The sequence below is a fragment of the Moraxella nasicaprae genome (assembly GCF_025643275.1).
GTDB classification, from domain to species: Bacteria; Pseudomonadota; Gammaproteobacteria; order Pseudomonadales; family Moraxellaceae; genus Moraxella; species Moraxella nasicaprae.
Window position 1 is genome coordinate 2,029,215 of the sequence record NZ_CP089977.1, and the last position, 57,194, is coordinate 2,086,408.

67 protein-coding genes and 2 pseudogenes (2 of these 69 cut by a window edge) are annotated in these 57,194 nt (G+C 43.7%); 49 read left to right on the forward strand and 20 right to left on the reverse strand.

Translation table 11 applies throughout. From position 1 onward, the window contains the following. Positions 1-791, reverse strand: the beginning of a protein-coding gene (locus LU297_RS09615; protein ID WP_263076297.1) for a ShlB/FhaC/HecB family hemolysin secretion/activation protein. 1,153 nt of this gene lie to the left of the window's left edge; the window shows 791 of its 1,944 coding nt (coding positions 1-791); the start codon lies at positions 789-791; its stop codon lies off the left edge, out of view. 143 nt (positions 792-934) lie between these two features. Here LU297_RS09615 and LU297_RS09620 point away from each other — a divergent pair, with 143 nt between their 5' ends. The 10 genes and pseudogenes from LU297_RS09620 to LU297_RS09670 all read left to right on the forward strand — a co-directional run bounded on the left by LU297_RS09620 (position 935) and on the right by LU297_RS09670 (position 17,237). Then, positions 935-8,821, forward strand: coding sequence for a two-partner secretion domain-containing protein (locus LU297_RS09620; protein WP_263076298.1), 7,887 nt, complete (start codon positions 935-937; stop codon positions 8,819-8,821). Positions 8,822-10,205: 1,384 nt separating this feature from the next. Next, complete coding sequence (locus tag LU297_RS10115) at positions 10,206-12,269, forward strand: hemagglutinin repeat-containing protein (protein WP_432806259.1); 2,064 nt, start codon at positions 10,206-10,208, stop codon at positions 12,267-12,269. Beyond that, the gene (locus LU297_RS09635; RefSeq protein ID WP_263076299.1) at positions 12,259-12,504 is read left to right on the forward strand and encodes a hypothetical protein; all 246 of its coding nucleotides are present in this window, start codon (positions 12,259-12,261) and stop codon (positions 12,502-12,504) included. The genes LU297_RS10115 and LU297_RS09635 overlap by 11 nt, the downstream gene beginning before the upstream one ends. 104 nt (positions 12,505-12,608) lie before the next feature. Then, a pseudogene (locus LU297_RS09640) lies at positions 12,609-13,265 on the forward strand (DUF6862 domain-containing protein); the annotation flags it as partial. Next, positions 13,265-13,657: a hypothetical protein gene (locus tag LU297_RS09645; protein ID WP_263076301.1), complete on the forward strand. Its 393-nt coding sequence runs from the start codon at positions 13,265-13,267 to the stop codon at positions 13,655-13,657. The pseudogene LU297_RS09640 and the gene LU297_RS09645, both read left to right, overlap by 1 nt. 107 nt (positions 13,658-13,764) lie before the next feature. Continuing rightward, positions 13,765-14,391 carry a VENN motif pre-toxin domain-containing protein gene (locus LU297_RS09650; protein WP_263076302.1) on the forward strand — a complete coding sequence of 209 codons (627 nt, stop codon included), beginning with the start codon at positions 13,765-13,767 and terminating at the stop codon, positions 14,389-14,391. 16 nt (positions 14,392-14,407) lie between these two features. Beyond that, positions 14,408-14,842: a hypothetical protein gene (locus LU297_RS09655; protein ID WP_263076303.1), complete on the forward strand. Its 435-nt coding sequence runs from the start codon at positions 14,408-14,410 to the stop codon at positions 14,840-14,842. Next, entirely contained in the window at positions 14,821-15,165 is a 345-nt protein-coding gene (locus LU297_RS09660) for a hypothetical protein (RefSeq protein ID WP_263076304.1), read from the forward strand. Before LU297_RS09655 ends, LU297_RS09660 begins: the two co-directional genes overlap by 22 nt. A 573-nt stretch (positions 15,166-15,738) precedes the next feature. Beyond that, complete coding sequence (locus LU297_RS09665) at positions 15,739-16,737, forward strand: polymorphic toxin type 47 domain-containing protein (protein ID WP_263076306.1); 999 nt, start codon at positions 15,739-15,741, stop codon at positions 16,735-16,737. A gap of 116 nt (positions 16,738-16,853) precedes the next feature. Beyond that, a complete protein-coding gene (locus LU297_RS09670) occupies positions 16,854-17,237 on the forward strand; it encodes a hypothetical protein (protein WP_263076307.1) in 384 nt (127 codons plus the stop codon). Between the two features lie 445 nt (positions 17,238-17,682). Here LU297_RS09670 and LU297_RS09675 read toward each other — a convergent pair whose 3' ends face one another. The 18 genes from LU297_RS09675 to LU297_RS09760 all read right to left on the reverse strand — a co-directional run bounded on the left by LU297_RS09675 (position 17,683) and on the right by LU297_RS09760 (position 30,386). Next, positions 17,683-19,482, reverse strand: a complete 1,800-nt coding sequence (locus LU297_RS09675; RefSeq protein WP_263076308.1) for a ShlB/FhaC/HecB family hemolysin secretion/activation protein — start codon at positions 19,480-19,482, stop codon at positions 17,683-17,685. An 89-nt stretch (positions 19,483-19,571) separates the two neighbouring features. Next, positions 19,572-20,177, reverse strand: coding sequence for an HINT domain-containing protein (locus LU297_RS09680; RefSeq protein WP_263076309.1), 606 nt, complete (start codon positions 20,175-20,177; stop codon positions 19,572-19,574). 170 nt (positions 20,178-20,347) lie between these two features. After that, positions 20,348-20,734, reverse strand: a complete 387-nt coding sequence (locus tag LU297_RS09685; RefSeq protein ID WP_263076310.1) for a hypothetical protein — start codon at positions 20,732-20,734, stop codon at positions 20,348-20,350. A gap of 97 nt (positions 20,735-20,831) precedes the next feature. Continuing rightward, the gene (locus tag LU297_RS09690; protein WP_263076311.1) at positions 20,832-21,239 is read right to left on the reverse strand and encodes a hypothetical protein; all 408 of its coding nucleotides are present in this window, start codon (positions 21,237-21,239) and stop codon (positions 20,832-20,834) included. A gap of 216 nt (positions 21,240-21,455) precedes the next feature. Beyond that, entirely contained in the window at positions 21,456-21,938 is a 483-nt protein-coding gene (locus LU297_RS09695; RefSeq protein ID WP_263076312.1) for a phage virion morphogenesis protein, read from the reverse strand. Between the two features lie 127 nt (positions 21,939-22,065). Next, positions 22,066-23,295, reverse strand: coding sequence for a phage head morphogenesis protein (locus LU297_RS09700; protein ID WP_263076313.1), 1,230 nt, complete (start codon positions 23,293-23,295; stop codon positions 22,066-22,068). A 1-nt stretch (position 23,296) separates the two neighbouring features. Next, complete coding sequence (locus LU297_RS09705) at positions 23,297-24,772, reverse strand: DUF935 domain-containing protein (RefSeq protein WP_263076314.1); 1,476 nt, start codon at positions 24,770-24,772, stop codon at positions 23,297-23,299. Continuing rightward, positions 24,773-26,077, reverse strand: a complete 1,305-nt coding sequence (locus LU297_RS09710; RefSeq protein WP_263076315.1) for a terminase large subunit domain-containing protein — start codon at positions 26,075-26,077, stop codon at positions 24,773-24,775. It lies immediately after the preceding gene. Between the two features lie 6 nt (positions 26,078-26,083). Continuing rightward, on the reverse strand, positions 26,084-26,629 hold the full coding sequence (locus tag LU297_RS09715; RefSeq protein ID WP_263076316.1) for a DUF3486 family protein: 546 nt from the start codon (positions 26,627-26,629) through the stop codon (positions 26,084-26,086). Between the two features lie 8 nt (positions 26,630-26,637). Then, on the reverse strand, positions 26,638-26,943 hold the full coding sequence (locus LU297_RS09720; RefSeq protein ID WP_263076317.1) for a hypothetical protein: 306 nt from the start codon (positions 26,941-26,943) through the stop codon (positions 26,638-26,640). A 62-nt stretch (positions 26,944-27,005) separates the two neighbouring features. Beyond that, positions 27,006-27,329 carry a hypothetical protein gene (locus LU297_RS09725; protein ID WP_263076318.1) on the reverse strand — a complete coding sequence of 108 codons (324 nt, stop codon included), beginning with the start codon at positions 27,327-27,329 and terminating at the stop codon, positions 27,006-27,008. A 3-nt stretch (positions 27,330-27,332) separates the two neighbouring features. Then, positions 27,333-27,557, reverse strand: a complete 225-nt coding sequence (locus LU297_RS09730; protein ID WP_263076319.1) for a TraR/DksA C4-type zinc finger protein — start codon at positions 27,555-27,557, stop codon at positions 27,333-27,335. Continuing rightward, on the reverse strand, positions 27,557-27,784 hold the full coding sequence (locus LU297_RS09735; RefSeq protein WP_263076320.1) for a hypothetical protein: 228 nt from the start codon (positions 27,782-27,784) through the stop codon (positions 27,557-27,559). Before LU297_RS09735 ends, LU297_RS09730 begins: the two co-directional genes overlap by 1 nt. Before the next feature lie 2 nt (positions 27,785-27,786). Then, a complete protein-coding gene (locus LU297_RS09740; protein WP_263076321.1) occupies positions 27,787-28,323 on the reverse strand; it encodes an N-acetylmuramoyl-L-alanine amidase in 537 nt (178 codons plus the stop codon). A gap of 204 nt (positions 28,324-28,527) precedes the next feature. After that, on the reverse strand, positions 28,528-28,764 hold the full coding sequence (locus LU297_RS09745) for an excalibur calcium-binding domain-containing protein (RefSeq protein ID WP_263076322.1): 237 nt from the start codon (positions 28,762-28,764) through the stop codon (positions 28,528-28,530). A 9-nt stretch (positions 28,765-28,773) separates the two neighbouring features. After that, positions 28,774-29,439 carry a hypothetical protein gene (locus tag LU297_RS09750; protein WP_263076323.1) on the reverse strand — a complete coding sequence of 222 codons (666 nt, stop codon included), beginning with the start codon at positions 29,437-29,439 and terminating at the stop codon, positions 28,774-28,776. Between the two features lie 10 nt (positions 29,440-29,449). Continuing rightward, on the reverse strand, positions 29,450-29,890 hold the full coding sequence (locus LU297_RS09755) for a hypothetical protein (protein ID WP_263076324.1): 441 nt from the start codon (positions 29,888-29,890) through the stop codon (positions 29,450-29,452). Further along, on the reverse strand, positions 29,883-30,386 hold the full coding sequence (locus LU297_RS09760) for a helix-turn-helix domain-containing protein (RefSeq protein WP_263076325.1): 504 nt from the start codon (positions 30,384-30,386) through the stop codon (positions 29,883-29,885). Before LU297_RS09760 ends, LU297_RS09755 begins: the two co-directional genes overlap by 8 nt. A 111-nt stretch (positions 30,387-30,497) precedes the next feature. On the opposite strand from LU297_RS09760, the gene LU297_RS09765 reads away from it, so the two are divergent. The 22 genes from LU297_RS09765 (at position 30,498) to LU297_RS10135 (ending at position 43,992) form a co-directional block, all read left to right on the forward strand. Beyond that, entirely contained in the window at positions 30,498-30,695 is a 198-nt protein-coding gene (locus tag LU297_RS09765) for a helix-turn-helix domain-containing protein (protein WP_029103634.1), read from the forward strand. A gap of 78 nt (positions 30,696-30,773) precedes the next feature. Next, positions 30,774-31,061, forward strand: a complete 288-nt coding sequence (locus tag LU297_RS09770) for a helix-turn-helix domain-containing protein (RefSeq protein WP_046702073.1) — start codon at positions 30,774-30,776, stop codon at positions 31,059-31,061. A gap of 85 nt (positions 31,062-31,146) precedes the next feature. Then, complete coding sequence (locus LU297_RS09775) at positions 31,147-32,046, forward strand: hypothetical protein (protein ID WP_263076326.1); 900 nt, start codon at positions 31,147-31,149, stop codon at positions 32,044-32,046. 30 nt (positions 32,047-32,076) lie between these two features. Beyond that, positions 32,077-33,873 (forward strand): TnsB C-terminal domain-containing protein, encoded by a 1,797-nt coding sequence (locus LU297_RS09780; protein ID WP_263076327.1) that lies wholly within the window; start codon positions 32,077-32,079, stop codon positions 33,871-33,873. 9 nt (positions 33,874-33,882) lie between these two features. Continuing rightward, positions 33,883-35,022 carry an ExeA family protein gene (locus LU297_RS09785; RefSeq protein ID WP_263076328.1) on the forward strand — a complete coding sequence of 380 codons (1,140 nt, stop codon included), beginning with the start codon at positions 33,883-33,885 and terminating at the stop codon, positions 35,020-35,022. Positions 35,023-35,049: 27 nt separating this feature from the next. Next, positions 35,050-35,277, forward strand: coding sequence for a hypothetical protein (locus LU297_RS09790; protein ID WP_263076329.1), 228 nt, complete (start codon positions 35,050-35,052; stop codon positions 35,275-35,277). Positions 35,278-35,286: 9 nt separating this feature from the next. Then, complete coding sequence (locus LU297_RS09795) at positions 35,287-35,532, forward strand: hypothetical protein (protein ID WP_263076330.1); 246 nt, start codon at positions 35,287-35,289, stop codon at positions 35,530-35,532. A 22-nt stretch (positions 35,533-35,554) separates the two neighbouring features. Beyond that, the gene (locus LU297_RS09800; RefSeq protein ID WP_263076331.1) at positions 35,555-36,070 is read left to right on the forward strand and encodes a host-nuclease inhibitor Gam family protein; all 516 of its coding nucleotides are present in this window, start codon (positions 35,555-35,557) and stop codon (positions 36,068-36,070) included. Continuing rightward, complete coding sequence (locus tag LU297_RS09805) at positions 36,057-36,368, forward strand: HU family DNA-binding protein (RefSeq protein ID WP_263076332.1); 312 nt, start codon at positions 36,057-36,059, stop codon at positions 36,366-36,368. The genes LU297_RS09800 and LU297_RS09805 overlap by 14 nt, the downstream gene beginning before the upstream one ends. Positions 36,369-36,436: 68 nt before the next feature. Beyond that, complete coding sequence (locus LU297_RS09810) at positions 36,437-36,910, forward strand: gp16 family protein (protein WP_263076333.1); 474 nt, start codon at positions 36,437-36,439, stop codon at positions 36,908-36,910. Positions 36,911-36,924: 14 nt separating this feature from the next. Further along, a complete protein-coding gene (locus tag LU297_RS09815) occupies positions 36,925-37,266 on the forward strand; it encodes a Mor transcription activator family protein (protein ID WP_263076334.1) in 342 nt (113 codons plus the stop codon). 231 nt (positions 37,267-37,497) lie between these two features. Next, positions 37,498-38,562 carry a hypothetical protein gene (locus LU297_RS09820; protein WP_263076335.1) on the forward strand — a complete coding sequence of 355 codons (1,065 nt, stop codon included), beginning with the start codon at positions 37,498-37,500 and terminating at the stop codon, positions 38,560-38,562. A 26-nt stretch (positions 38,563-38,588) separates the two neighbouring features. Beyond that, the gene (locus LU297_RS09825; RefSeq protein ID WP_263076336.1) at positions 38,589-39,518 is read left to right on the forward strand and encodes a hypothetical protein; all 930 of its coding nucleotides are present in this window, start codon (positions 38,589-38,591) and stop codon (positions 39,516-39,518) included. Between the two features lie 15 nt (positions 39,519-39,533). Further along, positions 39,534-39,785, forward strand: coding sequence for a Gp49 family protein (locus LU297_RS09830; protein WP_115008093.1), 252 nt, complete (start codon positions 39,534-39,536; stop codon positions 39,783-39,785). A gap of 2 nt (positions 39,786-39,787) precedes the next feature. After that, positions 39,788-40,117 (forward strand): DUF2190 family protein, encoded by a 330-nt coding sequence (locus tag LU297_RS09835; protein ID WP_263076337.1) that lies wholly within the window; start codon positions 39,788-39,790, stop codon positions 40,115-40,117. Between the two features lie 68 nt (positions 40,118-40,185). After that, the gene (locus tag LU297_RS09840; RefSeq protein WP_263076338.1) at positions 40,186-40,494 is read left to right on the forward strand and encodes a hypothetical protein; all 309 of its coding nucleotides are present in this window, start codon (positions 40,186-40,188) and stop codon (positions 40,492-40,494) included. A gap of 3 nt (positions 40,495-40,497) precedes the next feature. After that, positions 40,498-40,965, forward strand: a complete 468-nt coding sequence (locus tag LU297_RS09845; RefSeq protein ID WP_263076340.1) for a gp436 family protein — start codon at positions 40,498-40,500, stop codon at positions 40,963-40,965. After that, complete coding sequence (locus LU297_RS09850; RefSeq protein WP_263076341.1) at positions 40,965-41,471, forward strand: Gp37 family protein; 507 nt, start codon at positions 40,965-40,967, stop codon at positions 41,469-41,471. The genes LU297_RS09845 and LU297_RS09850 overlap by 1 nt, the downstream gene beginning before the upstream one ends. 17 nt (positions 41,472-41,488) lie before the next feature. After that, on the forward strand, positions 41,489-42,877 hold the full coding sequence (locus LU297_RS09855; protein WP_263076343.1) for a phage tail sheath family protein: 1,389 nt from the start codon (positions 41,489-41,491) through the stop codon (positions 42,875-42,877). Positions 42,878-42,888: 11 nt separating this feature from the next. Then, positions 42,889-43,401, forward strand: a complete 513-nt coding sequence (locus tag LU297_RS09860) for a phage major tail tube protein (protein WP_263076344.1) — start codon at positions 42,889-42,891, stop codon at positions 43,399-43,401. Between the two features lie 107 nt (positions 43,402-43,508). After that, positions 43,509-43,811, forward strand: a complete 303-nt coding sequence (locus LU297_RS09865) for a phage tail assembly protein (protein ID WP_263076345.1) — start codon at positions 43,509-43,511, stop codon at positions 43,809-43,811. Continuing rightward, the gene (locus LU297_RS10135) at positions 43,756-43,992 is read left to right on the forward strand and encodes a GpE family phage tail protein (protein WP_490713711.1); all 237 of its coding nucleotides are present in this window, start codon (positions 43,756-43,758) and stop codon (positions 43,990-43,992) included. The genes LU297_RS09865 and LU297_RS10135 overlap by 56 nt, the downstream gene beginning before the upstream one ends. A gap of 5 nt (positions 43,993-43,997) precedes the next feature. On the opposite strand, the gene LU297_RS09870 is transcribed toward LU297_RS10135, so the two are convergent. Next, positions 43,998-44,372, reverse strand: coding sequence for a hypothetical protein (locus LU297_RS09870; RefSeq protein ID WP_263076346.1), 375 nt, complete (start codon positions 44,370-44,372; stop codon positions 43,998-44,000). A 48-nt stretch (positions 44,373-44,420) separates the two neighbouring features. Between LU297_RS09870 and LU297_RS09875 the strand changes: the two genes are divergently transcribed. The 17 genes and pseudogenes from LU297_RS09875 to LU297_RS09950 all read left to right on the forward strand — a co-directional run. After that, a complete protein-coding gene (locus LU297_RS09875; protein WP_263076348.1) occupies positions 44,421-47,339 on the forward strand; it encodes a phage tail tape measure protein in 2,919 nt (972 codons plus the stop codon). Further along, entirely contained in the window at positions 47,339-48,226 is an 888-nt protein-coding gene (locus LU297_RS09880) for a phage tail protein (RefSeq protein ID WP_263076349.1), read from the forward strand. The genes LU297_RS09875 and LU297_RS09880 overlap by 1 nt, the downstream gene beginning before the upstream one ends. A 13-nt stretch (positions 48,227-48,239) precedes the next feature. Continuing rightward, a complete protein-coding gene (locus LU297_RS09885) occupies positions 48,240-48,458 on the forward strand; it encodes a tail protein X (RefSeq protein ID WP_263076350.1) in 219 nt (72 codons plus the stop codon). Positions 48,459-48,460: 2 nt separating this feature from the next. Beyond that, the gene (locus LU297_RS09890; protein ID WP_263076352.1) at positions 48,461-49,507 is read left to right on the forward strand and encodes a phage late control D family protein; all 1,047 of its coding nucleotides are present in this window, start codon (positions 48,461-48,463) and stop codon (positions 49,505-49,507) included. Then, positions 49,504-50,046, forward strand: a complete 543-nt coding sequence (locus LU297_RS09895; RefSeq protein WP_263076353.1) for a phage baseplate assembly protein V — start codon at positions 49,504-49,506, stop codon at positions 50,044-50,046. The genes LU297_RS09890 and LU297_RS09895 overlap by 4 nt, the downstream gene beginning before the upstream one ends. 107 nt (positions 50,047-50,153) lie before the next feature. After that, complete coding sequence (locus LU297_RS09900; protein ID WP_263076354.1) at positions 50,154-50,504, forward strand: GPW/gp25 family protein; 351 nt, start codon at positions 50,154-50,156, stop codon at positions 50,502-50,504. Between the two features lie 8 nt (positions 50,505-50,512). Beyond that, positions 50,513-51,652, forward strand: coding sequence for a baseplate assembly protein (locus LU297_RS09905; protein ID WP_263076355.1), 1,140 nt, complete (start codon positions 50,513-50,515; stop codon positions 51,650-51,652). Then, positions 51,645-52,226, forward strand: a complete 582-nt coding sequence (locus LU297_RS09910) for a phage tail protein (RefSeq protein ID WP_263076356.1) — start codon at positions 51,645-51,647, stop codon at positions 52,224-52,226. The genes LU297_RS09905 and LU297_RS09910 overlap by 8 nt, the downstream gene beginning before the upstream one ends. Before the next feature lie 27 nt (positions 52,227-52,253). After that, positions 52,254-52,556 (forward strand): hypothetical protein, encoded by a 303-nt coding sequence (locus tag LU297_RS09915; protein WP_263076358.1) that lies wholly within the window; start codon positions 52,254-52,256, stop codon positions 52,554-52,556. A 179-nt stretch (positions 52,557-52,735) separates the two neighbouring features. Next, a complete protein-coding gene (locus LU297_RS09920) occupies positions 52,736-54,133 on the forward strand; it encodes a pyocin knob domain-containing protein (protein ID WP_263076360.1) in 1,398 nt (465 codons plus the stop codon). Further along, entirely contained in the window at positions 54,133-54,711 is a 579-nt protein-coding gene (locus LU297_RS09925; RefSeq protein WP_263076361.1) for a DUF4376 domain-containing protein, read from the forward strand. The genes LU297_RS09920 and LU297_RS09925 overlap by 1 nt, the downstream gene beginning before the upstream one ends. Further along, complete coding sequence (locus LU297_RS09930; protein WP_263076362.1) at positions 54,704-55,159, forward strand: enoyl-CoA hydratase; 456 nt, start codon at positions 54,704-54,706, stop codon at positions 55,157-55,159. The genes LU297_RS09925 and LU297_RS09930 overlap by 8 nt, the downstream gene beginning before the upstream one ends. A 25-nt stretch (positions 55,160-55,184) precedes the next feature. Beyond that, positions 55,185-55,706, forward strand: a complete 522-nt coding sequence (locus LU297_RS09935) for a D-Ala-D-Ala carboxypeptidase family metallohydrolase (RefSeq protein ID WP_263076363.1) — start codon at positions 55,185-55,187, stop codon at positions 55,704-55,706. Between the two features lie 160 nt (positions 55,707-55,866). Next, positions 55,867-56,061 (forward strand): zinc finger domain-containing protein, encoded by a 195-nt coding sequence (locus LU297_RS10120; RefSeq protein ID WP_079326774.1) that lies wholly within the window; start codon positions 55,867-55,869, stop codon positions 56,059-56,061. Then, a pseudogene (locus LU297_RS10125) lies at positions 56,018-56,215 on the forward strand (DNA cytosine methyltransferase); the annotation flags it as partial. The gene LU297_RS10120 and the pseudogene LU297_RS10125, both read left to right, overlap by 44 nt. An 86-nt stretch (positions 56,216-56,301) precedes the next feature. Further along, a complete protein-coding gene (locus LU297_RS10130; RefSeq protein WP_432806293.1) occupies positions 56,302-56,895 on the forward strand; it encodes a DNA cytosine methyltransferase in 594 nt (197 codons plus the stop codon). Between the two features lie 63 nt (positions 56,896-56,958). Beyond that, on the forward strand, positions 56,959-57,194 hold the 5' end (the start) of the coding sequence (locus LU297_RS09950; protein WP_263076367.1) for a DNA adenine methylase. 631 nt of this gene lie beyond the right edge of the window; only the first 236 of its 867 coding nucleotides appear in the window; it begins with the start codon at positions 56,959-56,961; the stop codon falls past the right edge of the window.

A 57,194-nucleotide genomic window follows, 5' to 3' on the forward strand; every position in this document is an offset into this window, starting at 1 on the left:
CCACGAAGACGGCGGTGTTGGGCATAATCAATTAAAATATCACTAAAGCCAATGCCGTTACCAACAGGTTTATTGTTTTTATCATGACCAATTGCTTGCAACCCATCAGATGGTGCAATCTTAAAATTGGCATCAGCACTTGGCACGCGTTTAAAGTTCTCAAGCGTGGTTTCCAAATCACGGATGTTTAACAGCTTACCTGATTGAGTGGTTAAGGCGGTGTCTAAGATAGCAGGATAAGCCATATTTGTCTGTTTAACATAGACAGGTACTTTACTATCGGCTGTATTGACCACCACCTGAGCAATCTTACCTGGGATTAAGGTTAATCTTAACTTCCCACCTGCCAAATTCTGATCAGCTACCATAATACGACTGGTGACATAGCCTTTGTCAATCAAGCGATTTTGCACACGAGTGGCAATGGCATTGATGTCAGCAACTGTCATGCACTTACCTAATACACTGTGATTACCCATGATTTCAGGCATGAGTGCAAAGCCAAGCTTGTCTGCAAAGATGGCATCATCAGCTGATAACACCGAATAGCTTATCTGATGAATATCAAAGCAAATGGCGTTATCTGCTACGGCTTGTTCTTGGGTTTGGGCAACCATATTGGCAGAAACAGCATCCACCACCACGCTTGGATTTGGCACTAATTGTTCAAGCAATGCCTGATTGCGAGCATCTTGGGTTTGGATTAGGGTTTGGTTGGCGGTGTTGGCAGAGACGGTGTTATGAACCAAAATTGCAATAATTGTGGTGGCAAGGATTGTTGGTCTAATCATAGGTGCATTCCAGCAGCGTATTTAAGAATATTACATATTGTAACCATACAAACACAATCTTACAATCTCATTTAAATTACCATTGCTGCATTTATACATATTTGTTACAATGTAGTTGCTCTGCATTTTAAAAGAAAAGCTGTATGAACCGCATATATAAAACCGTCTTTAACAAATCCACACAGACTTGGATGGCGGTTTGTGAATATGCTCGTCGTGTTGGTTGTGGCGGTGCAAGTAGCACCAGCAAATCTGCGGCACGAGGCGTAGCGGGTTCTATTACTTTCTTATCCTTTGCAGTACTTATGGCTTTACAGTCAGCCCATGCAGGCACCCCCACCACCATCATCGCTGACTCATCTGCCCCTAAAAATCTACAACCCATCATCTTAAATACCGCAAGCGGCATCACCTCTGTGAATATTGCCACCCCCAATGCTCGTGGCTTATCCAATAACCATTACAGCCAGTTTGATGTCGGTAGCACAGGTGCTGTATTAAATAACAACCGTAAAGCAGTGGGTACCCAAATCGCAGGCTTTGTGGCAGCCAACCCTTTTATGGCTCGTGGCGAAGCCTCTACCATCTTAAACCAAATCAATTCCAATAATCCAAGTCATTTAAATGGCTTTGTTGAAGTGGCAGGTAAAAAGGCAGATGTCATCATTGCCAATCCCAATGGTCTTATCATCAATGGTGCTGGCTTTATCAATGCTGGTAATGTCCATCTGGCAGCAGCAAATGCCCAAGTAAAACAAGGGCAATTATCAGCTTATCAAGTCGGCAATGGTGATACTGGCAATATTCAAGTCAATGGCAAATTAAACCTACAAGGCACCGATTATGCTGCTCTCATCGCTAAAACCGCCCAAATCAATGATGAAATTTATGCAGGAAAACAGCTGGATGTTATCCTAGGTGAAAACCAAGTCAATCTTCAAAACGGTGATTTTACCAAGCTTAATGCCACCAATAAACAAACCCATGTATCATCTGCTAGCCAAACCACCAATAAAGAACAACAAGGCGTTGCCTTAGATATTTCATCATTGGGCGGAATGTATGCAGGTAAAATCCACCTTGTCGGTACAGACAAAGGCTTTGGGGTCAATAACCAAGGGGTCATCACAGCAACCGGCAATGGACAACAACTTGGCACAGGTACACTCACGCTAGATAGTCAAGGCAATCTTGTCAATACAGGCACCATGTCTGCTAAAGATAAACTTGCCATCAACACCCATGATAACACCACTCAAAACGATGGCACCTTGTTAAGTGAACAAGCTGATATCGCCATCAATACCGCAAGTCTTAATAACACAGGTGCCATTCACAGCACCCAAACCACCAAGATTGCAGCCAAACAAGCGATTGAAAACCTTGGCAGTGTCTATGGCGGTGTTTTGCAAGTGGATACGGATAAGCTTAATAACACCGGCCAGCTTATCCAAACTGGTACAGGTAAGCTTGATATCACCACCAATACACTGACCAACTCCGATAAAGCGGTTATCGGTCAAAGCTTGTATGGACAAACCATCATACCCACACCTTCTACCCCAAGCAGCGATCAAAGTGCTGGTAGCATTAGCAATACTCCTATACAGACAAGCACAACAACAGGTAATATCGCCACAAACCCAAATACGCAGACTTTAAACAAACCATCCACCCCAAACGCTAACGGTCATATTACTGCCAGTCAGTCTTTGACTAACACAGGCAATCAAGCACTCATCACTGCCACAGGTGACATCAGCATCAATGCTGATAAAACCCATAACACCAAGCAAGCATCGATTGATGCCGCCACTTTAAACACCAACACTCTTGTCAATACCGACAGTAAAATCGCCTTAGATGATATTAATTGGCAATTGACTCGCTTTGATAACAGCAAAGGTAGTATCACTGCCAAAGATGGTATGGTGATTGGCAGTGAATCTGCCATCATCAACACAGGTGGCAGCTTAACAAGCGGTGGCGATATGACACTTATCGCCAAAGACAGGATTATCAATCAAGACGGCACCATTACCGCGGTCAAACAAGCAGATATTACTGCCAAAGAGGTGCAAAACGGCGGCAGCATCACGGCTGATACACTTACCATCACCCAACAAGCCGACTACGCCCACACAGATCAAGATAAGCTTGTTGCCAATCGCTTAGCGTTTACAACAAGTGGTAAGCTGATTAACCAAAGCCAATTAACCGCAGGTCATGATTTGACACTGAACGCCAAACACATTGACAACAGCCAAACAGGTATCATCACCAGCGGCAATCACACACAGATTACTAGCCAAACAAACATCACCAACCAAGGCTTAATCAATGGTGAAAATACACTCATCAAAGCCAAAAACACCATCAACAATCTTGCCGGTGGTCGTATCTATGGCACGCATCTTGCAATACAGGCTGATACGCTAAATAATACGCCAGCAAAAGCTGTCAACCAACAAACCAATCAAGAAAATGACCATCACACCGCCCCTGTCATCGCAGCCAGAGGGCGTCTGGATATCGGTGTTAATCACTTAAACAACAACCCCAATCCAGATAGAGCAGGTAAATTTAATAAAAACTTTGACAGTCAAGCTTTAATCACAAGTCTTGGCAGTCTGCACATCGGTGGTAGCCTAGATGACAACCATCACGCCACAGGCAAAGCACAGACGGTTATCAATAAAGGGGCAACCATAGAGTCTGGTGGACAGATGCAAATTGCCACCAGCACCTTACTAAATACCAATGCCGACTTTAAAAAGCATACGGTCAAAGTGGAAGCCGAATCCGTTTATGGACAAACACTTTACCGCAACCGTGAGCAATCTGGAGTGCCTGCCACCCAAAAAAGCACCAACATAGCCGATTTGGGCAAAAAGCCCATGGCAGGTTTATTTGACTGCCCTAAAGGCAGTGAATGTATTGTCAATTATGATCACAACTCCACCATTTGGTCATACTTTAAGATTGAACCACCCAAACAGCCTGTTCCAAACATCAAAGCCAAAGACCTGTTAGATGAACCTGACTTACCAAAAGGCGAGACCACTCAAAGCTGTGCCTTGGCGGGTGCAAACAATCAAGCCTGTGCCCAATACAACAAAGATCTGGCGAATTACACCAAGGTCATGGGGCCATTATTAAAATGGGAAGAAGATAATGCTGCCTCCATTGAGGCACTGGAGCTTGCCATTCGGGAGCATAACCGCCAATTTAATAAAAATAAAAGCGATGTGGATTTGGCGTTAAACATCTACACCACCGATGAAGCATATTTAGGTCCAACCAGCCGTAAAGGTGCACCAGATGGTGCTTTGTATGTCAAAGATGTCAGTGGTAACTTTTATCGCCTCACTGAAGAGGTGGATGTCATTACCACTGACTTTGTCGTCTATGAAGATAAAACTCTATCTTCTGACCCTGCTCGTATGGTATCAGGAGAAAATCTTATCATCCATGGCGACACCTTAATTAACGATAAAAGCCAAATGAATGCGGGTAATGGCTTTGCAATCATTGGTGATACCGTGATTCAAACACCTGACAATGGCTTGCATGGTGAAAAAACCAAAGTCACCGAAAATGGTCGCTTTACCAGATATAGCGTATTTGCCTCAGGAATTAACCGCCACAAGCGCAAAGCAACTGGCGGTGGTAGCTTTACTCAATCCTTTGCACCACTAGCAACGTATGAACTTCCCATCTTAAACGCTACCATCAATACCACACCAAGTAGCACCAAGATTGATGAGCTAGCCACAGGCAATGATACTTCTGTGATTGTTGATGTTAAAGACAGTACCATCACCTTACCAACTTCAGCCCTCTACATCATCAACGCTGACAATCCCAATCTACCACTAATTCAAACCGACCCTGCATTCACCAATTACAAACAGTGGCTCTCCTCTGATTATATGCTAAAAGCCCTACAATCAGACCCAAATCACATCCACAAACGCCTCTCTGATGGTTATGGTGAACAACAGCGTATTAAAGATCAGTACTATCTACTGACAGGCAGACACATCAACACTGATTACCGCAGTCATGAAGATGCTTATAAAACCTTGATGGATAATGGCATCACGGCAGCCAAACAGTTTAACTACACACTTGGCACGGCACTCACGCCTGAGCAGATGGCAACTCTCACCACGGACATCGTTTGGCTTATCAAACAGCCCATCACGGTTGTCACCAAAGACAAAGATGGCAATAGCATCAGCAAAACCCAAGACGCCTTAGTGCCTAAGCTGTATCTGCGTTCTGCCAATGCAGATACTGGCACACTGAGTCCTGATGGCAGATACAGTGCCGTCTCAGCCAGAAGCATTGACATGCAGCTGACTGGCAATCTTGACAATAATGGCAACATCATTGCCAAAGACACCGCAAACATCAATGCAAACAATGTCACCAATGACGGCGGTGTTTATGGTAACTTTGTCGCTGTCACAGCAGATAACACCATTGCCAATCATGGCACCATGTATGCAAACAGTGCCATGAGGCTAAGTGCTGGCAATAACATCATCAACCAAAGCCAAACAGCTACCCATCACAATAAACAAGGGCAAAGCGCTTCATCTAACACCGCCATCACACGCATCGCCACCATCCGTGTAAGCGATGGATTAAAAGACCAAACAGATGACAATGGCAATCCATTAACCACCCTAAGTCTGCGTGGCAATCAGATCATCTATCAAGGTGCCGCATCAGACAACGCAGGTGGTAGTACCCACATGACCGCCAAAAACGGCATTAACATCACCACCATCACCACAAGCAATCACATCAATGCTGTCGCTGATGAGAATAACTACTTTAACTACAGCCAAAGCACCGATGTGGGTTCAACCATCACCAGTCATGGCAACTTAACGATAGCCACAACAGGCAAAGATGCTGACATCAACATCAAAGGTTCAAGCCTACAATCAGACGGCATGACTGCTGTTATTGGGACAGGCGACATTAGCATCACCGAAGGTCGTGCTACCCAAAGCTTGGATACAGCAAGTAAATTTACCAACAAAGGACTTGTTAGCAAAAAAACCACTCAAACCGCCTATCAGATGGACAGCAATACCAGCATTCAAAGTACGGTGGGTGGTGAGACTGTACTGATGAAATCAGGTAGGAATATGCAGGTTGTGACAACCAATGTACTTGCCGACAAAGACATTCTGCTTGCCTCAGGTGGCAATATGACCATTGCCAGTGCTGCTAATACACAAAGTATGCACGAATATTCACAGGTGGATAAAAAAGGCTTATTTACCACTTCGCCAACTTCTGCCACATTGGGTAAACAACGCACTCAAAATCAAGCAGATGCCATGCAGACCACCTATACAGGCTCGCTGATTGGTACTACAGGAGGTAATGTTCGCCTAGTAAGTAATGACAGTCTTGCCATCACCAATAGCGATGTCATTGCCAAAAAAGATGGTGCCAACACCAATACAGGCAATATCTACATCCAAGCCACTGATGCCACCATCCAAAGCCAAAACACCATCAGCAACAACAGCCATCGCTTTGCCCAAAAAACCACAGGAGTGACTGCCAGCGTCTCTAGCAGTCTTGTTAGCGAGGTTCAAAGCCTAGAAACGCTAAAAGAGTCTGTTAATGACACCGACTCTCGCAAAGCTAAATTGGCTGGCACTTTAGCGGCAGCTTCCAAGGTTAAAACGCTTATCAATAACCTAAACAATAAAGACTTGGGTAGTCTAAGGGCTCAAGCCACTATTGGCTCACAAAGCACCAAGAGCCAAACCACAAGCCATCAAGAAACTAATGATGCTGCTAACCTTTTGGCTCAAAATAATCTGATCGTCAACCTTAAAGGCAAAGGTGCGGATTCGGATTTGACTGTCATAGGTAGCAATCTTACAGTGGGCAACAACTTCTACCAATCGGTAGAAGGCGATGTCATCTACCAGGCCTCAACACAAACTGATACCACAAACAGCCAAAACAGCAGTAAAGGTTGGGGCGTGGGTATCTATGCCAGCACTCAGATAGGTGGTGGTCAATCCAATCACGGCTTTACCATCAATGCCAACAAAGCAAAAGGCAATAGTACTGAAACAACCACCACCCACACCAATACCCAAGTCACTGTTGGCGGTACAACCATCAATGACATTGGTGGCAATCTTATCCTAGATGGTGCCAATCTTGATACCAAGCACCTAACTGGTACAGTTGGCGGTGATTTGATTGTCAAAAGCCGTCAAGACACCTATCAATACACCCATGATCAAAAACAAGCAGGATTTAGTGCCGATGTTGGCTTTAATGGCAAACCCCAAAGCATAAGCATCAATGGTGGTAAAACCGATGTAGATGCCGATTATGCCCAAGTCACCCGCCAATCAGGCATCAAAGCCAAAGAGTCCACCCTAATCGTACAAGGACAAGGTAAGTTTACTGGTGGCTATCTCATCACCGATGCCGGTAAAAACCAAACCCAGTTTGCCCAAGGTATCCAAACCCAAGACATTCACAACCATCTAGATTATGAAGGTGATGCCATCAGTGTCGGCATTGGTATTGGTGTAGACACCAGCAATCCAAATGGCAAAGCAAAACCTGCCCTACAAGGCCTAGGCTATGGTAAAATAGACCCAACTCATAAAACCAGTACCACCCATTCTGCCATCACAGACCAAGCAGGGCTTAGCCATATTAATACAGACAACTTCAAACAAGCAGAAGTTCAACATGAGCTTAACCAAATCATCACCAATGATTTTAATAAAGAGCAAGTGCTTAAAGAGTTAAATGCTCAGGTGAATATTACTACTGAGTTTGGGAGAGAAGCTCCAAAAAGAGTGGCGGAGTTTGCCGACAACCAAGCCTTTAAACTTATTCAAAAGCTAGATGAACTTAATGATAAAAACATTGACATTGCTTCTGATGAGTATCAAAATACCATCAAAGAGATTGATAAGTGGAGCGAAGGTGGGGTTTATCGTGTGGCGTTGCATACGGCTGTTGGTGCTTTGGGGACAGGCACTATCGAAGGAGCAATATCAGCAGGTGCAACCGCCTACACCATTCCAAAGATAGACGAATACCTAAAAGAACAAGGCTTTGATGAAACCACAAGACAAACCGCCTTGCTTACCTTATCAGCAGGCATTGGTGCGACTGTTGGTGGCGATACTGCAAGCACTGCCAATAATGCTGGGCAGGTGCAGTGGAATTATTTGAGTCATAAGGAGAACGAAAGATTGAGAGAATTAAAAAAAGAGAAAGCTGGACTATCTAACGCCTACGGCAATTGTGTATCTCAAAGATGTGCAGAAATTACACGAGAAATAAAAGTGCTTGAAGATCTCAGTAAACAACGAGATAAGGCGTTTGATAAAGCTTATACAGACTGCCGTGCAGGCAAGGATTGTAATCAGTTTTATTATTTGCATGTCATTCAAAGAAGAGACTGGAATAAGGATGCAGAAGAATTATTTAAGGTAAATCGCAGTGATTGGAAGCTGATGGAGGATTATCAAAATGCCTTTCACAACTACAATGCAAATGGCATTCCAGAAAAATTACCTAATGGTAACTACCGATACAAAAAATTTGTTCACAATAACGGGCAAATGGAAATAATTATTGATACAAAAGACGGTATTTTAAGTGATGATGACTACACTAGAATTGTAAGAGATCCAACCAATGCTGGAACATTTAATTATTACGCCCCCAGTGATGCTAGTGGTCATAAATTATATGATGTAGATCCGTATACAAACTTTGGGAATGGTAAGGGCGACAAAACAACTCTATCAAACAGAAAAAATGTCATGCTACGCCTACCAGTCCCCTATACAAATTACACAGTTCCAATTGGAACTTCTGGTTTTTGGACAGGAAATCTACCAGGAAAAACCACAAACCCAAAAACAATGGGGGCAAATAGAATAACAAATAATGCCGAACGTAGCTTTAACGCATCACAAGATTTTTGTGAGAATAATAAGGAGGATTGCAAATGAGAAGTAGTAAAGTATTTTTTTTACTAATCTGTATCTTTTTATTTGTTTTGATTGTATATAATATATTATCAAATCATGTAATTAGAACTTTTTATTAAATAGTACTACTGCTGTCAATTAAGGAATCAAAATTGCCCATGATTCTTTTGACGAATCTGAAAAATTATGTGAAGCAAATAAGAGTAATTGTTATCATGAAAAATAATTTATTTTTTATTTTTTTGTTTTTTGTTTTTATTCTGTTAATTATTTTTTCAAAGACTATTATTGCTTATTTCTTAGTTTCATTTGGGTATGTTACTGTTTGATTTTACCTCTACATGATTCACATTAATAATCAAAAGTGTTTTCGAAATTAATGTTAATATAGATTTTATCAAAAACAGGAAAACCGCAGGCAATAGGGGCGGGTAGAATTATTAGTGAAAAATAAGACAAGCTAAAAAATAAGTTTGATAAGTCTCAAAAAATTTGTGAGAATGATTATGTTCGATGTGAAGAAAATGATTAGATATTTTTGCATTGCTTTTGCAATCGGTGGGGTTTTATGGATCATACTTTACTCTTTAGCTGTGATAGGATTACTACATAGCAACTTATGAATAATCTTGGGTCTCTAGCACGGAAGAAAATTGGGAAGATGCTAATGAGAATTAGGATAAGAAGATTTATTCTTATAACAGCCATACTAATTATTCCCAGTTATTATCTGCTAAGCATGTATACCAGAGGATTGGATATAAGAAAGGATTCTATTTTGGGTGAAGCAATAGCGGATATCCCTTTCAAATATAATCCATCTAGGAATCTAGCAGTAACTCAATCAATTTCCATAAAAAATGGCAAATTGGTACATTATGTATATATTTTCAAATTTCATGGTGTATTTTATAATAAGAAACTTATTTTCAGCTTCAAGGGGGATGCTACATGCGGTGATTATAATTCAGAAAATGTTAATTCATGGATAAATTGGCATGGTGATAGCAAATTAAAAATCAATATTAACAGCAATACGTTACAGAAAGTGTTAATAAAGGAAGAGAATTATGATAATGTTCAAATTGATTACTTATATTATTTCGAATCCTGTAATAGGATATAGCACGTATAATGTGTATACATAATATTATTAAAATAGCCCGTAGATACCATCTCCCAACCCCAAAGTCAAACCCTAAATTGCCTGAATTTGTGGTTGGTAGGGTTTTTGGTGCTTAACCACACCAAAACAGATTTGTACCAATTTACGCATACAAGCATATAGTACGGCAGGATGTGTGTCACACACCATTAATTTAAGCTGTTTTAGGATTGTGTTGCACGCACTACCACATGCTATGCCAACACCACAAACAGCCAAAACAGCAGTAAAGGTTGGGGCGTGGGTATCTATGCCAGCACTCAGATAGGTGGTGGTCAATCCAATCACGGCTTTACCATCAATGCCAACAAAGCAAAAGGCAATAGTACTGAAACAACCACCACCCACACCAATACCCAAGTCACTGTTGGCGGTACAACCATCAATGACATTGGTGGCAATCTTATCCTAGATGGTGCCAATCTTGATACCAAGCACCTAACTGGTACAGTTGGCGGTGATTTGATTGTCAAAAGCCGTCAAGACACCTATCAATACACCCATGATCAAAAACAAGCAGGATTTAGTGCCGATGTTGGCTTTAATGGCAAACCCCAAAGCATAAGCATCAATGGTGGTAAAACCGATGTAGATGCCGATTATGCCCAAGTCACCCGCCAATCAGGCATCAAAGCCAAAGAGTCCACCCTAATCGTACAAGGACAAGGTAAGTTTACTGGTGGCTATCTCATCACCGATGCCGGTAAAAACCAAACCCAGTTTGCCCAAGGTATCCAAACCCAAGACATTCACAACCATCTAGATTATGAAGGTGATGCCATCAGTGTCGGCATTGGTATTGGTGTAGACACCAGCAATCCAAATGGCAAAGCAAAACCTGCCCTACAAGGCCTAGGCTATGGTAAAATAGACCCAACTCATAAAACCAGTACCACCCATTCTGCCATCACAGACCAAGCAGGGCTTAGCCATATTAATACAGACAACTTCAAACAAGCAGAAGTTCAACATGAGCTTAACCAAATCATCACCAATGATTTTAATAAAGAGCAAGTGCTTAAAGAGTTAAATGCTCAGGTGAATATTACTCAAGCATTTGATGCTGAACGCCGTGCCATTAGAAGTGAATTTGCTAAAAAAGCAGAAGACCATCGCAAACAAGCAGAAAGGCTATCAGATGACGACCCAAGAAAGACAGAGCTTGTACAAGAGGCCCAAAAGATTGAACAAAACCTAAGACTCTTCGATGGCATCACCTCTGCCTTGTATGCTCCTAATTCAAATGGTATTATAGGTGATGTGGCAAGAGCAGCAAGCCCAGAGCTTGCTTATCGGATTGGTCAAGAATTTAAAGAAAACAAAGCCCTAAACCAAACAGACAATGGTAACAGACCAGAAGAGCAATCAGCCAATCATCTACTGGCTCATGCCATACTTGGTGCTGCCACAAGCTATGCCACAGGTAATGACATCGCCACAGGTGCCGTCTCTGCGGTAAGCAATGAGGCTGTCGCCCCAGTATTGTCAAATTACCTATATGGCACCAAAGAAACAAAAACACTTAGCCAAGAACAAAAAGACACCATCACAAGCATTCTAAACCTAGCCACTGCTACAACCATCTACACAGCAACTGATGGCAGCACCACTGATGCAGTAAGTGGGGCTGAGATTGGGAAGGTTGGGGTGGAGTGGAATGCGGATACTATACGTCTAGATGGCAAAGATGCTCATGATAGAGTATTTGAAGCAGAAGCTAAACGATTGTTTCCTAATAATCCTGAGTTGCAGCAGCAATATATTGCTCAACAAAATAAAAAAATTGGTGAAATTAGTTTAGCAATCATAATGACCGCTGTGCCAACCGAAATTTATGAGGTTGCACCAATCGGCAAAGGGTTTGGTATTATTGCAAAGGGAAGCAAGAAAGTTGTTGGTCTTTTTAAGAGCAAAGGAGATGCTGAAAAGGTATTGGAAGGAGCCAAGAAGCAATCTAAAGCTGATAACAACATATATAGAGATGATAGTTATGGCTATACTTGGTCGCAAGGAAGACCGCGAGATTTTAATCGAAATTTAGCCACTCACTGGAATAAGCATAAGCATGAATTTCCCGAGTTTCGGTCTCAAAACGATTATTATAGATTTGCAAGAAATTTTGTTGACAATCCTCCTGCTGGAACTCTAACTAAGGTTAGAGCTAATGGAGATATGGTATTTTATCAACCGTCAACAAATACTTTTGCTATCAAGGATAAAAGTGGTAGCATTATGACGCTATTTAAACCTGATGTTACAAAACATAAGTATGCTACAAATTTGGAGTATTTTCATGCACAATAGCAATAAATTCAATAGCTGTAAGATATGTGGTTACTATGAAAGCGGTTGGTTTCCATGGGGTGTTGATGGTAGAACGCCATCTTTTGATATTTGCCCCCAATGTAATGTGCAGTTTGGCTATGAAGATTGTAACGATGAGGCTATAAAAAGTTATAGAAAAGTTTATGAAGAGATGATTAAATATGACCAAAATAAGAAAAATTTCCATACCTATATCCATGGATGCTCTAAATAGATTAAATTACAATATCTGCGAAACCCAATAAAATCAATGGGTTGCATAATAATGATGGGTTACGCTATCGCTAACCCAGCCTACGGGCTGAAAAGAAATGTGAAGAACATGTTCAAAAATACGATAAAATTTCTGCAGAGCAAGACGAGGACTTACGTAAAACTTGTTCAAGCAATCCAAATAATGTTGAGTGCCATCGTATGATGGAAGAGGCTTTGGAGTATGTGGGACGGAACAGAAATCATTATGGAAAGGCAAGCGATATCCAAGATTCGACCAAAAGAGTTTTAGGCGTTGCTAACTATGCTGGGTATCATACCATCAATACTCTAGATGAAAGGGCAAATTATTTTGGAGCTATGTATGGTTATACAAAACAGCCTTGGTTTGGGGTTGCTGAGGAAGTATCGCGCATCGACTTAGTGCAGGCAGAAATAGCCGGGTTTGAAAATTGGGTAAGCGATGCTGGCAAAGTGATTATGAAAAATGGCAAGTCAGAGTTTCAATGGATATATCACAATCATCATAACGCCCCAGCAAACTGGAGTGATCAAAGACTGGTTAACGAGCAGACAGATAGAGAGTTACAAAATGTGCATCAATCATATTATCATAGATGGCATCCTGCAACCCAATTGTTATTCAATAAAAAAGTTGGCTTCACCCCTTCTAAAATAGATTCTTTTTTAGATTTTAGGAATCGTATACATAAGGGCAGGATCTTGATAAAAGAGTTTAAGCAAAAGCATGGGGTGAGATAATGAATACATATTATGCTGAATTTACCCTGATGTTGGTATCAATAATGGTTGGATTTTTTGTTATCCAACCCTTATCCCTGTTGATTGTGTTGATGTCTTTGTATCGCTATTGGATGAACAATAATTCGCTTGAATTAAGAATAGCGATCTATGCATTGCTCGCTATTCATGGTTATTCCTGTATACTTTTTATTTTAAATTTGGTGTTTTTTAGTGATTTTGCTCTATCCGTTTTTAATGATATTGACGGAATGGCTGAACTATTTGTCGTGTATGCCTTATCACTTGTTTGGATTTTATCTTCTTTGTTTGTTCTTGTTGGTTGGAGTGCTTTAATAACACGCAAATATTTTTTTTGCATTTTGTTGGCATTTGTCAATATTGCTTATTAGTTTGGTTGTGGGTGTTGTTTGGTTTGTTTCTAGGGTTTAACTGAGATCGACCAATAAGGATTCAATCACATGACAACCTAAGACTCTTTGACGGCATCACCTCCGCCTTGTACGCCCCTAACTCACATGGTATCATAGGTGATGCGGCAAGAGCAGCAAGCCCAGAGCTTGCCTATCGGATTGGGCAACATTTTAAAGAAAATAAACTCAAAAACGAAATTGACGGGGGTAATCGTCCAGAAGAGCAATCAGCCAATCATCTACTGGCTCATGCCATACTAGGTGCTGCGGTAAGCTACGCCACAGGTAATGACATCGCCACAGGAGCAATATCAGGTGTAGCCAATGAGGCTGTCGCCCCAGTATTGTCAAATTACCTATATGGCACCAAAGAAACAAAAACACTCAGCCAAGACCAAAAAGACACTATCACAAGTATTCTAAACCTAGCCACTGCGACAGCCATCTACACAGCAACTGATGGCAGCACCACTGATGCAGTGAGTGGGGCTGAGATTGGTAAAGTGGGGGTGGAGAATAATAACTGGGGCGGAGAGAATTGGGCTTACAGTGTAGCTGGTGGTAAAGAGTATGCACAAAGCCAGGCATCATTGGAGGCTTATTGTGCACAACAAGGTGGGGATTATGCAAAATGTATGGGGTGGAGCGAACCAAAACAGAGTTCTTTACCAATTCCAAAATTGCCAAAGGGAGCTGTTTCTTTGGGGGGTTAATGCTCATCTAGAAGCATTGGGCGCAGTAGTCTTAGAGGCGGGTGTTGTTGTAACAAATAACAACAATGCTGGCTTTCCTGATGCTGGTCTTTATTATACATATTCTGGTGGAGCTGGTGTTGTTGGAGCTGGTGTTGGGTTGAATGCTAGTGCTTATTCGGAAGGACGTTCTAATTTTGATGGATACTCAAAAAGTGTTAGTTCATGCTTTCCATTAGCATGTACATCCGTTCATTTAAGTGATGATGACAAACCTAAAATTATTGGGAGTAGTGTTAGTGCTGGTGCCAAAACCCCATCAGTTTCAGTTACTCTCAATAAAACACAATCAGTTATGGTTGAAGATGTTTTTAAACTTGCTGATGCTGTTTCTAATGGTTTTAAGGATGGTGGTTATAAACACAAAAAAGAAGAGAAGGACAAAAAAAGATGGAAAAAAATGAAAAAATAGCGTACAACAAACTCATATCTAGAAAAAATACAATGTTATTTGCATTTCCACCTATTGGTTTATTTGCTTGGGTTTATTTTGCTTATTTTTTCGATGTAACAAACCCAGTAATAATGATTGTGATTGGCGTGGTCATCTCAGGCTTGGCAGATGCTTGGTTTAGAAAAATCAATATATGCCCATTTTGTAAAAACCCGTTTTTTTTACAGAGAAAAGATGGTACACGAGATATTAGCTTTAACATATTTACACAAACCAAGTGCATTAATTGTGGTAAGCCTGACAATGGCAATAAACCCAACAAATCCAAGGATTGCATTTAAAATGAATGTAAGAAAATCTAATTCAACAATTCAAATTTTTCAAAATGTAAAAGTCAATAACATCAAAGAGTTAAGGAATGGTTTGGTTTATTCAATATATATTTAAATTTTATTTAAAATTATTTTTTTGCATTCTAGCAGCTATATTTTTATTATACGCATTTATAGCCAAAGAAACAGCATATTATTACTGCAACAATTCTTGCATAACGATAATAGCACATCAGAAGGGTAATGGTCTATTTTTTAGGGTATATGACGGTATTATGCTTAGCAAATATTCGTATTTATTTTTTTCTTATGCTGAATACCCTCCTGAGACATACATATATATAAAAAAAGAAAAAATCAACGGTAAAATCGTTGTAGAAAATTTCACAAAACCAATCCAGTATAAGGGAATATTGGATAATGTAGACTTTTATATATCATCTTACGATAGTGATGAAATAAGGTATATGGATCTAAGATATTTGCATTTGATTTTTTAATTGGCCCGTAGGCTGGGTTAGCGACAGCGTAACCTAGGTACTATGATGTAACTCATTGATTTTGTTGGGTTTCGTTATCACTATGACCACAGGCACTATCAAAGGAGCAATATCAGCAGGCACAACCGCCTATACCATTCCAAAGATTGATGAATACCTAAAAGAACAAGGCTTTGATGAAACCACCAGACAAACCGCCTTACTTACCTTATCAGCAGGCATTGGTGCGACTGTTGGTGGCGATACCACTGCCAATAATGCTGGACAGGTGCAGTGGAATTATTTACTCCATAGCCAAATGGATTCTTGGGAAAAAGCGTTGGCTAAATGCACGAATGATGCTTGCAGAAGAAATACCATTCAAGAGTATTTAAAGCTTTCAGATGAACAACAAAAAAATCTTGAGAAAGTTTGTGTTGCCAATTACAATGCCTTACAATGTGAGAGTTTGAGACAAAAGTATTTTTCGCTTGATGAAACTTTAACGGACACCAATCCTAGCAAACTGGGTGGTATAAACATAGATCAGCAGAATAAAGAGGCTGAGGCTGTTTGGATAGACATTGCTCGAAGTAATCCAAATACTTCGTCGGTAAATCAACTGGGTTGGATGGTGCACGACAACGGAGGGTTTGGTGGTCGTAGTGGTGGTGCGGTTGGTGCTGTGGCTGTGGGCAGCGGGAGAAAAAGCGTCAATCCCAGCAGGTCTAATAGCCAGAACCAAAGAGATTTAGACCCTGTTTTAAAAAACGGTTATATTTTTAAACATGGGGTGGATATCGATCTAAGAAATACAGGCAAAACTCAAAAAGATGCTTTGGATTTGGCATTCCAAAAAACCGGGGTTAGTCGTTCTGAGTTCTCTGTTACTAAATGGGCAAAAGGTAAGAATGGTAAAAGTTTTCCAGTAGAATATCGGGTTTTGTCTGAAAAAAACAGAGGTGCGGAGGTCAATATAGACATAGGACATACTAAACAGGGAACACTAGGTTCTCCACATATTGGATGGCAAACTCCGGGAAAAAACAACATAGTTGGTCACATTTTTGTGGACAAAGTTGATGTGCATAGAGTGAGGTAATTTATGAGTAATAAACCTTATTTTGTTGAAGATTTTTTTGAGGTACTGTTGGAAAAAACATATCTCAATATTCAATACTATCATCTAGGGATAGAAAAACTTTTTTTGAGCTGGTATTGAATAAATTTTTTAAAAGAAAGAATTTTTCAGATGACTTGTGGGAATATGTAATTGATGATCATACAGTCATACATCTACCCTGTATTGCTAAAAACAGATCATTTTTCTTAGAAAGACTTTCCTTTAGTCAATCAGTTTATTTTTTCTTTGAACCTTTGGAATATGATGAAGTGCTACACTTTTCCAATTTAAATGATTTGGTGGCTATTTTATCTAATTGCTATAACTTTAATTTTTATATTATTACTGATGATTTATCAAGCTGTGTGATTTGGGAAAGATATGAATTCTTAATCGGTCTTGGCCAATGTCAAGAGCAAATTGAAATAATAGGGAGGGAGTGGCAGGCTTTTTGTGGGGCAAATAGCCCGCAGGCTTAGATTAGCGACAGCGTAACCCATTGAATTGTTTGATTTTGATTTGTTAAACCTCCAAATCCCATAACCCAGCATTATGAAGCCTTACACCATTAAGCTGGCGATTGAAAAATTCTGGTATGAACTATTCGGTTACGACTTCTCAAAACTCACAGAATGGGAAGCAAGGTTCATCATCAACAGTCGTAAGAGAGCTGACGAAGTCCGAGATACAATCCTTGCGACAAAGCAAAATTGATGCTCATAAACAGATGTCTATGATGCCATTAAACTAGCTTAAATATATAAAAACCACGCTTATTTAGCGTGGTTTTTCTTGGCCTATCTTTTATTCATACTCCTTAGGTATCTGTACATACATCATATCAAAATCAAACCAACCCGATACCACATATTGCTGCCAATTTGGCATATGAATCTACCAATAAACCACACCATACAACCATCTTTAAAACCCCATACTGGCACTCATACCAATCACTGTGCTTTTATCAATAAAATCAGGGGTTTTGATGCCTTTGCCAATAAAAGCATCAAGATGTAGGTTGTGATATTGTTGTTTAATGCCAATTGCTCCTGTGATAATATATCGCTGATTGGGGTGGGTATAAGCACCACGCACCCAGCCTTGGTCTAGGCTTGTATATAATTGTGTTTTGGTAATATCTGACTGATAAGGTAATTGCCAAGAAAGTGTTTGCTGTAGTGTACTGCCATGTTCACCTGCCAGATGATTGCCTTCTTTGATGCCTTTGGTGCGATAGCGACCACCCAAGTAAAATAACTCTGATGAAACAGGCAGGCGTTTGGCATATTGTCCTTGTATTTTGGCTTGATAAACAAGGTTTTGATGACGAATCACAAAAGGTTGTTGATAGTCAATATACCAAGACCAAATCGGCGATCTGGCATAGCCTTCTGCAGGCAGTTTTCTACCAAAGGCATCGTAAACTTGCTCTTCAGGAGCGGGTTTTGCCCCAAGCATCGCTGTGCCATGTCGATAGTCTATATTGGCATAGATAAAGCCCTGATTGGGCAAGTATCTTTGATGACCGATACCCAAATGATAGCCTGCCGTTTTGCGACTTTGGACTTCAATAGCAATATCATCGATATAATGATCGCTGTATTGATGATAGGCTTTTAGGTAGCCATCTGTTTTATGATGATTGCCACGATGTAAAACCCTAGAAATGCCCAGTGTGCTTGTCGTGGTATCGCCGTGATAAGTTAAAGGGTTTTGAAAGCTGGGCAGGTAATGTTCATAATGGCTTTTTTGATGATTGGCGGTCAATTTATAAAATCCAACTGGTATCGTCAAACCAATCTGATAATTAAGCTGATAATCTTTACCAAGCTGTGTCTTTGGAGTTTGTTGTATCAAATCAATGCCACGATGCAAAGGGTAGCTGATGCCAAATTGCCAATCATCATTAAATCGCATCACATTAGTGGCTGACAGATCAAGCTGTGCCAAATAAGTGCCATAGCGTTTAGATAAGGTATCATCAACTGTGAAGCTACCAGCAAATTGGCGAGTCTGATTCATTTTAATCAGTAAATCACTAAAACCAACCCTTTGGGTATTTCGTGCTGGTCTAATCTGAATATCGGTAGTAGAATCAATTTTCTTTAAAGTCTCAAGACCTTGTTCCAATTTATTAAGTAAAAAGACATCATCAGTATCTAGCGGCAATGCCTGCCTAATAAATAATGGCGGTGTATATTTGTCTAAGTTTGTAAAAATGATACGATCTACTTTGCCAGGTTTGATGGTTAAAACCAATGTTCCTGTATTTAAATCCTGCTCACCCACTTCAATATGACTGGTTAAATAGCCAAGTTTTATCAACTGATTTTGGGCAATGCGTACTATTTTTTGTAGATTGTATGAACCAATGCATTTTCCCAAAGCATAATTATCAGCACTTGGGTTGGTTAAAGGAGTTAGTACACTGGCAAATAAAGATGATGGGATATCTGATGAAGTGTATAGTCTGATTTGATTGATGATGAAGCAAGGTTGATCCTTTGTCTCATCACGATAATCATCATGGGTTAGACTGCTCAAATTGGTATCAAATCCCCACGCCAAATCTTGCTGTAATGAATGATTTTTAGTCAAAATACGCTGCTGTTGGGTAATCTGCGATGGCAAATACTCATCATTTTGGTCGGCAAGTGTAAGTTGGGAAATTGGAGCAATAGAGAGTGCTAAGAATAAGTAAAGTTTAGTATTGTGTTGCATGGATTGATTGTAAGCTTATTGGTTGTACAAGAAATATTGCCATACTGTTTTTTTAAGACTGGTAGTTGATTGTCTTATAACACTCATCATTATACACCCAACCACACACCCAATCTACCCACATGATAGGTGTGAAAGTCATCGACTTCAATATTATAGACAGTATCGGTGTGGTTGGGTAGTAGGTATTGGCTTATGACTTCTACTTCTTGATTGTTTCTATCAAGCAGTATCATACCTTGTTCTAGTAAGAAGGCTTTTAGCCAGCCTGTATCTTTAATCCAAAATGGGTGTTCGGCTGTGGTTTCTAGGGTTTCTATGTCTCCTTGATGGTTTTTGACCGTGACTTGGAAAATGGGCTGGTCAGGTGTTGCTTTGGTGGCAATGACAGGACGATAGCCGTATTCTAGGGTAATGTCATTTCTTGTCCAAACAAGCTCACCACCTGTGAAGGTTTCGATGGTTTTCAAGCCTTCTGATGTTTCAATAAGTGTTCCTGCGGTGAAGCAAGCTGTGCCAGTGGTGCAGGTTGCTTTGGGTTGGGTAGGGTTTTTGGTGTTGGCGGTATTTTTGTTAACTGTAGAAACCCTTTTAGCCTCAGCCAACACCTTCTCAGCAGCCTCTTTACTTTTAAAGACTTTGCTGATTACTTTGCCACCAGCTTTAATAACAAACCCACCAGCACCACCTGTCACAACCGCAAGGGCAAGCTCTTCTAGTGTGGCGGTTAATACACTTTTTCTTTTGTTATAAATACAAAAAATAAACGCTCATATTAAACTAAATCAAAGTCCAGCACCTAGCAAATTCAATGAGTGATGACAAATGTTTGAGTTGTGCCATCACCAAATAAGCTTACTAGGATTTAATCATATAAGCAACCATCTTTACTTGCCTTATGATGGGAAGCCCTAATTTTTTCCAGAAATTCTTCTGGTATAGAAAATGGTTTTAGGTTGATGTTATGTGCATCGCTAAAAATTTCAAATTCTCGATCTCCTTTTAGAACAACGAGATTGTCTAAATGCCTGTCAATCACATAATAATATTTATCATTATTCCATAAATGGTATAATCCTTGTTTATCGCATAATTTTATAAATAATCCATACGGTATGTAATAATCTTTGGTTTGATAATAATCAATTACTCCGATATCAGGTATGGGTATGTATACCTCTGGATGGCGTGAATATAAAACATACCATCGCTCATCAGGGCTAAATTGTTTTAGATAGTAAGTACCACTCAAATTAATCTCCCTGTCTTCGTAGTATAAAATTACCGCAACACACAATAATACAAAGCAGAGTGATAAAAATAATACCTTGATAAATCTGAACATGGTGTTAATCCTTAAGTTTGATGATATTTTTCGGGTTGTAATTGGTTTTATTAAAGGAAATTTTAAAGCCAATACAACCACTTAAAAATCCACAAATAGGTTCTCCAATTTTGGTATTGATATTTCTAAGAACTTCATCTGGCTTCAAGGAATGATGCATTTCAAAATCATATGTATCATCATAAAATCCATAAGTTCCATCGGTTCTTTTTACCAAAGTTAAGGTGCCAAAAATTGCCCATTTGAACGGATTTACTGGTCTTGCAGTAACTCTCAAATTACCACTGCCATTTTTGGCGGATTCCCAAGAGTCTGTTACTAAAACTTTGCCAACATCATCAGCACTAACTAATATAGTTAAATTTTTATCTGTATTGAGCTGATAGAGATAATCCAGGTTTTCTTTGTTCATCTTAATCCCCACCACAATAAACCAACCACACACTCTGCAATAAATGGGATAATTCAAAACGATGTGGGACAAGTTAAGACAGACCATTTTGCAAGGGCGTTACACTGGGTGCAACAAGTTGGGTGGGATATGAATTTTAAGTTTTTAGGAAAAGACAGGTAAAAATACCTGTCTTTTTTATTGCCTTATTTTAACACATAAACTGGCGGACAGGTTTTAGGTGCCAGATGTCAGGGCGGATAGGGCGACTTCTATTAACCGTCTGTCACCATCGCTTTGTAATTGCCCATCAGAGGAAACGGGTAAAAATGGGCGAGCGGGTAGTGTTACCGATTTGACCTTGGCAAAACCATTTGGGGTGGCAAAGACAAGATGGGATTTTTGCTTTGGGGTGATTGTACCACCAAAATGATGAATGCGGGCATAAATCATATTGGTGCCGACGGTGGCGGTTGTACTGCTTGCCGAGCTTGTAATGCTATCTCTTAGCTCGCTTGTATTGGTTAGGGTTTTTCCATCACCAAAGGCTTTACGCACCCACGCCTGTCCGCCAAAGGCTTCGTTTTCAAAGTTGTCGGCGGTCATTGTCTCTAATTCTGTGGCAAGAGATTGCATAATGACACGGCTATTACTGGCATTTCTTAATAATTGAGCCAAAGTGCGTTGAGCTTGGCTGTCGTCTAGGTTGATAATGAGCATTGGCAAAGTTTCCTAAGTTTGGTATAATGTGGATATTCTGCAACGAGTCCTGCGTGGGCGGGGGGAGTAACACACCTAGGTGTGCCAGTTCGGTTACGGTTCGAGTCCGTCAAAGTTGCAGAATTTTTTATTGGATTTTGGCAAATACATTGCCATCAATAGACCCTTTAATGCTGTTTAAATCTTGATAAAATCCACTTATCACTTCCGCCCCATTCTTGGTCATCTGCACCGTCAGCTTAATCACTTTATCATCAGACATTTTATAAACAAGCAATAAATTGTTATTTTGGGTGTCCCAAAGCTCCCAATCAGGCTTGCCAAACTCACGCACAATTTTTTGTAGTGCCACTTCGTCCAAAGCGTCATTGTGAGCGGTGTGCCGTGTATTTTTACGACCTGTGATGACCTTATCACGAAAGCCTACCACAGGCGATAGCTCGTTCAAGTCAAGCCCTTCTTTCTCTGCCAATTTTTCCAATGACTTTTGGGGTAATATGCCCACCCCATAAGTCCGACCCTGTACTTGTCCATTGATTTGACTTTGGCGAACCCACGCCAAAAACCCCGCCACTCGCACATCAGATGCCATATCTTTGGCAATCTCTTGCAGAGCGTGTTGTTGCCCTAGGGCTTGGCGGGCTTTGTCATACCAAAGTTTATCAAACAAATGACTGGCAACAGGACTACCACCAAAACCATTTTCGCCCAAAACCAGCGTATCATTATCACTTTGGCTAATGCCAACCCTATCAGCTTGTTTTGCCGTGATTGCCTTGACGGTACATCGGCAACCAAAGCCATTTGGTGGATACGAATGCGACCAAAAGGGGTCGTCGTGGGCATAGACCGCTCCGTGCCTTGCCGAGTGGCTAGGGCGGGTGCGATTATCTAGAATGGCTGAGTATTGCCAATAAGGGTGGGTGTGAGCCGCTTCTTTCATTCGCTCGTATTTGGCGGTCATTATGGCGGTTCGGCGGTTGGTGTGGTAGATGGTTTTTAGGCGACGATTTGAGCCTAATTTGACTTGTTCTGTCTGACCTGTTTTGGGATTTCTTGCTAGTGTTTCGCCCCACCAACCCTGCTGTATCAAATAGGGTTTGATGGTATGTTCAAAACCCTTGTAGCCTGTGCCGTCTGCCATCGCCTGCTCTATCGCTTTTTTGGTGGTGGAGAGCATATCAAGGGCGGTCATTTTGGCAACCGTAAAACTGCGTGCATGAGCAAGGGCGTGTGTGTCCGTCCAATCCCAACCGATGTGTAAGCCTTTGGATTTTAGGTGTTCAATGGCTCGCTCTGGGGGCATATCAAATAGAGCTTTGATTTCCTGATTGGTAAGTTTGTCAATATTACCCATTTTAATTTAACCCCATTTCTTCTTGGGTTTGTAGCCGTGAGAGTGTGTCGGCGATAAACAGCATTTGGGTCAGTTTATCTTGGAGTTCATCAATGTTCATTGTGGGATAAAGACTGGCTAATTTTTCCAAAAGAGCGGTTTCACTGTCCAAATTGACACTGTCCAAACTGGTAAAATCATCTAGCATTTGCACCACTTGGGCGGTCAAATCATCATCACTTGGCACGCCTATCGCCAATTTATCAGACAAATCGCCCTGCAAAGTGAAAGATTTTTCACTAAAATTGGGGGTGGTTGGTACGGTGTGTGTAGGCATTGGCTTGGCATTTAGGGTAAATTCATCTGCTGACAAATTATACGCCCGCTCATAATAGCTTTGGGTAAACGACACGCCAAGAGCGGTCAAAATCTGGTCTCGCTCCGCTAGGGTTTTGTCGCCCACCTCGTCTTCATACAGCACAAATTTGGGTGGACTTACCTTGTGAAAATTCAGCTCACAAATCCACGCCAAAAGCGTATTAAAACAGCTCTCCACCACACGGCAATCATTATCACGAATGTCTTTTGTAACGGTAAGCCCTGCCATTGCCGAAGCGTGGCTCGTGTCTTTTTCGGTGGTTTGGTCTTGACCCAGTAAGGCGATGTTAATCTCGCTACGGCAATAACGAATAAAGTCGTCAAACACCTGCGATGAGCCTGTTTTGCCTGTGGCTTCTTTGATTTCAACAGAACTGTCGTTGGGGATTGTTGCCACCGCATTACCCATTAAGTCTTCTAGGGCATCAAGGAGTTTATTGGTATCATCATCGGTATTGGAGCGAGGTTCGTGTCCGATAATCCAAGGCGAGCCAAACTTTTCGGCAAATTCTGCCCAAAACTTTAACCCGCCACGCTTAAAGACAGTCGCCCAATACACGCAAGACAGCTCGGCGGTGCCGTAGGGATTGGTAAAGCTGGCGTTGTTGGTGGGGCAAAGGATTTTAAACGGCGGCGGTGTGGTCTTGGTAATGCCATCAATCAGCAAAAGTTCGCCATCAGCGTCAAAGCCTGCCCATTCTTGGGGGATTGCGATGAGTTTGGTGGGCATCCAAACGCCATTTTTAAACTGCCAAATCACTTCAATGGGCTGATAGCCATACAATACCGCCTCTAAAATCTGCCCAATCAGCCCATAAATGTCTAGACTGTCAAAAATTTGGTCTATGACGGCTTGCTCTTTATCTGACAAATCACTGTCAAGGCGGTAATTTAAGCCTGCCACGCTTGCCTTACGACGGCGTACCGCCCCTGCCACAATGGGGTCAATGAGTAATTCACGATACGCAGACAGGCTGGATTTGCCCAGTCGTCTTAGGATAATATCAGGATTTGGGAGGATTTGGCTAAATCCATACAGCCCAAAATAGCGATGGGCGGTGGCGATTTGGCTTGTGAGTTCTTTTTTGTCCAGTTTTGGGGCTTGGTTTTGGTTTGTCATTTAAAATCCTTGGGTAAATCTACTTTTCTTTTTTGGGTTTCGGCTAGATACTCGCACTGTGCCTGCATCATTGCTTGCTCCATACAGGGCAAGAAATAACGCCCAAGCTCGGTCAGCGTGTCCGCTGTTGTCACTTTCAGCGATAAATCTTGGCGTACCTGTGGGGGAGGTGACTTTTTTAAGTTTGTGCAAGTCAGCTCGCAAATCGGTGTCGCCCATTGGAATGCGCAAGCGTTTATCCTCAAAGGCTTGTTTGCCTGTGGTGGCTAGGACGAGCTTGGTGGAGCTACTAAAAATCACGCCCTCCACACGGCTTGACCCATAGCGAAATTTGGCATCTTCCACAGGTTTTTCGCCAAGCCCTGTCTGGTCGATACAGCATTTGACGACACGGTAATTGTCAAACACTTCATCAAGTAGGGCATCTTGCTCGGCAAAGCTAATACGCTTTCTTGCAATCACTTGCCTTGTCCAAAACACATCGCCAACTTGCTCAATCACCCAAATCACAAATAAGTCATTGCGAATACCAATATCCACGCCAACAAAGCAAGCCCCGCCTGTGTAGTTATCCATATCGCCAGCATTGGGGTGTTCTACGCTGTCAATCAAGTCATAAGACAGCCACGCACTTGCCTCGTCCAGCCATTTTAGCTCATATTCTTGTTGCCAAGCGTCATCGTCATTTAAACCCTCTTTTAATTCGTCAATGTCTCGTGGCAAGCCGTCTGCCACGGCGGTATAAATGTCAGCGATGTGGCGAGACCATGCCTTGTTGTTCACATCGGTCATCAACTCATAAAATTTGTTGCCCTTGCCATTGGGTGTTGAGACCACTCGCAGTTTAAAGCCTGCACTGATGACAGGGAATAAGGCTTTCCAAATGGTGCGACTGTCAGCGTGAAAGGCAAATTCGTCCAAAAAGACATTGGCACTAAAACCCCTTGCCGTGTCGGGATTAGCGGGCAGGGCGGTGATTTTACTACCACCTGCCAAGATGACTTCAAGGGCATTGGTGGTGTTATCAAAGGGGACTTCTAGGACTTCACACGCCATACCAAAGGCTTCAAGGTGCTTTTTGACCCCCTCATTCATCGCTTCTTTGGCTTGGCGTTCGCCCCTTGACAAGATGACCCAACGAGCCTTTTGACCTTTACTTTCTTTGTCCAGACAGTCGAGTACAATTTCAAGCGTGGTGGTAAAGGTCTTACCTGTTTGGCGGGCAAACATACCAACTTTAAAACGACTGTTATCATTTAGCCATTTTTGCTGATAAGGGTATAAGATGATGGCGGAGTTTTGCATTGCTGTTTATCCAATCAAGCCGTACACTTCGGTGCGAATGCGTTTTAGGGTATGTTCATCTAGTGTGCCTTGTTTGCTTTGGGCTTCTAGTTTTTCAAAGGCTTTATCCATATCGGCTTTGAGCTTGTTTTGGAACTGTTTTAGTCTGGTGCTGGCACTCATCAAGGGAGCGACATTTTTAGCAACTTTACCCATTAAATCAAGTTTTGCCACTTCATCAAGCTCACTGCTTGATAGCTCACCAATGGCAATCAGGGCATCAAATACTTCGGTTTGTAGCATGGCAATCAATGCTTCCGAGCGAGTGTCGCTCTCATCGCTTGCCCCTTCTGCAATCAGCCGTGCCGCCTCGGTGCTTGCTTTGATGCTAGCAAAGCGTTTTTGAATTTTTGCCCCATAGCGATGCACCGCACTTCGGCTAATTTCATAGCCTTGCGATTTTAGCCACTCAGCAAGCTCGGTATAATTGCCAAAGCCATTGTCGGCAAGTTTGCGTTCTAATTCGTGGCGGACAGTCTCTGGCAACCGCTCAACACTGCTTCGTTTTGCCATACTGCCCCCTAAGATTGCCAGTATTTGTCAGGTCGCCCAATACCAAGAGGGCAATCGGTGGTGTACTCGGCAATGTCCACCCCTGTGTGGGTCAAATCACAAAACCAAGCACCGTTTGGCTCTTTGGTAAGCTCAATAAGCCTACGATCAGACAGATATTCAAGCTGTTGGCGTAACTCTAAGGGGGTTGCATCGGCATAAATGCCCCGCATCACATCAAGCAAAAACACCTCGCTTGTGGTGTAGGGGCGAGCCTTGTTTAGGGTATTGATGATATGCCAACGCATACCCTCACGGCGGATTTTTTCTTGCATTTTTTGTTCTCTGTTTAGATTGCTTTTGGTTATTAGCTATTAGGATAAACTTAAATTTATTCTTATTTAGCCTTTGAACTCTCTAAGCGAAAAAGCTCGGTTAGGGTCTTTTGAATGCTGTCCATTTTGGCTTCTAGCACCGCTTGGTTACGGATATAATCTTCTCGTAGGACATACTTTTCAGGTAAGACGGCTTTTTGTTCGGCAAATAAGTTTTCTAAGACTTCCACCTTCTCGCTAAGGCGGTCTTGGGCTTTTTGGCGTTCGTCCTGTTGTGCTTGAAACTGGGCAAGGAGCATTTTGCCAAAACCCCAACAAGTCCCCAAGAATGCCAACAAAAAGCTCACTAATTGCCAAAACTCAATGCTGATAAAAGTCTTATCCACGGATTACCTCCTTGCTTTTTTGGCTTTTTGGTTTTCAAAATCGCTTTGGCACGCCACACACCGCTGACAACCTGCCACTTTTTGTTGTCTAAGCAAGGGAATGGGTTCATTGCAGTCAATGCAGTGAGTGGCAGAGGGTAGGGAGGTTTGAGTGATTCTTGCTCGCTTAATGTGCTGAGCCAAAATCAACTCGGTCTGATGTTGAGCTTGGTCGATAATATCTGTCATCACATCTCCTCTTGCTGATTTTTTGTGCCATCACGAGCTGCCAAAAACCGTCTTGCCACCGCATAACCGCCCACGGAAGCCAAATAAACCAGCCACAGCTCCCAATCGCTGGTATTTAGGCGGATAAATTGCACAGTTGCAACAAGGCTTGCCACATTTGCCCAAAGGCGAGTGTGTGACAAGCGGTTTGTTTGTGGGTTTGTGATAAGGTCAAGTAATTTGTTCATCATCAACCCCGAATGCTGACAAGACCTGCGATGGTGCTGGCAATCGCACGGCAGATGAGCCATTTTTTGGCATACCAAACTGCCAAATCCTCATCATTGCTGATAAAAAATGGTTCAAAAATAATACCACCAGACTGAGCATAGCCAAGACGAGAATGCTGACCTGCATTATCTGGCTTGTAGCCTTTATCGCCACGAAGTTTCCAGCCTGTAATATCAGCAACAGATTTGCACAAGGCTTGAGCGGTTTCTTTATTTTTGGCAACAGTTAATGCTTCAATACCTGTGGCGGTTTTATTTGTAGCAGCGTTGCAGTGAAATTCGATGGCAAGTTTTGCCCCACGAATGAGCTTGATGGCATCTTTGAGTGGTAGGTTTGTACGGTTTATGCCGTCTGTTTTGACGGTTAATCCATAATCAGCACGCAAGATATGGCTGATGATGTTACGCATATCGACAGCGATGTCCGCTTCACGAGCCAAGCCATTGACCGCACCAGGGTCAAGATTAGAGTGTCCAGCAGTCAGTACGATGGTCATAAAAACTCCTTAAAAATGTTTTGGGAGTATTATGACAAAGAGTAAAAAAGATGTCCTTTAAAGCGTTTTAAAAATTGCTTGGGCGAGGGTGGTTTGATGGCAATAAAAAAAGACTTGCCAAAAACAAGTCTTGTTGGTATGATATGGACAGAGCTACTTTGATAGCCAAAGCCCCCAAGTTTACGCTTGGGGGCTTTTTAATGGTTATTTTTTACCTTTTGTAGGGCAATTTTTCCCACTACCACCTGGCAAGCAATCACACGCCCGTCCATCGCCATCTCTGTCTAGACTTTTCCAACCTGTCTTTCCTGCCTTTTTGAGTTTTTCATAATGGGCTTGGGCTTCTTGTTGGGTTTTAAAGTCGCTACATTTTTTGGCGGCAAATGCTGGTTGGCTGATTGCCAAAACCGCTAGGGGTAACAGTAAGTGAACGAGTTTCATTGGATTTCCTTATTTTTGTAAATCCTTGATAATAGCTTGTTGGATTTCGTCCTTGTAAAGTATTTCACTTATTTTGGAGCGTGAATACCCTTTAAGCACAAAATCAGCACTGGTATCAGCAACCAAATCCTTAAAATCTTTGGCATCAGTGTGGGCTTGCAATGCTTTTAGGGCTTGCTCTTTGGTAACGGTTAATGTTACCGGCTTGACAATGACCTTGCTTGGGTCTTGCATATCTTTTACGCCAGCACTCACAGTGATTTTATCTATGTTGGTGTAGGTAAACGGTTTATAAATGCCATAGAGTAAGGCTTTGTTTTGTTCGTATGCTAGATTTTCTTTGGTGTTGGCTTCGGTACTGATTTCGTAAAGTTCCAAATGCACAGGATTATCACCTGACACCTTAAATTGCCCATCGTACTGATAGTCGTTAAAGGCGGTCATCATGTCTGATACATTGTCAAAAGTTACTACGCCGTCTGCATTGAGTGTGTAGGACACGCCATCCATTAAGCTGTCTAACCGCTTTTTGTATTCATCATCAGACATTGTGGGCTCAGCAGCAGGCGTGGCGGTTTCTATGCTTTGGGCGGTTGGCTCTTTGGTGGTTTCACTGGTAGGCTCGCCACAGGCGATGAGTGCCAGTGGAAGCAGTAGGGGTGTGAGTTTTTTCATGTTGCATTCCTTAGATTTTTAGTCGTTTAAGTTCTTCGGTGTATTCATGTGCTTTTGCATCTGCATTTTTCTTGATTTGCATAGCAATAAAACAAATAATGAATGATAAGATGGCAATCAGCTGGAGACTACCCTGTGATGGATTTAGTAAAAAGAAACATATAGGTGTGATAAAAAATGAAATGGTTAAAACCAATCCTGCACGCCATGATGATGTTTCTAATTCACTAATCTTGTATTGTAAATCTCGGCAATAACGATATTGCTTTAAGTTGTAATGACAAAATGGGCAGTAGTCCATATCATTCCACACAGCATGTTGGCAAGCATGCCTAGGGCATAGCATTGAACCAATTTGTCCGACGCTTGGCATTATGGGAGGTATGGGATTTTTTGAGAAAAACACATCGCCATGATGCTCACCATAGTTGACATAACCATTATTATCCAAACTTCACATCTCCTTTGTGTTTACCTTGATTGATATAGCCATGATTGGGGGTTTGATTTAAATTAATATCGCCCTGTGCCTGCATTTGTGAACCAACCGAACCGTGAATGGTGTTTTGAAAGGTAGTTGATTTTGTTTCATTGGTAACTACTTCTGAATTATCTGCCAACAACATTAGCAGTATCTGCTTGCGTACTTGTTCATTAGCGGTGCGGTATTTTTCTATGATGAGCTGTTCTTCATTACTCAAATGAAATTGGCGATTATTCCCAACTGTCATCATTTTTTCCTTGCCATGTACCAAATATTCCAATGAATAGTCTGTCAATTCTTGAAGTTTGGTTAAAAATTTTATATCTGGCTGACGCTCGTCACTCTCATATCTTTGCAAAGTTGCTGTACCAATATCCAGACTTTTGGCGAATGAATGGCGTGGTTCTTTGCCACGAATTGCCAAAATTCGCTGACCGATGGTTAAATCTTCCCAGTCTTCCATAAATTTTACCCGATTTGATAAAAAATTATTGACACATTTAATCCATTCGGATTAAAATAAATACATCACACAAACTTACCTTAAATCACACATTTATCCATAGGAGTTGTTATGACTACCAAAACCGTTGAGCAAGTCAAAGCAGAATATCGTGCCAAAGGCATTCCTATTGCCAAAGTTGCTCGTGAGCAGGGCTGGACACCGCAAGAGGTCTATAAAGTCTTCAATGGGCAAGCCAAAGGACACTTTGGGCGTTCACACGACATTGCGGTATTTTTTGGCTTAAAACAGGGTGAAATGCGTGTTTAAAACTTGGGTATATTTTAGCACAAGTTTGCACATTTTACTATTTCAACCCCTTATTTCATCAGGTCTTGGAGTAAAAATATGAGCGGTAAAGGCACTCGTATCCTGCAAGTTTTTAAGGCATTGCATAACCACCCCTTGATTGGGATTAGCAATAAAGAGATTGCCGATAACTTAGGATTTACCCCCACCCAAGTCAGCCGTGATTTGGCAGATTTAATCAGTGAAGGATTGGTGCAAAAGCTGGACAATGGCAACTATGCCTACTCTATTCGCACCCTGCAAATCGCTGAAAACTATCGTAAACAGCACGAACGGCTAAAAGCGAGAATGGACGAAATCCAACGCAATGTCGGTATCGGCTATTAGGCAAAAATCCCGACATCGGGATTTTTAGGCAAATGTGCCGATGTCGGCACATTTGAAAATTAACCAAAGCAAAAGGTATTAAAAAATGAGTGAAGCCACAAGCGTAGAAGTCATCACCGCTGACCAGATTAACCAACAAGCCCTGCACAGTATGCAGGTGATGGAGCAATGGGGTAATGGCGAGGTGTATAACGAAGCCACTTGGATTGAACGAGGTCGCCAAGCGGTTGTCAAAACCTTGGAGGGTATGTTTGAGCTTGGAAAAACTTTGATTGTACTAAAAGAACATACTGAACACGGTCGTTTTCGTGAGATTGTAGAGACTGAGTTTGGCATTAAAGGCTCTGAAACCGCAAGGCTTATTAGAGCAACCCAACGCTTTGCTACCCCACAAATGCAAAAAGCCCAGCCCAAACTGATTGGACTTGGTAAATCCAAACTGCTTGAGCTTTTGGTAGAAGATGACGACACCCTAGTGGAGCTTGCTGAAGGTGGCGATATTAACGGCAATACGCTGGACGATGTAGACAGAATGACCATCAAAGAGCTACGCCTAGCCCTGCGAGAAGCCCGTGAGGACAGCAAAGCCAAAGACAAGGTGATGAGCGAGAAAAATGCCAAGATTGATGAGCTTGCCGAAAAACTTGCCAAAAACAAAAACAAACAGCCCAAACCTGCCGATGTCGCACGAGAACTGTCTGCACAACTGGCAAGTGCAGAAGTGTCCGCTCGCTCCGAGATTAGCAAATTAAAAGATATTTTTGATGGTCTTATGGCTCACAAAGAAGCACACGGAAGCGACCATACCGCTCTGATGGTGGGGGCTATCAATCAGCTTATCCTAGACTGCGAAATCCTGCGTGGGCAATACCTGCTACCAACGGACGCTCCGACAGGCGAAGTCCCTGTTTGGCTAACACAAGATGAGCCTATGGGGGCGGATGATAGGGATATGCCGTTGCCTTTTGATGAAGATGATGAGTGATTGGCAAAGATAACAATAAGGGTCAAAACAATGGCAACCGATAATACAGCCCCAAACCCAGCTTTGATAGAACGCCTAGGCGAAATTGCCAAAACCGCCCAAAATCTAGGGCGTGGCGAAAAATCACGCTACTTACAAACCAAAGCCGATGAACTGGGTATGAGTGTCTCTACCTTGTATCGCAAGCTAGAAAGCGTAGCGGTGAAGCCTACTCGCAAAGCAAGAAGTGATAAAGGCGAGATGACTTTGACCCTTGATGATGCCAAGCTCATCAGTAGCGTGGTGATGGAAGGTATGCGAAAAAATGGCAAACGCATTATGACGGTGGAGCGAGCGGTAACGATGCTTCGTGCCAATGGCATGATACAGGCGTGCCACACAGACGGAACGGCATTGTCAGTGGGGGCGATTGTGCGTGGGCTAAAAGCCTATCATCTGCACCCAGACCAGCTGTTAGAGCCTGCCCCTGTGGTGTCTATGAAAAGCCTACACCCCAATCATCTGTGGCAAATTGACCCAAGTCTATGCATTTTGTACTACCTGCCACGAGCAGGTAAAGATACAGGACTTCGTGTCGCAAGCCACGATGAATTTTATAAAAATAAGCCCGCCAATGTCGTCAAAATCATCAATGACCGTGTGTGGCGATACACGGGTACAGACCATACCAGTGGGGCGGTGTATTGTCATTATTATTTTGGTGGGGAGACTTCGGCAAATTTGTGCGACTTTTTTATTCGTATGATGTCGCCCAAAGCCGACATTGGTAAAGACCCTTTTCGTGGTGTGCCAAAAATGGTCATGCTTGACCCTGGCTCGGCAAACACCAGCTCGGCTTTTAAGACCTTATGCCAAGCCCTAGATGTGGTGGTGCAAATCAACAAGCCCAACAACCCACGAGCCAAAGGGCAAGTGGAAAAAGCCAACGACATTGTCGAGACGCATTTTGAAAGTGGCTTAAAGTTTGTACAAGTGGGTGACATTGACACCCTAAATGCCCTTTGTAATAAGTGGCTACGCTATTTTAATAGCCAAGTCATTCACTCACGCCACGGCATGACCCGCTATAAAGCGTGGCAAAAGATAAAGTCGGACGAACTTATCATCGCTCCGCCAGCCGAGTATTGCCAATCGCTTGCTTTGTCTGTGCCAAAAGAAGCCAAAGTTACCCCAGAGCTTGAAATTCGCTACAAGGGCAAGGTGTACGATGTCTCCGCATTGCCTGTTTTGGTTGGGCAAAAGGTGCTGGTTGCCCAAAATCCGTGGGAAGTGGACGGTGCTAGGGTCTGTGTACTGACGGCAGATGGTGTTGGCGAGAATTGGGTGGCTGTGCCAGAAGTTATTTTTGACGAGATGGGCTTTCGTGAAAATGCCATCGTTATCGGTCAAGGCTATAAGGCTCACAATGACACCACAGCCCAAACACACGCAAAAGAACTTCAAAAAATCGCCATGGGGGCAGATACGCTTGAACAAGCCGAAGTCAAGAGAAAAGCTAAGGCTCTGCCCTTTGATGGCAAACTTGACCCGTACAAGCACAATGACACTGTGCTGGATAATGACATTACTCTATATATGCCAAAAAAAGGCGTGCAGAGCGTGGAATATGGTCGCTATGAAAAAACTATTGCCGAGCCTATCCTATCCAAAGTGGACATCGCCAAACAACTAAAACCACGCTTAGAGGCACTGGGGGCAGATTGGAGCTTGGCGGTCAAGGTGCTACAAGAACGCTATCCTGATGGTATTCACGCCAGTGGTCTTGATGAAGTGTTTGAAGTATTGAGCGAAAGTAGCGTGCTAAAAACGATTTTAAAAATTGCATAAGGATTAGGAATGAAAACTGCCTTTAACGAGCTTGGAAAATCTTATCAGACCGTGGCAAATGAGCTGGGTATTAGCAAAACCGCTCTTGTTAATGCGGTGGTTCACGGTATTTTTCCAAGCAAAAATACCAAACAATTTAAGGCAAATCTTGCCAACTATTTTATAAAAAATAAGGTCAGCGTGCCAAGCATTTTGACCCAAAGCCAAAACCCCAAAACCCCCATAAGTCAAGATAAGGATACGCTTATGCTACTTAGAAAATCCACCCTAAACCCCCAAACTCGCCGCCATTTTGGGCTTGCCAAAGACCCCTTTGATGACGAAATCCGCTCATCGGACGATATTTTTAAATCTGACGATGTCCGCTATATCCGTGAACGCCTGTATGATGTGGCGAGTAATGGTGGGTTTCTTGCGGTCATTGGCGAGAGCGGTGCAGGCAAATCTACCTTGCGAGAAGACTTACACGACCGACTTTTTAAGGACGGCAAACCTGTCATCATCATTGAACCGTATGTGTTGGCGATGGAGGATAATGACATCAAGGGCAAAACCTTAAAATCGGTACATATTGCAGAAAGCATCTTGGAGGCGGTCGCCCCAAGCGAAAAACCCAAGAGAAGTCCAGAGGCTCGCTTTCGCCAAATCCACAAGGCTCTGACCGAAAGCCACAAGGCGGGCAATCGCCACTTGATTGTCATTGAGGAAGCTCACGGCTTGCCCATTCCCACCTTAAAGCACCTAAAACGCTTTTATGAATTAAAAGCAGGATTTGACCGCTTGCTTGGTATTGTGCTGATTGGACAGACCGAGCTTGCCACAAAACTTGCCGAAAATAATCCTACCGTGCGTGAAGTAGTGCAACGCTGTGAGATTGCGACCTTAGAGCCTTTGACCGATGGTAAATTGGCGGGTTACTTAAAGCATAAATTTGAGCGAGCAGGAGGCGATATTAAACAAATCCTAGATGAGTCCGCCCTTGATGCCATCAGTCAGCGTCTAACCGTCAAATCTCGCACCAAAGCTGGCACGCACGAACACAGTCTACTTTATCCTTTGGCGGTCAATAACCTAGTCGCCCACGCCATGAACGAAACCGTTTATCTAGGTTTTGATAAGGTAGATGGCGATGTTATCAAGAGTATTTAAACTTGATTTAATTTTAAGGAAAAAGCCATGAATAAGCATTCCAAAAACACACACATCACCCCTGAGAAACTTGCCAACCCCTTAACGGTTGGTCAGTATCTTATCTTACAAGGCAAACGCCAAGAGCTAGATGGTATGCGTTTTGAATTATCACAAATCAAGCTCCGCCAAAACCGTCAAGCAGGTTGGATTGTCCTACTGCTTATCTGCGTGATGGTGCTAATGATTGCCATGCTGTTTGTATTGACAGTCTAGGAGCGTGTTATGCCAATGATTTTGCATATTGATGATAATACCGATGCCAAAAACTCGCTAGGCTTGCTCATGCTAGATGAGGCTTTGCAAATCTTAATCAAAAATGGCGAGCTTGACAAAGACAAACTCATCAATGCCATTGCTCAAGCCAAAGATGAGTTATTTAAACTTAACAAAGACAGTGACGACAACCTGCTAAAAATGAGACTGTTTATGACCGCTCACACTTTGCAATGTCGTTATGTTGAACTTTAACCCCAACCAAACGGAGTATTTTATGAAAAAACCCACCAAAACCAAAGCGGTCGCCCTACAAGCATGCCAAAGCCTTGATGAAGCCCAAAGCATTATCAAAACCATTGGCGAGCATAACCGTGAAATTACACGACTGACAGGACAAATGAACGATGAAGTGGCGGACATTACCCAAAGCTATGCCGAAAAAATCAATCCTTTAAAACTTGCCGTTGATACGCTGACACCCAAGCTACAAATTTGGTGTGAAGCAAACCGTGCAATGCTGTTAAAAGACGGTGGCAAAACCGCAAACCTTATCACAGGCGAGGTGTCGTGGCGTATCCGTCCGCCATCTGTGAGCTTGCGTAAGATTGATGAAGTGATTGAGCGACTAGAACGCTTTGGATTGCACCGCTTTATCCGTACCAAAAAGGAGGTAAACAAAGATGCTATTTTAAATGAACCCAATGCCGTAACCGACATCAGCGGTATTACCATCAGCACAGGTGTGGAGGATTTTATCGTCTCGCCCTTTGAAATTGATGTCAAACCTTAATTTCAACCTAAAAAGGAAAACCCCTATGAATAAACAAGAACTGATCCAAGCCGTAGCCGACAAATCTGGCTTGACCCAAAAAGATGCCAAAACCGCCCTTGATGCGACTTTGGCGGTTGTTTCTGACACCCTAGCACAAGGCGATGAAGTAGTGTTGGTGGGCTTTGGCACTTTTTCGGTGCGTGAACAAAAAGCCCGTACAGGGCGTAACCCCCAAACAGGCGAAAAAATCCAAGTACCCGCCAAAAAAGTCCCATCGTTTAAAGCTGGCAAAGGCTTAAAAGAAGCGGTTAATTAAACACACCAAGCCCAAATGATAAGCAGGGGCAAGCCTTGCTTATCATTACCCATTAAGGAAAAATCAACATGAGCCAACATAAAACCAAAAGAACTGCTTTAAACAGACCTAAACTTATCCAGCTTATTCACATTGGTAAAAGCCAATTACACCTTGATGATGATACTTACCGCTCGCTCCTCATGTCAATGACTGGCAAAGACAGCACCAAAGCGATGAATATCGGCGAATTAAACAAAGTATTGGCAAGATTAAAACAGCTTGGGTTTGTGGTAACGCATAAGAAAAAAGACCCAAAGCCCATAGACGATAAGGCAAGTCTTTACATAGAACGACAAATCAAACTTATCCGTCATCTGTGGCTAGAATTGCACGAATTAGGAGCGGTTAGAAATGGTAGTGAGCAAGCACTGGCAAGCTATATCAAAAATCAAACCCAAACCGCCATAGAAGCCCTAGATAGTGAGCAAGCCAGCAACATCATAGAACGCCTAAAAAACTGGCGTAAGCGACTAGAAAAGCCAAACCAAACAAACACTTAACCAAGGAAGCCAAAATGAGCAAATCTCGCCAACACGAATTTAGTCAAGCCCTATATGACATCATCTACCACGCCCTGCTCGGTCAAGGCGTGGATAAGACACAGGCAACCGCCATTGCCGAAGAAAGTACCGACACCGTGCTTGATGAGTTTGGCGGCGAGAATTTGTACATTCCAAAAAACATCTCAGGCAAAGCCGCTCGCCGTAACCGCCAAATCTATGATGAGTTTACAGGCGACAATCACGATGAGCTTGCCAAAAAATATGACATCACATTACAGCGTGTCTATGCCATCATCAAAGAACAACGCCAATTTGAGTTTAACACCCGCCAGTTTTGCTTGTGGGACGATTGATGTTACCCAAACGCCCCACAAAAGGCGGTCAAAAACGGTCAAAACCGTTTTTAAGACCCTTATCCCACCAAATCCCCACATTACCCCAAATACGCCCTAAAAGCCCCTAAAATCGCCCATCTTCAAATCCTAGTAAAATCCTTAAATTTCCCACCGAATTTCTTAAAATGTTTTAAAAGACCAATCCGCCAAAGTCTTGCATAATAGCCCAAAAAATATGGGGTTAATGTTATGCAAACCATACAACACGAAATCTTTATCGCTGGCACACGAGCCGATAACTCGGGCAAAGAAGTTACCATCACGCCTGACGACCTTAATGCCATTGCACAGGGCTACAATCCAAGTTTTCACGAAGCTCCTATCGTCATCGGACACCCTGATGACAACGCTCCCGCTTATGGCTGGGTCAAATCGCTATCCGCCAAAGGCGACAAACTGTATGCAGAATTTGGCGAAATGGACGCAGGCTTTGTGGACTTAGTTAAACAGGGTCGTTATAAGAAAATCTCAGCCTCTTTTTATCCACCCAAACACCCAAGTAACCCTAAGCCTGAGAGTTGGTATTTACGCCACATTGGGTTTTTGGGGGCTTTACCTCCTGCGGTCAAAGGCTTATCGCCTGTGAGTTTTAATGATAATAGCAACGGTGTTGTCAGCTTTGGCGAGCTGTCCGAGAGTGAAAAACTCATCTTTGATATTAAGAGCGTCTTTGCTAGATTTTTTAATTTTAGCGAAGCCCCTGTCAGCCAAGACGATAACCCCAATCCAAGCGTAAGCACAGATGAGCCATCAAAAATTGCCACCAGTGGCGATAAATCTGATAACCCTAACCCAACCCCTAACAACCAAAGCGAGAATACAATGAATCAAGATGTAACCGAAGCACTGGCACGAGCCGAAAAAGCCGAAGCTGAACTTGCCAAGTTTAAAGCTCTTCAAGCCAAAAAAGAGCGAGATTTGGCAAATACCCAAAACGCAAACTTTGCTGAAACTCTGGTTAAAGCAGGACAGATTAAGCCCTGCGACAAAGATTTGCTCGTTCAAGTGTTAAACTTTGCCGAATTTCCAAACGACACCACTGCTGATTTTGGCGAAGGCGATGACAAAAAGCCATTGGCGGTCGCCCTTAAAGAATTTTTGGGCAACTTGCCAAAACAGCATTCACATTTAACCGACAAAGTTACCAAAAGCACGGTCAATTTTAGCGAGAGCCTGACCCACCACGAGCGAGCGGTTGCCTTGATGAAATCTGAAAACATCAGCTACGAAGAAGCGGCACGCCGTACGGCTTGATTTTTAAATAATTTTAGGAGTATATGATGAGTGCAACACATCTATCACATCTGCGTGGCAAAGACGAAGTTTTAAGCAATCTTGCCTTGGGCTATATGCAGTCAGATTTTATTGGCGAGCGGATTATGCCTGTGGTTTATACCGATAAAGAGGGTATCAAGGTACCAGTTTTTGGCAAGGGTTCGCTGGTGGAATACGAAACCGAGCGAGCAGTCGGTGCAGCAAGCAACATCATCACGCTAGACAAACCCACGACAATGCCTGTGGTGCTAGAAGAACACGATTTAGCCGCAGGCGTGGATTACCGTGAAGCTCACGAGAGCCAATTTGACGAACACGCCAAAGCCACCCGTCGTGTCACCCAAGGCGTACAGCTTCGTCAAGAAGCAGAAATCGCTCGCCTTATCCAAACCAAATCTGTCTATGCTAACGCCCACAGCAAGGACTTTGCGTCTGCTAAATGGACGAGCGAAGATGCTGATATTCAGACCATCATTGACGATGCCAAAGAGCAGGTTCGAAGTGCCGCAGGTGTAACGCCCAAGACACTCGTGCTAAGTGGGCAAGTTTACAGCCAAATCCGCCGAAGTGCCAAACTTCGCTCACTGATTAGCGATAATAGCAACAAGCCTTTGCTGAATGTTGCCACGCTCAAAGAGCTGTTAGAGCTTGATGAAATTCTCATCGGTAATGCGGTGTCTATCCCTGTGGGCAATAAGCAAACTAAGCCAATCTGGGGTAATTTTGCCAGTCTGATTGTCCGCCCAGACCAAGTACCGAGCGGTAATGATGAGGGCGTACCTGCCTTTGGCTATACTTTCCGTCGCCGCGGGCTACCTATCGTGGACAGATATGATGGCGAAGGCGGTAAGGTGCAATATGTGCGTTATACCGACATTCGCAAAGCCGCTGTCGTGGGCGGTGCGTGTGGCTTCTTATTTGAAAATGTGATTTAACCTTTGGAGATTAAAATGACCAAAATTACCCAAGAAGACTTGCAAGCCTTGATTGCAAAAGAAGAATATGCTCGCTTTGGCGAAACCTGCACGGTGTGTGCCTTGACTTTAAAAAGTGGCTATACCGTGATTGGCAAATCTGGCTGTATTGACCCCAAGCAGTTTGATGAAAACATTGGTCGTAAAATTGCCTTTGACAATGCCATTAACGAGCTGTGGGCATTGCACGGCTACCACATCAAAAACACACTTTTACAAGGGGAATAACAATGGCAAATCCAACCAAATCAGCACTCGTTGCTGTAACCATGCTGGCAATGAGCGAACTTATCGGCAATCGCTTTGTCAGTGCAAAAGGCAGACAAGCCACAGCCGATGACCCTATCTTTGGCATTGTCCCTGTGGACGCCAAAGCTGGCGAGTCTGTGGCAGTAGAAATTTTGGGTGTAGGCATTGTGGAATCTGGCGGTGCGATTGAGCAAGGCGATAAAGTGGCTTCCGATGCCCAAGGCTGTGCCATCAAATCCGAGACAGGGCAATTTCTTGCCCTATCATCAGCAAGTGGTGCAAACGAACCAGTCAAAGTCTTATTGCGTTAGGCGTAGGGGCGAATTGCAATTCGCCCTGATAAATCGTACAAATTAAAAATTTTTAAGGAAATAATCCTATGAAAAAAGTCCAAGTAAACACACCTTTAATCCTTGAACAAAATGGCGAGCTGGTACGCATTGACACAGGCTCGGTGATTGAATTGCCTGATGATGTCTATGCCGAAGTCTCAGCACATACTACGCTACTTGATGATGTGTCAGATGAACCTGTTTTTGAACCTGAGCCAATGCCAGAAATTCAAGATGAGCCAACTAATGAAGTTGCTCCACAAGTGGACGAAACCGCTGATGACGACACAGTCAGCGATGAAGTGGCTACCACCGAAACTGCTGAACCCAAAAAATCCACTCGCAAAAAGGCTTAACCAATGAACCACACCGCCCCTTATGTCAGTCGTGAAGATATGGTTGCCTTGTGTAGCAAGGTAGAGCTTATCCAGCTTAGTCGTGATGACCTAGAAAACCATTATGATTATCAAGACATCGAGCCTGATTGGACGGTGGTGGATAAAGCAATCAGCCACGCTTGCCAAGTGGCGGACGGTTATTTGGCGGGGCGTTATGCTCTGCCTTTGCAATCTGTGCCAACGCTACTGAATACTTGGTGTGGCGACATCGCACGCTATTGGCTACACAAACGGCGGATTAACGCCAGCGAACTGCCAAAGCCCCTACAAGCCGCCTATGACGATGCTCTAAAAATGCTAGGACTTGTGCGAGATGGTAAGGTGCATTTATTTGCCACCGACCTTGCCAAAAATGAAAACGCCTTACACAAAGAGCGTGGGGCGTACCGAGTACGCTCTCGTGGCAAGAGTGATTGGAGTGGTTACTGATGGCGGACAGCATGACTTTGGCGATTTTGGCAAGCGTGCGAGAAAAACTTCGTCAAGACTTGCCAAGCGTAGAAGTGGATTTATTTCCTGATAATCCTGCTACTTATCGCTTTATTCACGCTGTTGGGGCGGTATTGATTGGTTATCAGGGGTCGGATTATGAGATGACGGACGACACGCACGCCATTGTCCAAACTCGTAAATTAACCTTTTCACTGACCGTCTTTGGGCGTGGCGTACACCACGATAAGGGGGCGATTGCCCTCTTGGATAAAGTGCGAGCAGTCATCACAGGCTTTCGCCCTAAGCATTGCAACAAAATTCATCTATTAAGCGAACGCTATCTGCACCAAGACGGTGGGGCGTGGCAATATGAGCTGAAAGTACGCACCGAGACCCAAAGTGTGGAAGTTTGTCAGAGCGACAATCGTCCCAAAGTGGTGCAAGTCCACACAAGACGCCCCTTTGACCCTTTAAATTCAACCCTTAAAAAGAAAACCCCTTAACTTAAAAGGAGTATTTTATGTCTTTTCATCACGGCACCGAAACCAAACGCATTGACGGTGGTTCTAGCCCTGTCTATACCGTTAATGGGGCGATTACCGCCATTGTGGGGACTGCCCCCATTGGTGATGTCAATGTGCTAACCCTATGCCAAACCACCAAAGACTTTGCCAAGTTTGGCGGAGACGAGGCGACCCGTGCAGGCTTTACCTTGCCTGATGCTGGCCATATCTGGACACGCTACAAGGCAGGCATTGCTTATGTGGTCAATGTCTGCGACCCTGCTCGTCACAAAACTGTGGTTACTGACGAAGTCTTGACGGTAGATGCCAATACCTTGACCGCCAAAACAAAAAAGCCAGCTATCCAAAGGGGCTACACCATCAAAGACGGTCAAACCGTGCTAAATGCCAACCAATACACCATGAACACGCTGACAGGCGAGATTACCTTTAATGCTCGTCCCACCGCCCCAACGATTAGCTACACTTACACCGACCCTGCCAAAGTTACCGAAGCTGACATTTTGGGTGGATTTGTAGCAAGCACTGGCAAACGCACAGGCTTAGAGCTTTTGACCGAAGGCTTTGGTAAATTTGGGGCGGACGCCAAAATCATCATCATGCCAGAGTATGATAAGACCGACACGGCAAGTAGTGCGATGATTACCATGGCAAATAAATTAAACGCCATCACCTACTACAACGCCCCCAAAGGCACAAGCCTATCTGCTGTCCTACAAGGGTGTGGAGCAAGTGGCACGATTAACTTTAACACAAGTTCCGACCGTGCCGAGCTGTGTTATCCGTATGTCGTGGGTATTTTGGGTACAGAACACCTTGCCACGCATTTGGCAGGTCTGCGTATGAAAGTGGATGTGGATAAAGGCTACTGGCATTCAAAATCCAACCACGAGCTACTTGGTGTAACTGCCCTAGAAATCCCTTTGACCGCTCGTATTGATGACCCACAGTCTGAGACCAACCGCCTAAACGAAAAAGGCATTACCACCGTCTTTAATAGCTATGGTACAGGCTTTCGTGCTTGGGGCAACCGTTTAGCGTGCTTTCCGTCTGTCAGTCATCCCAAAAACTTTGAAGTGGCTCAACGCACAGGCGACATCATTGATGAGTCTATCCGTCAGTTTGAGCTGCAATATGTGGACAGACCGATTGATGATGCTCTGATTGATAGTCTTATCGAGGGTATTCGTACTTATTTGGGAACGCTTAAATCCATTGTTGGCTATTCGGTAGGGCTAGACTACGATTATGACCTTGTGGACGCATTTAGTAAGGGGCAAATTCCGCTCGTTTATGACTATACACCAAAACTGCCTGCCGAACGCATTACCAACGCCAGTGTGATGACTCGTAAATATCTGGTTAATTTGACTGGTAAAAAATAAGGGGAAACGCAATGCAAATTAACGCCATTTTTAACGCCAACATTTATGTAAACGGCAATAGCCTACTGGGACAAGCCAGCGAAATCAAACTGCCAGAGGTGGAAATTTCCCAAGATGAATATAAGGGCTTGGGACTTGCTGGCACGATTAAACTGCCGTCAGGCGTAGAAGCACTGGAAGGGGAAATCACTTGGAACAGCTTTTATGAACAAGTTTTTGCCACCGTGTATCACCCATTCAAAGCCGTTCAGCTGATGGTGCGTGCTGATATTCAAAAGCACGATGCACAAGGCTTAGCGGCTGAGGTGCCATTGGTTACCATTCTGACAGGCACATTTAGTAAAAACCCTTTGGGAAGTTACAAACCCAAAGAAAAGGCGGAGTTTGCCAGCACCTTTCAAGCTCATGAAGTGCGTCAGCTGGTGGACGGTAAAGAAGTGTTTTATTTTAATGCCTTTAAAAACGAATATCGTGTCAATGGCACGGATGTACTGGCGAACTTCCGCCGTGTGGTCGGTGCTTAAAGGATTTTTCTTAAAATCCTTTAAAAGACCCAAAAGCCCAATCTCTCTAAAATACGCTTATCGTTTGATGAGCGTATTTTTTTAACCTTTCATTTACGGAGTTTGTTATGTCAAACCAAAATCAAAACACCGCCAATCCTGCCCACCTTGTTGCCGAGCAACTAAACACTCATACCACGATTGTGCTTAAATTTCCCATTAAAAATGGACTTGGCGAAACGGTGAGCGAGCTTAAAATGCGTCGTGCCAAAGTGGGTGATTTGCGAGCGGTTGGGCAACTTAAAAACGAAATGGAGCAAGAGCTTGCCTTATTTGCTCGTCTGACAGGGCTTGTTCCAGAAGATTTGGATTTGCTTGATACCGCAGACTATAAACAAATCCAAGACACTTTTCGCAAATTTAGCGAATAACACAGGCAAAAAACCTGACCCCAACTGGCTTGATAAGCTCTATGATGCCATTGCTGACCTTGCATGGTGGTATGGGTGGGATAGTCAAGCCATTGATGAGCTGACCCTTGATGACTTTGATGTCTGGCTAAAACAACTATCCCGCCAAGTCAAGGCGGGATATGGGAGGGGTGGGGGTTAGATGGCTTATTGGCTTGTAATGTGTTGCAATTGTTTGTTTGCAAAAACACTTACAATGGCAGATACGACAAGCCAACCAACAAAAAGCAAATATGCTGGCACATCGGTCAAAATAGCAATGCCAATAAACAAGGCGGTATAACCCATACCAATCAAACCTACCTTCAACTCGAGTTTTTCTTTGGCGGTCATCGGAGTCGCAACCAATGTTTGTTTAGTGGCAATAGGTGTTTTTTTAGTGATTGTTTTTCTGGTGGTCTTTGGCAAAATCAAGCCAATGATTTGACATAGAGTCATCAACAAACCAAAAAACAAGCCTAAACCATAGCCAAGTAAGACTATAAGACCATAAAGAAATAAGAATATGAGCAAAATTTCCATTATATGTCGTTCATTTTTAAGTATTGATTTTTAAGGATATTGTAACTTATGGCGACCGAATTATCAATTGTTATTAGTGCATCTGCGATGATTGGCGGAGCAATGAACGCCATTCGTACATTGACAGGTGGACTGGATAGTGTTCGTCGCAGCTCAAATATCTTGGGTAATGAACAAAGACGGCTTAGAGGCGAGATAGACCGCTTGGGTGGCTCATCGGCTGTGCCTGCCTTGCAACGCCAGTACGATAGGCTTGGCAGGACAATGCAAGGTTTGCGAACCAATGCCGTTCAGCAAGCAGGCATTCAAACTCGCCTAGAAAACAACCGTCAGGCTCGTGCCGATATGCAAAGCCAAGTCATGGGATTATTGGGTGCAGGCATGACAATCGCCGCCCCAGTCAAGCTCGCCATTGACTTTGAAAGCTCGATGGCAGATGTCAAAAAAGTGGTGGACTTTGGTGATGACCCTATCATTGCCAAAAAGCAATTTCAAGAATTGTCTGATGAAATTCTGCATCTATCTACCATTCGTCCTATGTCAGCCAATGACATTGCTCAAATTGTGGCATTGGGCGGACAATCTGGCATTGCTCGTGGCGAGCTTATGAAATTCGCTGATGATGCGGTCAAAATGGGTGTGGCATTCGATGTGTCAGCACAACAAGCAGGCCAGTCAATGGCTGAAATGCGTACCGCTTTCGGCATGAACCAAACGCAGGTGGTTGAGCTTGCCGACCAAATCAACCATCTGGGTAACAACACCCCTGCTGCTGCCAAAAGTATCATGGAAATCGTTCAAAGAGTTGGGGCGTTTGGCGAGGTTGCTGGTTCATCAGCAGGGGCGATTGCCGCTGTTGGTGCAACCATTCGTGGCATGGGGGTGGCTGATGAAGTGGCTGCCACTGGCATTAAAAATATGTTTTTGGCATTGGGTAAGGGTGAGAATGCAACCAAAGGACAAAAGGCGGCATGGGAAAAACTTGGTCTTGACCATGAGCAAATCGCCAAAGATATGCAGACCAATGCCGAAGAAACCACGCTTAAAGTCTTAGAATCCATTTCAAAACTAGAAAAGCATGAACAAGGACAGGTACTCGAATCATTGTTTGGTAGTGAGTCCCTGTTAGCTATTGCTCCGCTGCTATCTCAGTTAGGCACACTCAAAGACAATCTAAAAAAAGTGGGCGATAGTAGTCAGTACGCTGGCTCAATGAATAAAGAGTATGAAGCCAGAGCCCAAACCACTGCTAATAATTTGCAAACCCTAAAAAATCAAATGGTTATGCTGGGTATTTCAGTTGGTTCGGTGGTATTGCCTGCCTTAAATGGGCTTATCAATGACATTAAACCTGTGATTGAAAGCGTCATCGCCTTTACCAAAGCCAATCCTGAGCTTATTGCCACACTTTTTAAGGTAGTGACTGCTCTTTTTGCCTTTAAAGCAGGCTCATTGGCGGTTCGATTTGGTTTTAATCTGCTATTTGGTGGTCTTTTATCTGGGTATGGGGTAGTAGCTCGTTTTATGGGTGCTTTTAGGCTGGTTAATGCGTCCATTCGTCTTTTCCAGATGGGCAGAGCCGTTTCCGCCCTGCGACTATTTGGACTGTCCGCTCGTCAAGCCCGCACCGCCATCAGCTTGTTCACTGGGGGCTTTAAACTGATTCGTTCAGGGGCGACTGGCTTTGTGTCTGTACTGGGCAAAATCATGAATTTTGCCAAATTGTTTGGCTCATCGCTTTTCAGTGTGGGTGCAAAAGTCGGTCAAGCCTTTATGATGATTGGACGAGTAATGGCTGTTGTTGGACGAGCAATGCTGACTAATCCCATTATTTTGATTGCGGCAGTTATTGCGGGTGTGGCGTATCTGATTTATAAAAACTGGGATACTATCAAGCCAATGCTTGTGGCATTCTGGACGAGCATCACGCAGGCGGCAAGTGACGCTTGGCAATGGCTGGTTGGTATCTGGAATGGCTTTACGGCTTGGTTTAGCAGCTTGTGGAATGGTGTTAGCAGTTGGATTGGTGGTGTCTGGACAGGTATCGTAAATGGTGCAAGCATTGCTTGGCAATGGCTGATTGGTATTTGGAGTGGTTTTACGGCTTGGTTTAGCAGTCTTTGGACTGGCATTACTGCTTGGGTAAGTGGTGTCTGGACAGGTATCGTAAATGGTGCAACAGCCGCTTGGCAATGGCTTGTCGGCATTTGGAGTGGTGCATCTGCTTGGTTTGGTGGATTATGGCAATCTGTTTTATCCGTTGTCATGTCTGTTTGGAGTGGTATCACTTCATTTCTGAGCGGTGTGTGGGCAAACATTAGGGGTCTGGTGTCAGCAGGTGTGCAAGGACTAATGGCTATCATCCGTGGATTTAGCCCCATCTCCGCCTTTTCCACTGCTTTTTCAGCCGTTTGGGGCTTTTTAAGTGGCTTGGTTGGTCGCTTTCGCACCTTTGGGGTCAATATCATTCAAGGGCTTATTGGTGGTATCAAATCAATGGCAGGAGCTGTGGTTGGGGCAATTAGTAGCACCGTGGGTAATGTTGCTGGTACCGCCAAAAGAATGCTTGGCATTAATAGTCCTAGCCGTGTGTTTCGTCAGCTTGGCTCGTGGGTGTCCGAGGGCTTAGCCATTGGTATTGATAAAGGCGGTCAAAAACCTGTGTCCGCCATTGGCTCTGTTGCAAGTGGGGTTACGGCAAACTTTGGGGCAAAAATGGGCAATCTGTCCGCCCAAATCAGCACCAGTGTGGGCGAACATCAAGCAAGAATGACAAACGCCAACGCCACCAATGCCTACAACTCAAACAACCAACAACAAGGCAACATTACTATCCATTTTAATCCCACCATCAACACAAGTGGCGGCGATGTGGGCAAAATTGAAAGAGCCTTGCAAATCTCACAAGCTGAATTTGAAAAACTATTTAACCGTATGCAAGCCGACAGACAAAGGAGAGCTTACTGATGTACGCCATGCTTGGGCAAATCCCTTTTGAAGCCACAGACAGCTTTACCGCTTTGACTACCACGCATGATGCCAAATTTGTTCATCATAAGGTCATACAGGGCAAGCCACGCACACAAGGCTTGGGGCTACTTCTCGACAAGCTCAAATTTAGCCTGCGACTGCATTGGCGACTGGGTGATGTAGGTGGGCAGTATCAAGCACTGCACCAAGCATTTATTTCCCAAGACGCACAGGCACTCGTTACAGGCTCAGGGCAGATGATGGGTTTTTATACCATTGATAAATTATCCGTAACCACCACCGCTCAAAATGACACGGGCGATACTTTGGCGATGGACATTGATGTGGATTTGACTGAATTTATCGGCGACCCTACCGCCCCAAATCCTACGCCAGCCATTGCCACCATGGACAGCGTACCGCTCTTATCCATCAAAGATGACAGTATCAATGCTCCCATCGATATTGAAACGGCAAGCCTGATAGCAGATGTGGGGGCGTGGCACAGAAGTGAAGGGCTGCTTGATGGCATTTCATCAAAACTTGCCTTATTGGGCGAACTGTCAAACGACCCTGCACGCTATGCTTTAACATTATCTGAGATTGTGTCGGACGGCACAGGTGTTATTAAGGGTCTATCAAATATTCCTGCTTTATCCGCTTATGCTGATAAATTGGACGGCATGGGTCGCTTTGGCGATGTGGTGTCTGATGTGATTGGCAAGGTAGGCACAGGTGTTGGGGCGGTACAAGCAGGTAATTTAACTGGGGCAAAAACCGCCTTTATGGGGGCAATCGGTGCAATGGGTGTGGGTAAATCCACCGTCAGTAAGCTCACCGCCAAAATTGCCAGTAAAAAGCCCCTAAAACTATTTAAAAGATAGGATTGTTTAAAAAATGAGTAGCGTACTAATCCACACCTGCAATGAACACGACCGCTTTGATTTAATCGCCCATCGCTATTATGGCACAATTGATGAGATTGGGCGTATTATGGACGCCAATCCACAGCTTGCCTTATCTGAGACCTTGACCGCAGGCACAACTGTCTTTGTGCCGATTATTCAAAAATCGCAAGCCAAAAATACCAATTTGCCACCTTGGTTTAGAGATTAACAATGATACAAAATACTGACAAGCCCAAATTTGCTGTTATCTATGAGCAAAAAGACATCACAAACGCCATTACGCCATACCTACTGGAAATCACTTATACGGACTATCTGTCTGACCAATCGGACGAAATCACGCTGACCCTTGAAGATGTGAATGGCGACTGGCTGTATGACTGGTATCCTGACAATGGCGATGGCGTGGAGCTGTCTTTGGCGGACGATATGGGCGAGCTGATGTCGCTTGGGCGGTTTGAGATTGGCGAGATTGAATACCGCTATCCACCGTCTGTCGTGGTGTTAAAGGCACTCTCCACAGGCATTAGCAAGGCAAACCGCACCAATCAAGCCAAAGTCTATAAAGACACCACGCTTGCCGACATTGTCCGCACGGTGGCAAAACGCCTAAATCTGTCGGTAACTGGGCAAATCAGAGACATCAAAATCACCACTGTAACCCAGTATCAAGAGCGAGATGTGGAGTTTTTGACCCGACTTGCCAAAACTTACGGGCATAGTTTTAAGATTGTGGATAAAACGCTGGTCTTTTATGACAATGAAAAACTGGGCGAAAATGAAGCGGTGGCGGTACTGGATAAAACATCTGTCATTGATGTGCGTTTTCGTGATGTCATCAAAGACACACCAAGCGAAGTACAGGTTTCCACCTACAACACTCAAAAGAAAGAAACCATTACCAAAACCGCCAAGCCCAAACCCAAAAGAAAAGGGGCGAAACCTACCACCACCGACACCCTAAAAATCACCGCCCCCAACAATGCCACAGACGGCGAAGCACAAGCAATGGCAAATGCCCACGCACAAAACCAAGCGGACGAGCAAATTGCAGGGGAGATTGAATTGGTTGGTAATGCCATGCTGGTGGCAGGTCAGACAATTCTAGTAACTGACTTTGGTAAATTTAGCGGTAAATACTTGGTAAAACAGGCTCGCCATACCCTAAATAACCAAGGCTTTTTAACCACGATTGAGATTAAAATGCTTGAATACATTGACCCAAAAGACAACAAAACACAGGAAAACACTCAATGAACTACGCCCACAATAACCTATCCGCTACGCTCCAATTTGGCGAAGTGAGTGAAATTGACCCAAAGACACACAAAGTGAAAGTAAATTTCAATGCCTTGGATAGTATGACAAGCGACTGGCTTCCTGTCATCTCGATGGGGGCAGGTGGCAATCAATTCTATACCTTGCCCGATGTGGGGGCGACCGCCGTGTGCCTGATGAATGCGGGTGGCGATGGCGGTGTGGCACTTGGCGTGATTTATAATGACCAAGATACCCCACCAACCGATAACGGTGAGCTATGGGTCAAGCGATTTAGTAATGACACCGTCATCAGCCACAACCGCCAAAACGGACAAATCATCGTAGAAACGAGTGGTGATGTACTGATAAAAGCAAAACAAGTAACGCTTGACACTCCAAGCACCATCATCACAGGCAATGTACAGGTAACAGGGAAACTTACCGCAAGCATAGATGTGGTGGGCGGTGGGGTCAGCCTAAAATCGCATACGCACGGCGGTGTCGCTGGTGGCAATAGCAGAACTGGCACACCTTAACACACCTTTAACATACGGATTTTTCTTAAAACCCTTTAAAAGACCCAAACTCCAAAACCCCCTACAATACACCCAATCACTTTGGGTGTATTTTTTTGTAGGTCAAAATGACAACCACCAACCACCGCCATTGGCAATTATCATCTGACAGCACGGCAATCACGGATATTGATGACATTCATCGCTGTATCGAGATTATTTTGGCCACCAAAAAAGGCTCTGATGTCTTGCGACCGACCTTTGGCTCGGCTCATTTGGATTATTTGGACGCACCAACTGATATTTTAATTCCTAATGTGGTGCGTGAGATTCATCTGGCACTGCAAACTTGGGAAAAGCGAGCCATCATCAAAGACATTTATTTTACAGGGCAAGCACCACATTTGACGATGATGATTGATTGGCAAGTGGCGGATAGTGTCAAAGGCGAGATTTATAAAAGCGAATTTATCTTGTAGGGGCGAGCGTGAAACTACCAAAACGAGAAAACTTAAAAATCGTGGACGATGACATCGGCACGATTTTAAGTGAGACAATCAAAGACTACGAACACCGAGCAGGCAAAGTGCTACAACCTGCTCATATTGAACGCCTTCTCATCAATGCCTTTGCTTATCGTGAGTTATTGCTACGAAAACAGCTTAACGAAGCCTACCGCCAGCAACATATCCCCTATGCCACAGGCTTAATGCTTGATGTCGCTGGGGCGGATTTTGGCACACATCGCCTGTCCGCACAGCCTGCGGATACTGTTTTGGAATTTAGCGTTAATCCTTCTGAAATTGGCAATTTAACCATTCAAATCGCCAAGGGCACACAAGTCTTGGCGGGCAATGTTACCTTTGCTACCACAGAGGGTGGACAGCTTAATCAAAACAGTCCAAGTATCCGCCTAAATGCCGTTTGCACTCAAACAGGTGCAGTTGGCAATGGCTATGCGGTGGGGCAAATTGGCACGCTGGCAACTCGCCCACACCCCACCATTAGCGTATCAGCCAAAAACATCACCATCAGCCAAAATGGGACTGATGTAGAGAGCGATGACAGCTACCGAGAGCGGATTATGCTTGCTTTTGAGCGTTTTAGTAATGCAGGCTCAAAAGGAGCGTATGCTTATTTTGTCCGCTCGGTCAGCCAAGAGATTATTGATGTCTATGTAGGTAATGCCATAGACCGTCAAGGACAGCCGATTGGCGGGACGGTGGCGGTGTACTTGCTTGGCAAGACTATGCCAGTTTCGGACAATCTGATTCGTGAAGTAAATAAGGCGTTGAATGACGAAAAGGTACGCCCCCTATGTGATACCGTTACCGTAAATTCTGCAAAAGTGGTTAATTTTACCCTAAATGCCGAGCTGACCGTCTTTACAGGGGTAAATGCTGATGAAGTCTTGGCAAATGCCAAAAGTGCATTTGATGTTTATCAAAAAGAGGCACAAAGCCGACTTGGGCAAGATGTCGTTCCCCTAAACATCGCCAAAACCTTGCAAGTGGCGGGCGTTTATGATGTTAAGCTCATTAGCCCTACCTTGACCGCCATTGCCCCTGATACGGTTGCCATTTGCAATCACATCAATATCCGTATTGTGGGGCAAACCGATGGATAAGCTCATTTATGCCGATGTGATTGCCAAAGAGCAAACCTTTACAGCTTTGGCGGATTTGGGGCTTGCCCTTGATGAGTTGCCAATAGATAAGCTCCTTATTCGCTTGATTGATTTGGTAGACAGTGAGCATTTACCAATTTTGGCAGAGAGTATGAGTGTCGCTGGAGTGGACGGCTATTGGCTTGCCGAAAGCGATGAAGCAAGGCGAAATCTTATTAAAGGAGCGTATGACCTGCACCGCTTCAAAGGTACACCGTGGGCGGTTAAGGAAATCGTCAGACGGCTTGGCTTTGGTAATGCCACGCTTGAAGAGGGCTTTGGTGGCAAACGACATAATGGCGAAATCACAAGGCGAGATGGCGTCTATAACTATGGGCATTCTGACCGCTGGGCGTATTATCGCATCATCATTCACGAACCTATTACCCTTGAACAGGCGAACCTACTTAGAAAGACTTTGTCCGCGTTTGCCCCTGCTCGCTGTATTTTGTCCGCCCTTGATTTTACACAGGCAAGCATTCGGCACAATGGCAAAATTATCCGAGACGGCAGATACACTCGTGGCACGGCTTAAACGACTTTAATTTGTAAGGAAAAGATTATGGCAAACTTGCAAGAAACACCCACTTGGGAAGCTGGTATTTATCAGCTTGAAACTTCTGACCCTGTGATGGGCGGAGAAAATGGTATTGATAATAGAGCTCCAAGACAACTCGCCAACCGCACACTGTGGCTAAAAAATGAGCTAGCAAGGCAGATTGGGGTGGTCAATAGTGGCAAACTTGGCAAAACTGAAAATGCGGTATCAGCAAGCAAACTTGCCACCGCTCGCAATATTGCAATGACAGGGACGGCTCGTGGAATGTCAATTTTGACGGCTCACAAAATGCCACAGGTGCCTTAACGCTTGCAAACAGCGGTGTTACGGCAGGCTCTTATAACTCGGTTACAGTAGATGCCAAAGGACGAGTAACAGCAGGCTTAACCCAAACGCACGGACTGGTAACCGCCACTACCGCACAAGGGACAGCCAATGTCGCCACAGGTAACGGCAACACCTTTCTTAACATTGTTGCAAGTGGCGTGGGTCAAACTGCGTCTGTTGGTTCATCCACCCAAATCACAGGTACAAATGGTATTACCGTCTCATCAGACACGGCTGGCAAGCTCATTTTAGGGCAAACACTTGCCAATAGTTTGACTGATGCTTCTACCGCCAAGGCTTTGACCGCCTTACAAGGTAAGGTGCTTGATGAGAAGATTACGGCTGTCAATAACGCTTTGACAAGCCACCGCCATAATTGGAATGAGATTGATAGCAAGCCCAGCACTTTTACGCCATCAAGCCATACACATACCATCGCTAATATTACCGATTATGATGTTAGGCAAATCAGTACTGAAGATTTGGATAGCATTACCAAATGGGGTATTTATGGACAAGGGGCAAACAATCAATCACTGACTGAGAGAAATTATCCTGTACCTAATGAAGCTGGCACATTGGAAGTTATGCCTGGCACTTACGGACTTCGCCAAAGATTTACTACATTTGCCACTCATCGTCAGTTTGAGCGCTCAAGAAACAATGCTCAAACAGGCTGGAATGCGTGGACGGAGCTATCAAACACATGGGACGCCATACGAGGCAAGCCAAATAACCTTGCTACCACCACAAGCAATGTCGCCTCTGCCACCAAGCTCCAAACCGCCCGCAATATCGCAATGACTGGCGATGGCTCGTGGAATGTCAATTTTGACGGCTCACAAAATGCCACAGGTGCCTTAACGCTTGCAAACAGTGGTGTTACGGCAGGCTCCTATAACTCAGTAACGGTGGACGCAAAAGGACGAGTTACCGCAGGCTTAACCCAAACGCACGGACTTGTAACCGCCACCACCGCCACAGGGACAACCAACACCGCCACCACGAACACTAATACATTTCTAAACATTGTGGCAAGCGGCGTAGGTCAAACTGCGTCTGTTGGCTCAAGTACGCAAATCACAGGCACAAACGGCATCAGCGTATCATCAGACACTGCTGGTAAGCTCATTGTTACCCGTGATAGCAACTCGCCCACCGCCACCAAACTTGCCACCGCCCGTAACATCGCCCTAACAGGAGCGGTAACTGGCAATGTCAATTTTGATGGGTCGGGGAATGTGAGTTTGGCAACAACTGTGCAATCCGTGAGTGGCAAAGTGGTTGTTATGACTGGTACTATCGAACATGGTGGCACCATTCCACTACCAGCAGGATTTAATGAAAATCAATGCAAGTGGATGGTTTCAATGAATGATGACAATCCAACTCGAACAACATGGGATATTAACGAAGGAGGGTATCATTTACATTATCGCCAAGAATGCTTTACGGAAGGTCGTGTGGTAACAGCTAGGACTTATCTAGGTGGACATTCTGGCTCATCATCTGTTGTGAACAGTAAGGCTAACTACATCATCATTGGAGTGAAATAATGTATTACATTTTTAATAAAGATGGTAAAAATATCGGTCAGTGCGACTTTGAGCCAAACGCAGAAGACTTAGCAAGTCGCCAAGAAAGCTATCAACTGTACAAAAATCCTTTACAACAAGGGGATGAAATTTGGCTTGTTGATGGAAAAATCACAATCATCAGCCCGGCTCAATTAACGACAGAAGAGCTTAAAGTCCAACACCAATCCCAAATCTGGGAAGCCATCAAACAAAAACGTCACACCATCACTCGTGGCGGGGTTTATGTCAAATCGGTCAAAAAGTGGTTTCATACCGATGATAGTTCTCGCACACAGTATTTGGCATTGCAAATCTTGCCACAGCTACCGCCTGATTTAATGTGGAAAACGATGGATAACAGCTTTGTCAAATTGGATAAGGCGTTATTGACCGAGCTTGCGATGACGATTTTGACCGCCGAGCAAGCTGATTTTGCTAATGCTGAAAAGCACCGTTTGGCAATGTTACAGGCACAAAATCCCCTAGAATACGATTATTCAAAGGGTTGGACAGCCATTTATGACCCAACTGACAAACAAGGAGCAAGCGATGAATAAAGTCTATTTAGCTTGCTATCGTGGGCGTGGCGACAAATTGACCCACCGCCTATGTGATGGCATTACCCGCTTTTTTACTCGTGGCAAATACAGCCACACCGAGATTGCCATCGCCTTGCCTGACGGTCGTTACCAATGCTATTCATCAAGCGTGCGTGAAGGTGGTGTGCGTACCAAGATAATGCCCTTAAATCCTGACAAATGGGACTTAATCGCCCTTGGTGGCATTTCGCCCGAACAAATTACCCGCTATTACCGACAAAATCACGGCTCGGATTATGACCTTTTGGGGGCGTTGGGCTGTGTGGCGGGACTACCACAGAACGCAGATAAATTCTTTTGTTCTGAGTGGTGCTACAACGCCATTTTTGGGTCAAATCAAGGCTTTCGGTTTAGCCCCAATCAGCTTGCCGAGATTGTTCGCCATTTATCCATTTTGGATAACTAATTTTGTTCTTATTTAGGAGAAATCAATGCCAAATCCAAGTAACTACCCAACCCAAATCACGCCACATTTTAGCTATCGTGAGCTGACAAGAAGCGAAACTGCCAGACGGCATGGAGTTGCAAACATCCCAAGCCAAAGCGATCTTGCCAACATCACTTATACCGCTCATCAGCTTGAAAAGGTGCGTGCTTATTTAAATGACAAATACCAAAAGCCCATCGCCATCATCGTAACTTCTTGCTTTCGTAGCGAAAGGGTTAATAAACTGGTTGGTGGTTCAAAAACTTCCGCTCATCGCTTTGGACTGGCGGCGGATTGTGATGCTACAGGCTTTACATCAAGGGCATTTGCCAAAGAAATCATTGAGATGCGTGATAAGGGCTTGATTGCCTTTGATCAGCTGATTTTGGAATTTCCAGAAAGAGGTGATGGAGCATGGGTGCATTTGGGCTTTAAAAAAGACGGCAAAGGTCAAAGAAATCAAATCTTAACCGCCACCAAACGAAACGGCAAAACTGTGTATTTGCAAGGCTTGCAAGGAGGTTAAGATGATTTAGATTAAACGATAAAAAAAGAAAAGACGGTCGGTATGACGGTGTGCGACCACCGCCATACCAGCCACGCAGTGTGAGTGCGTAAGCCCAAAGAACCGCCTGCTTAGCTAAGCGGTGTTATTTTACCACAAAATCCATAGGATTACGCAAAAAATGAAACAGCGTTGCACAAATTGCAAAAAACTTTTAGCCATTGGCACGGGCAATTTTGCCATCAAATGCCCAAGATGCAAAACTTTAAATCAAATTAACACGCAAACCAAAGAATGCCACGAGCATCATAACCCTTTAAATAAGGAAACCTATGAATGCTCAAAACAACCCCCAACCAACCCAATCCACCCCTAACCCCAAACAATACCCAAAATCAAAACCCAGTGTCGGCAGTCTCTTTGCTGGCATTGGCGGATTTGACTTGGGATTTGAAAACGCAGGTTTTTACACCAGCTGGCAAGTGGAAATTGACCCCATTTGCAAAGCGGTGTTATCAGACCGTTTCCCCCACGCCACCCAGTTTGACGATGTTAGAAACTGCTTGCCCAAAATCCAAGCCCTGCCAAATGGCGGAAGTGTCGATGTCATGTCTCCATGGCAGGCAAACGAGCAGGACTTCACGGACAGCGGACAGGCTTGTTCTTTGATGCTATCGGTATTATCCAAGCAATTAAGCCAAGATTTGTCGTGCTTGAAAATGTCACAGGTCTCATCAATTCCAACGATGGCAAAGACCTACAAACAGTCATTGAAACGCTTGCCCAATGCGGGTATGTGGGATTTTGGCGAGTGCTGGACAGCCGTTATTTCGGAGTCCCCCAAAAACGCCGTAGAGTATTCTTGGTTGCAGGTCTTGGAGAATACCCACCATTTAGCCTTATGGCTGACTTGGGGTCAGTGGAACGCATTTCTGGCAAGACTGAATCGCAATCGTGCTGGGCGGACGCACACCATACGCTACTGGCAGGGGTCGGCTCATCCGCCATCAACATCAATTGTGCTGATATCATCGCTGTGCCAAATGGACGGCATCAGATGGCTGTCAGGGAGCGAACGACTGTCGATGATGGGCTTTGCAAAGGATTGGATGAGACCAACGCTTGTGAGGCTAGGACTGCGGGAAACGCCGTCTGTCCGCAAGTCGCACAGTTTATCGCAAGCCACTTGATGACGTCTTTTAACCCATAATTGAACCAGCATTTCAACCATTTTGAGTGTCTTGAACGCCTTTAACTTTAAAAGGATAAGTTTATGACACTCAATTCACTTTCTAACAAACATTACAAAACCGCCCCTTTGCCATTTACAGGGCAAAAGCGAATGTTTTTAAGGCACTTTGAAAAAATCTTAAAAGATAATGTCTCAAATGATGGAGAGGGCTTTACGGTGCTTGATGTCTTTGGCGGTTCTGGACTGCTTGCTCACAATGTCAAGCGTATCTTGCCCAAAGCCAACGTCATTTATAACGACTTTGACGGCTATGCTGA

What these genes read in the sequence shown, in the direction of transcription:
- LU297_RS09645 (WP_263076301.1), top strand. Translation starts at nt 13,265, where the DNA reads ATGAATACATATTATGCTGAATTTACCCTGATGTTGGTATCAATAATG.
- LU297_RS09780 (WP_263076327.1), top strand. Translation starts at nt 32,077, where the DNA reads ATGGCAACCGATAATACAGCCCCAAACCCAGCTTTGATAGAACGCCTA.
- LU297_RS09830 (WP_115008093.1), top strand. Translation starts at nt 39,534, where the DNA reads ATGACCAAAATTACCCAAGAAGACTTGCAAGCCTTGATTGCAAAAGAA.
- LU297_RS09810 (WP_263076333.1), top strand. Translation starts at nt 36,437, where the DNA reads ATGAGCCAACATAAAACCAAAAGAACTGCTTTAAACAGACCTAAACTT.
- LU297_RS09760 (WP_263076325.1), bottom strand. Translation starts at nt 30,386, where the DNA reads ATGGAAGACTGGGAAGATTTAACCATCGGTCAGCGAATTTTGGCAATT.
- LU297_RS09620 (WP_263076298.1), top strand. Translation starts at nt 935, where the DNA reads ATGAACCGCATATATAAAACCGTCTTTAACAAATCCACACAGACTTGG.
- LU297_RS10130 (WP_432806293.1), top strand. Translation starts at nt 56,302, where the DNA reads ATGGCAGGCAAACGAGCAGGACTTCACGGACAGCGGACAGGCTTGTTC.
- LU297_RS09880 (WP_263076349.1), top strand. Translation starts at nt 47,339, where the DNA reads ATGTACGCCATGCTTGGGCAAATCCCTTTTGAAGCCACAGACAGCTTT.
- LU297_RS09785 (WP_263076328.1), top strand. Translation starts at nt 33,883, where the DNA reads ATGAAAACTGCCTTTAACGAGCTTGGAAAATCTTATCAGACCGTGGCA.
- LU297_RS09890 (WP_263076352.1), top strand. Translation starts at nt 48,461, where the DNA reads ATGATACAAAATACTGACAAGCCCAAATTTGCTGTTATCTATGAGCAA.
- LU297_RS09740 (WP_263076321.1), bottom strand. Translation starts at nt 28,323, where the DNA reads ATGACCATCGTACTGACTGCTGGACACTCTAATCTTGACCCTGGTGCG.
- LU297_RS09715 (WP_263076316.1), bottom strand. Translation starts at nt 26,629, where the DNA reads ATGGCAAAACGAAGCAGTGTTGAGCGGTTGCCAGAGACTGTCCGCCAC.
- LU297_RS09815 (WP_263076334.1), top strand. Translation starts at nt 36,925, where the DNA reads ATGAGCAAATCTCGCCAACACGAATTTAGTCAAGCCCTATATGACATC.
- LU297_RS09660 (WP_263076304.1), top strand. Translation starts at nt 14,821, where the DNA reads ATGGAAAAAAATGAAAAAATAGCGTACAACAAACTCATATCTAGAAAA.
- LU297_RS09710 (WP_263076315.1), bottom strand. Translation starts at nt 26,077, where the DNA reads ATGCAAAACTCCGCCATCATCTTATACCCTTATCAGCAAAAATGGCTA.
- LU297_RS09775 (WP_263076326.1), top strand. Translation starts at nt 31,147, where the DNA reads ATGAGTGAAGCCACAAGCGTAGAAGTCATCACCGCTGACCAGATTAAC.
- LU297_RS09705 (WP_263076314.1), bottom strand. Translation starts at nt 24,772, where the DNA reads ATGACAAACCAAAACCAAGCCCCAAAACTGGACAAAAAAGAACTCACA.
- LU297_RS09765 (WP_029103634.1), top strand. Translation starts at nt 30,498, where the DNA reads ATGACTACCAAAACCGTTGAGCAAGTCAAAGCAGAATATCGTGCCAAA.
- LU297_RS09910 (WP_263076356.1), top strand. Translation starts at nt 51,645, where the DNA reads ATGGATAAGCTCATTTATGCCGATGTGATTGCCAAAGAGCAAACCTTT.
- LU297_RS09850 (WP_263076341.1), top strand. Translation starts at nt 40,965, where the DNA reads ATGGCGGACAGCATGACTTTGGCGATTTTGGCAAGCGTGCGAGAAAAA.
- LU297_RS09690 (WP_263076311.1), bottom strand. Translation starts at nt 21,239, where the DNA reads ATGAACAAAGAAAACCTGGATTATCTCTATCAGCTCAATACAGATAAA.
- LU297_RS09825 (WP_263076336.1), top strand. Translation starts at nt 38,589, where the DNA reads ATGAGTGCAACACATCTATCACATCTGCGTGGCAAAGACGAAGTTTTA.
- LU297_RS09805 (WP_263076332.1), top strand. Translation starts at nt 36,057, where the DNA reads ATGTCAAACCTTAATTTCAACCTAAAAAGGAAAACCCCTATGAATAAA.
- LU297_RS09800 (WP_263076331.1), top strand. Translation starts at nt 35,555, where the DNA reads ATGAAAAAACCCACCAAAACCAAAGCGGTCGCCCTACAAGCATGCCAA.
- LU297_RS09730 (WP_263076319.1), bottom strand. Translation starts at nt 27,557, where the DNA reads ATGACAGATATTATCGACCAAGCTCAACATCAGACCGAGTTGATTTTG.
- LU297_RS09845 (WP_263076340.1), top strand. Translation starts at nt 40,498, where the DNA reads ATGAACCACACCGCCCCTTATGTCAGTCGTGAAGATATGGTTGCCTTG.
- LU297_RS09720 (WP_263076317.1), bottom strand. Translation starts at nt 26,943, where the DNA reads ATGCAAGAAAAAATCCGCCGTGAGGGTATGCGTTGGCATATCATCAAT.
- LU297_RS09675 (WP_263076308.1), bottom strand. Translation starts at nt 19,482, where the DNA reads ATGCAACACAATACTAAACTTTACTTATTCTTAGCACTCTCTATTGCT.
- LU297_RS09700 (WP_263076313.1), bottom strand. Translation starts at nt 23,295, where the DNA reads ATGGGTAATATTGACAAACTTACCAATCAGGAAATCAAAGCTCTATTT.
- LU297_RS09855 (WP_263076343.1), top strand. Translation starts at nt 41,489, where the DNA reads ATGTCTTTTCATCACGGCACCGAAACCAAACGCATTGACGGTGGTTCT.
- LU297_RS09795 (WP_263076330.1), top strand. Translation starts at nt 35,287, where the DNA reads ATGCCAATGATTTTGCATATTGATGATAATACCGATGCCAAAAACTCG.
- LU297_RS09925 (WP_263076361.1), top strand. Translation starts at nt 54,133, where the DNA reads ATGTATTACATTTTTAATAAAGATGGTAAAAATATCGGTCAGTGCGAC.
- LU297_RS09745 (WP_263076322.1), bottom strand. Translation starts at nt 28,764, where the DNA reads ATGAAACTCGTTCACTTACTGTTACCCCTAGCGGTTTTGGCAATCAGC.
- LU297_RS09770 (WP_046702073.1), top strand. Translation starts at nt 30,774, where the DNA reads ATGAGCGGTAAAGGCACTCGTATCCTGCAAGTTTTTAAGGCATTGCAT.
- LU297_RS09865 (WP_263076345.1), top strand. Translation starts at nt 43,509, where the DNA reads ATGTCAAACCAAAATCAAAACACCGCCAATCCTGCCCACCTTGTTGCC.
- LU297_RS09835 (WP_263076337.1), top strand. Translation starts at nt 39,788, where the DNA reads ATGGCAAATCCAACCAAATCAGCACTCGTTGCTGTAACCATGCTGGCA.
- LU297_RS09860 (WP_263076344.1), top strand. Translation starts at nt 42,889, where the DNA reads ATGCAAATTAACGCCATTTTTAACGCCAACATTTATGTAAACGGCAAT.
- LU297_RS09895 (WP_263076353.1), top strand. Translation starts at nt 49,504, where the DNA reads ATGAACTACGCCCACAATAACCTATCCGCTACGCTCCAATTTGGCGAA.
- LU297_RS09735 (WP_263076320.1), bottom strand. Translation starts at nt 27,784, where the DNA reads ATGAACAAATTACTTGACCTTATCACAAACCCACAAACAAACCGCTTG.
- LU297_RS09695 (WP_263076312.1), bottom strand. Translation starts at nt 21,938, where the DNA reads ATGCTCATTATCAACCTAGACGACAGCCAAGCTCAACGCACTTTGGCT.
- LU297_RS09885 (WP_263076350.1), top strand. Translation starts at nt 48,240, where the DNA reads ATGAGTAGCGTACTAATCCACACCTGCAATGAACACGACCGCTTTGAT.
- LU297_RS09935 (WP_263076363.1), top strand. Translation starts at nt 55,185, where the DNA reads ATGCCAAATCCAAGTAACTACCCAACCCAAATCACGCCACATTTTAGC.
- LU297_RS09840 (WP_263076338.1), top strand. Translation starts at nt 40,186, where the DNA reads ATGAAAAAAGTCCAAGTAAACACACCTTTAATCCTTGAACAAAATGGC.
- LU297_RS09635 (WP_263076299.1), top strand. Translation starts at nt 12,259, where the DNA reads ATGCACAATAGCAATAAATTCAATAGCTGTAAGATATGTGGTTACTAT.
- LU297_RS10120 (WP_079326774.1), top strand. Translation starts at nt 55,867, where the DNA reads ATGAAACAGCGTTGCACAAATTGCAAAAAACTTTTAGCCATTGGCACG.
- LU297_RS09900 (WP_263076354.1), top strand. Translation starts at nt 50,154, where the DNA reads ATGACAACCACCAACCACCGCCATTGGCAATTATCATCTGACAGCACG.
- LU297_RS09820 (WP_263076335.1), top strand. Translation starts at nt 37,498, where the DNA reads ATGCAAACCATACAACACGAAATCTTTATCGCTGGCACACGAGCCGAT.
- LU297_RS09790 (WP_263076329.1), top strand. Translation starts at nt 35,050, where the DNA reads ATGAATAAGCATTCCAAAAACACACACATCACCCCTGAGAAACTTGCC.
- LU297_RS09870 (WP_263076346.1), bottom strand. Translation starts at nt 44,372, where the DNA reads ATGGAAATTTTGCTCATATTCTTATTTCTTTATGGTCTTATAGTCTTA.
- LU297_RS09665 (WP_263076306.1), top strand. Translation starts at nt 15,739, where the DNA reads ATGACCACAGGCACTATCAAAGGAGCAATATCAGCAGGCACAACCGCC.
- LU297_RS09875 (WP_263076348.1), top strand. Translation starts at nt 44,421, where the DNA reads ATGGCGACCGAATTATCAATTGTTATTAGTGCATCTGCGATGATTGGC.
- LU297_RS09915 (WP_263076358.1), top strand. Translation starts at nt 52,254, where the DNA reads ATGGCAAACTTGCAAGAAACACCCACTTGGGAAGCTGGTATTTATCAG.
- LU297_RS09750 (WP_263076323.1), bottom strand. Translation starts at nt 29,439, where the DNA reads ATGAAAAAACTCACACCCCTACTGCTTCCACTGGCACTCATCGCCTGT.
- LU297_RS09930 (WP_263076362.1), top strand. Translation starts at nt 54,704, where the DNA reads ATGAATAAAGTCTATTTAGCTTGCTATCGTGGGCGTGGCGACAAATTG.